Origin of the sequence: Janthinobacterium sp. Ant5-2-1, assembly GCF_001445815.1 — a bacterium.
In the GTDB taxonomy this organism is placed as follows: domain Bacteria; phylum Pseudomonadota; class Gammaproteobacteria; order Burkholderiales; family Burkholderiaceae_D; genus Janthinobacterium; species Janthinobacterium lividum_E.
This window is the reverse complement of the sequence record NZ_LNCE01000004.1, coordinates 169,888-226,698: the sequence shown is the minus strand read 5'-3', so window position 1 is coordinate 226,698 and position 56,811 is coordinate 169,888. Positions and strand designations below refer to the sequence as shown.

52 protein-coding genes (1 of these 52 only partly in view) are annotated in these 56,811 nt (G+C 65.0%); 28 read left to right on the top strand and 24 right to left on the bottom strand.

All coding sequences use genetic code 11. From position 1 onward, the window contains the following. Both egtB and egtD read right to left on the bottom strand, forming a co-directional pair. On the bottom strand, positions 1–1,213 hold the 5' portion of the coding sequence (gene egtB, locus ASN89_RS01240) for an ergothioneine biosynthesis protein EgtB (protein ID WP_058047989.1). Its footprint begins 29 nt before the window's first position; the window shows 1,213 of its 1,242 coding nt (coding positions 1–1,213); the start codon lies at positions 1,211–1,213; its stop codon lies beyond the left edge, outside the window. Between the two features lie 8 nt (positions 1,214–1,221). Next, a complete protein-coding gene (egtD, locus tag ASN89_RS01235; protein WP_082127685.1) occupies positions 1,222–2,214 on the bottom strand; it encodes an L-histidine N(alpha)-methyltransferase in 993 nt (330 codons plus the stop codon). Positions 2,215–2,537: 323 nt separating this feature from the next. Between egtD and ASN89_RS01230 the strand changes: the two genes are divergently transcribed. The 4 genes from ASN89_RS01230 (at position 2,538) to ASN89_RS01215 (ending at position 9,437) form a co-directional block, all read left to right on the top strand. After that, complete coding sequence (locus tag ASN89_RS01230) at positions 2,538–3,230, top strand: ABC transporter ATP-binding protein (RefSeq protein WP_046683715.1); 693 nt, start codon at positions 2,538–2,540, stop codon at positions 3,228–3,230. A 181-nt stretch (positions 3,231–3,411) separates the two neighbouring features. Then, on the top strand, positions 3,412–3,699 hold the full coding sequence (locus ASN89_RS01225; RefSeq protein ID WP_034757399.1) for a hypothetical protein: 288 nt from the start codon (positions 3,412–3,414) through the stop codon (positions 3,697–3,699). A 269-nt stretch (positions 3,700–3,968) separates the two neighbouring features. Continuing rightward, on the top strand, positions 3,969–5,780 hold the full coding sequence (locus ASN89_RS01220; protein WP_058047988.1) for a hypothetical protein: 1,812 nt from the start codon (positions 3,969–3,971) through the stop codon (positions 5,778–5,780). Between the two features lie 18 nt (positions 5,781–5,798). Continuing rightward, entirely contained in the window at positions 5,799–9,437 is a 3,639-nt protein-coding gene (locus ASN89_RS01215; protein WP_058047987.1) for a CHAT domain-containing protein, read from the top strand. On the opposite strand, the gene ASN89_RS01210 is transcribed toward ASN89_RS01215, so the two are convergent. Then, entirely contained in the window at positions 9,370–10,131 is a 762-nt protein-coding gene (locus ASN89_RS01210; protein ID WP_046683713.1) for a GNAT family N-acetyltransferase, read from the bottom strand. The two genes, ASN89_RS01215 and ASN89_RS01210, sit on opposite strands and share 68 nt — an antisense overlap. Positions 10,132–10,275: 144 nt before the next feature. On the opposite strand from ASN89_RS01210, the gene ASN89_RS01205 reads away from it, so the two are divergent. Further along, positions 10,276–12,585, top strand: coding sequence for an FdhF/YdeP family oxidoreductase (locus ASN89_RS01205; protein ID WP_058047986.1), 2,310 nt, complete (start codon positions 10,276–10,278; stop codon positions 12,583–12,585). On the opposite strand, the gene fdhD is transcribed toward ASN89_RS01205, so the two are convergent. The 4 genes from fdhD to ASN89_RS01185 form a co-directional block, all read right to left on the bottom strand. Then, entirely contained in the window at positions 12,575–13,393 is an 819-nt protein-coding gene (gene fdhD / locus ASN89_RS01200) for a formate dehydrogenase accessory sulfurtransferase FdhD (protein WP_058048009.1), read from the bottom strand. The genes ASN89_RS01205 and fdhD overlap by 11 nt on opposite strands. 77 nt (positions 13,394–13,470) lie before the next feature. Continuing rightward, complete coding sequence (locus tag ASN89_RS01195) at positions 13,471–14,151, bottom strand: hypothetical protein (protein WP_235501819.1); 681 nt, start codon at positions 14,149–14,151, stop codon at positions 13,471–13,473. A 101-nt stretch (positions 14,152–14,252) separates the two neighbouring features. Next, on the bottom strand, positions 14,253–15,710 hold the full coding sequence (locus tag ASN89_RS01190) for a Ppx/GppA phosphatase family protein (RefSeq protein ID WP_058047985.1): 1,458 nt from the start codon (positions 15,708–15,710) through the stop codon (positions 14,253–14,255). A 163-nt stretch (positions 15,711–15,873) separates the two neighbouring features. Next, on the bottom strand, positions 15,874–16,956 hold the full coding sequence (locus tag ASN89_RS01185) for a calcium:proton antiporter (protein ID WP_035817739.1): 1,083 nt from the start codon (positions 16,954–16,956) through the stop codon (positions 15,874–15,876). Positions 16,957–17,260: 304 nt separating this feature from the next. On the opposite strand from ASN89_RS01185, the gene ASN89_RS01180 reads away from it, so the two are divergent. Further along, positions 17,261–17,605, top strand: coding sequence for a hypothetical protein (locus ASN89_RS01180; protein ID WP_046683710.1), 345 nt, complete (start codon positions 17,261–17,263; stop codon positions 17,603–17,605). Positions 17,606–17,611: 6 nt separating this feature from the next. On the opposite strand, the gene ASN89_RS01175 is transcribed toward ASN89_RS01180, so the two are convergent. Together ASN89_RS01175 and ASN89_RS01170 are read right to left on the bottom strand one after the other, a co-directional pair. Beyond that, entirely contained in the window at positions 17,612–18,763 is a 1,152-nt protein-coding gene (locus tag ASN89_RS01175; RefSeq protein WP_058047984.1) for a sensor domain-containing diguanylate cyclase, read from the bottom strand. 37 nt (positions 18,764–18,800) lie between these two features. Beyond that, the gene (locus ASN89_RS01170) at positions 18,801–19,076 is read right to left on the bottom strand and encodes a hypothetical protein (RefSeq protein WP_034757372.1); all 276 of its coding nucleotides are present in this window, start codon (positions 19,074–19,076) and stop codon (positions 18,801–18,803) included. A gap of 178 nt (positions 19,077–19,254) precedes the next feature. Here ASN89_RS01170 and ASN89_RS01165 point away from each other — a divergent pair, with 178 nt between their 5' ends. Both ASN89_RS01165 and ASN89_RS01160 read left to right on the top strand, forming a co-directional pair. Then, the gene (locus tag ASN89_RS01165; RefSeq protein ID WP_046683708.1) at positions 19,255–20,031 is read left to right on the top strand and encodes a transferase spermidine synthase; all 777 of its coding nucleotides are present in this window, start codon (positions 19,255–19,257) and stop codon (positions 20,029–20,031) included. 154 nt (positions 20,032–20,185) lie between these two features. After that, positions 20,186–23,062, top strand: coding sequence for an EAL domain-containing protein (locus ASN89_RS01160; protein WP_058047983.1), 2,877 nt, complete (start codon positions 20,186–20,188; stop codon positions 23,060–23,062). A 12-nt stretch (positions 23,063–23,074) separates the two neighbouring features. Here the strand turns inward: ASN89_RS01160 and ASN89_RS01155 are convergent, their stop codons facing one another. From ASN89_RS01155 to ASN89_RS01135, 5 genes are all read right to left on the bottom strand, one after another. Next, entirely contained in the window at positions 23,075–24,193 is a 1,119-nt protein-coding gene (locus tag ASN89_RS01155; RefSeq protein ID WP_082654338.1) for an MORN repeat-containing protein, read from the bottom strand. Positions 24,194–24,236: 43 nt separating this feature from the next. Then, positions 24,237–25,118: a LysR family transcriptional regulator gene (locus tag ASN89_RS01150; RefSeq protein WP_046683706.1), complete on the bottom strand. Its 882-nt coding sequence runs from the start codon at positions 25,116–25,118 to the stop codon at positions 24,237–24,239. Positions 25,119–25,198: 80 nt separating this feature from the next. Next, on the bottom strand, positions 25,199–25,816 hold the full coding sequence (trhA, locus tag ASN89_RS01145) for a PAQR family membrane homeostasis protein TrhA (protein ID WP_046683705.1): 618 nt from the start codon (positions 25,814–25,816) through the stop codon (positions 25,199–25,201). Between the two features lie 101 nt (positions 25,817–25,917). Further along, entirely contained in the window at positions 25,918–27,408 is a 1,491-nt protein-coding gene (locus ASN89_RS01140) for an NYN domain-containing protein (RefSeq protein WP_058047981.1), read from the bottom strand. A gap of 111 nt (positions 27,409–27,519) precedes the next feature. Further along, positions 27,520–28,608 (bottom strand): dienelactone hydrolase family protein, encoded by a 1,089-nt coding sequence (locus ASN89_RS01135; RefSeq protein WP_235501818.1) that lies wholly within the window; start codon positions 28,606–28,608, stop codon positions 27,520–27,522. A gap of 266 nt (positions 28,609–28,874) precedes the next feature. Here ASN89_RS01135 and ASN89_RS01130 point away from each other — a divergent pair, with 266 nt between their 5' ends. After that, a complete protein-coding gene (locus ASN89_RS01130; protein ID WP_058047980.1) occupies positions 28,875–29,246 on the top strand; it encodes a flagellar basal body protein in 372 nt (123 codons plus the stop codon). 16 nt (positions 29,247–29,262) lie between these two features. Here the strand turns inward: ASN89_RS01130 and ASN89_RS01125 are convergent, their stop codons facing one another. Further along, entirely contained in the window at positions 29,263–29,871 is a 609-nt protein-coding gene (locus ASN89_RS01125; RefSeq protein WP_058048006.1) for a TetR/AcrR family transcriptional regulator, read from the bottom strand. Between the two features lie 140 nt (positions 29,872–30,011). Here ASN89_RS01125 and ASN89_RS01120 point away from each other — a divergent pair, with 140 nt between their 5' ends. Genes ASN89_RS01120 through ASN89_RS01110 form a run of 3 tightly spaced genes read left to right on the top strand, consistent with a single transcriptional unit; the run spans position 30,012 to position 32,885 of the window. Then, positions 30,012–31,073 (top strand): sugar phosphate isomerase/epimerase family protein, encoded by a 1,062-nt coding sequence (locus ASN89_RS01120; protein WP_058047979.1) that lies wholly within the window; start codon positions 30,012–30,014, stop codon positions 31,071–31,073. 13 nt (positions 31,074–31,086) lie between these two features. After that, positions 31,087–31,959 carry an alpha/beta fold hydrolase gene (locus ASN89_RS01115; RefSeq protein ID WP_058047978.1) on the top strand — a complete coding sequence of 291 codons (873 nt, stop codon included), beginning with the start codon at positions 31,087–31,089 and terminating at the stop codon, positions 31,957–31,959. After that, positions 31,956–32,885, top strand: coding sequence for an alpha/beta hydrolase (locus tag ASN89_RS01110; protein WP_058047977.1), 930 nt, complete (start codon positions 31,956–31,958; stop codon positions 32,883–32,885). Before ASN89_RS01115 ends, ASN89_RS01110 begins: the two co-directional genes overlap by 4 nt. A 50-nt stretch (positions 32,886–32,935) precedes the next feature. On the opposite strand, the gene ASN89_RS01105 is transcribed toward ASN89_RS01110, so the two are convergent. Together ASN89_RS01105 and ASN89_RS01100 are read right to left on the bottom strand one after the other, a co-directional pair. After that, on the bottom strand, positions 32,936–33,475 hold the full coding sequence (locus ASN89_RS01105) for a molybdopterin-dependent oxidoreductase (RefSeq protein ID WP_058047976.1): 540 nt from the start codon (positions 33,473–33,475) through the stop codon (positions 32,936–32,938). 30 nt (positions 33,476–33,505) lie between these two features. After that, entirely contained in the window at positions 33,506–35,485 is a 1,980-nt protein-coding gene (locus ASN89_RS01100; RefSeq protein WP_200968931.1) for a TonB-dependent receptor plug domain-containing protein, read from the bottom strand. 269 nt (positions 35,486–35,754) lie between these two features. On the opposite strand from ASN89_RS01100, the gene ASN89_RS01095 reads away from it, so the two are divergent. From ASN89_RS01095 to ASN89_RS01060, 8 genes are all read left to right on the top strand, one after another. Continuing rightward, positions 35,755–36,579, top strand: coding sequence for an IclR family transcriptional regulator (locus tag ASN89_RS01095; protein ID WP_058047975.1), 825 nt, complete (start codon positions 35,755–35,757; stop codon positions 36,577–36,579). 51 nt (positions 36,580–36,630) lie between these two features. Further along, on the top strand, positions 36,631–37,785 hold the full coding sequence (locus tag ASN89_RS01090) for an acyl-CoA dehydrogenase family protein (RefSeq protein WP_058047974.1): 1,155 nt from the start codon (positions 36,631–36,633) through the stop codon (positions 37,783–37,785). Positions 37,786–37,796: 11 nt separating this feature from the next. After that, a complete protein-coding gene (locus ASN89_RS01085; RefSeq protein ID WP_058047973.1) occupies positions 37,797–39,335 on the top strand; it encodes a class I adenylate-forming enzyme family protein in 1,539 nt (512 codons plus the stop codon). 60 nt (positions 39,336–39,395) lie between these two features. Next, positions 39,396–40,562 carry an ABC transporter substrate-binding protein gene (locus ASN89_RS01080; protein WP_058047972.1) on the top strand — a complete coding sequence of 389 codons (1,167 nt, stop codon included), beginning with the start codon at positions 39,396–39,398 and terminating at the stop codon, positions 40,560–40,562. A gap of 106 nt (positions 40,563–40,668) precedes the next feature. Further along, complete coding sequence (locus ASN89_RS01075; RefSeq protein WP_035817692.1) at positions 40,669–41,541, top strand: branched-chain amino acid ABC transporter permease; 873 nt, start codon at positions 40,669–40,671, stop codon at positions 41,539–41,541. Continuing rightward, positions 41,538–42,512, top strand: coding sequence for a branched-chain amino acid ABC transporter permease (locus ASN89_RS01070; protein ID WP_058047971.1), 975 nt, complete (start codon positions 41,538–41,540; stop codon positions 42,510–42,512). The genes ASN89_RS01075 and ASN89_RS01070 overlap by 4 nt, the downstream gene beginning before the upstream one ends. Then, the gene (locus ASN89_RS01065) at positions 42,505–43,218 is read left to right on the top strand and encodes an ABC transporter ATP-binding protein (protein ID WP_046683693.1); all 714 of its coding nucleotides are present in this window, start codon (positions 42,505–42,507) and stop codon (positions 43,216–43,218) included. Before ASN89_RS01070 ends, ASN89_RS01065 begins: the two co-directional genes overlap by 8 nt. Then, complete coding sequence (locus ASN89_RS01060; protein WP_046683692.1) at positions 43,211–43,912, top strand: ABC transporter ATP-binding protein; 702 nt, start codon at positions 43,211–43,213, stop codon at positions 43,910–43,912. Before ASN89_RS01065 ends, ASN89_RS01060 begins: the two co-directional genes overlap by 8 nt. 36 nt (positions 43,913–43,948) lie before the next feature. Here ASN89_RS01060 and ASN89_RS01055 read toward each other — a convergent pair whose 3' ends face one another. Beyond that, positions 43,949–44,866: an HDOD domain-containing protein gene (locus ASN89_RS01055; protein ID WP_058047970.1), complete on the bottom strand. Its 918-nt coding sequence runs from the start codon at positions 44,864–44,866 to the stop codon at positions 43,949–43,951. Positions 44,867–45,110: 244 nt separating this feature from the next. On the opposite strand from ASN89_RS01055, the gene ASN89_RS01050 reads away from it, so the two are divergent. Next, a complete protein-coding gene (locus ASN89_RS01050; protein ID WP_058048004.1) occupies positions 45,111–45,695 on the top strand; it encodes a DinB family protein in 585 nt (194 codons plus the stop codon). 1 nt (position 45,696) lies between these two features. On the opposite strand, the gene ASN89_RS01045 is transcribed toward ASN89_RS01050, so the two are convergent. Continuing rightward, positions 45,697–46,089: a VOC family protein gene (locus ASN89_RS01045; RefSeq protein WP_058047969.1), complete on the bottom strand. Its 393-nt coding sequence runs from the start codon at positions 46,087–46,089 to the stop codon at positions 45,697–45,699. 83 nt (positions 46,090–46,172) lie between these two features. On the opposite strand from ASN89_RS01045, the gene ASN89_RS01040 reads away from it, so the two are divergent. The 6 genes from ASN89_RS01040 (at position 46,173) to fghA (ending at position 50,014) form a co-directional block, all read left to right on the top strand. Further along, a complete protein-coding gene (locus ASN89_RS01040) occupies positions 46,173–46,712 on the top strand; it encodes a GNAT family N-acetyltransferase (protein ID WP_058047968.1) in 540 nt (179 codons plus the stop codon). Between the two features lie 131 nt (positions 46,713–46,843). Next, positions 46,844–47,095 (top strand): hypothetical protein, encoded by a 252-nt coding sequence (locus ASN89_RS01035; RefSeq protein WP_035817681.1) that lies wholly within the window; start codon positions 46,844–46,846, stop codon positions 47,093–47,095. Further along, positions 47,092–47,337, top strand: coding sequence for a hypothetical protein (locus ASN89_RS01030; RefSeq protein ID WP_046683688.1), 246 nt, complete (start codon positions 47,092–47,094; stop codon positions 47,335–47,337). Before ASN89_RS01035 ends, ASN89_RS01030 begins: the two co-directional genes overlap by 4 nt. 172 nt (positions 47,338–47,509) lie before the next feature. Then, positions 47,510–48,181 carry a signal peptidase I gene (gene lepB / locus ASN89_RS01025; RefSeq protein WP_046683687.1) on the top strand — a complete coding sequence of 224 codons (672 nt, stop codon included), beginning with the start codon at positions 47,510–47,512 and terminating at the stop codon, positions 48,179–48,181. Between the two features lie 46 nt (positions 48,182–48,227). Continuing rightward, positions 48,228–49,091 carry an NAD-dependent protein deacetylase gene (locus tag ASN89_RS01020; protein ID WP_046683686.1) on the top strand — a complete coding sequence of 288 codons (864 nt, stop codon included), beginning with the start codon at positions 48,228–48,230 and terminating at the stop codon, positions 49,089–49,091. A 56-nt stretch (positions 49,092–49,147) separates the two neighbouring features. Further along, a complete protein-coding gene (gene fghA, locus ASN89_RS01015) occupies positions 49,148–50,014 on the top strand; it encodes an S-formylglutathione hydrolase (protein ID WP_058047967.1) in 867 nt (288 codons plus the stop codon). A 70-nt stretch (positions 50,015–50,084) separates the two neighbouring features. On the opposite strand, the gene ASN89_RS01010 is transcribed toward fghA, so the two are convergent. Continuing rightward, positions 50,085–50,978 carry a LysR family transcriptional regulator gene (locus ASN89_RS01010; RefSeq protein ID WP_058047966.1) on the bottom strand — a complete coding sequence of 298 codons (894 nt, stop codon included), beginning with the start codon at positions 50,976–50,978 and terminating at the stop codon, positions 50,085–50,087. A gap of 343 nt (positions 50,979–51,321) precedes the next feature. Between ASN89_RS01010 and ASN89_RS01005 the strand changes: the two genes are divergently transcribed. Further along, positions 51,322–51,741, top strand: a complete 420-nt coding sequence (locus ASN89_RS01005) for an ester cyclase (protein WP_046683683.1) — start codon at positions 51,322–51,324, stop codon at positions 51,739–51,741. A gap of 26 nt (positions 51,742–51,767) precedes the next feature. Here ASN89_RS01005 and ASN89_RS01000 read toward each other — a convergent pair whose 3' ends face one another. The 4 genes from ASN89_RS01000 to ASN89_RS00985 form a co-directional block, all read right to left on the bottom strand. Then, on the bottom strand, positions 51,768–52,433 hold the full coding sequence (locus tag ASN89_RS01000) for an alpha/beta hydrolase (RefSeq protein ID WP_058047965.1): 666 nt from the start codon (positions 52,431–52,433) through the stop codon (positions 51,768–51,770). A gap of 130 nt (positions 52,434–52,563) precedes the next feature. Then, positions 52,564–54,882 (bottom strand): xanthine dehydrogenase family protein molybdopterin-binding subunit, encoded by a 2,319-nt coding sequence (locus ASN89_RS00995; RefSeq protein ID WP_058047964.1) that lies wholly within the window; start codon positions 54,880–54,882, stop codon positions 52,564–52,566. Then, positions 54,875–55,342 carry a (2Fe-2S)-binding protein gene (locus ASN89_RS00990; protein WP_046683681.1) on the bottom strand — a complete coding sequence of 156 codons (468 nt, stop codon included), beginning with the start codon at positions 55,340–55,342 and terminating at the stop codon, positions 54,875–54,877. Before ASN89_RS00990 ends, ASN89_RS00995 begins: the two co-directional genes overlap by 8 nt. Positions 55,343–55,359: 17 nt before the next feature. Then, complete coding sequence (locus ASN89_RS00985) at positions 55,360–56,658, bottom strand: c-type cytochrome (protein ID WP_058047963.1); 1,299 nt, start codon at positions 56,656–56,658, stop codon at positions 55,360–55,362. Positions 56,659–56,811: the final 153 nt, after the last annotated feature.

The following is a 56,811-nucleotide window of genomic DNA, read 5'->3' as shown; positions in this document are numbered from 1 at the left end:
CGGAAAATTGCCAGCGCGCGCCGGCCGGGAAGAAATTGCGGTAGCTGGCGCGCGCATGGCCGGCCGGCGTGGCGCACGACGAGCCGCGCAGCACATACTGGTTCAGCATGAACTTGCCGTTGTATTCACCGAGCGCCCCGGGCGCCGTGCGGTAGCCGGGATACGGCGCGTAGCTGCTGCTGGTCCACTGCCAGCAGTGGCCGAACATTTGCCGCAAGCCCGCTCCCGGCGCGCCAGCGGCCGGATGCAGCTGGCCCACTTGCAGCGCGACGCCTTGCGCCGCCAGCTCCCATTCCGCTTCCGTCGGCAGCCGCACGCCGGCCCAGTGCGCATAGGCGTCCGCCTCGAACAGGGACAGATGCGTGGCCGGCGCCTGCAGGTCGAGCGGGCGCAAGCCGAACAAGGTGAATTCCTGCCAGTGTCCCGCCTCGTCGCGCTGCCAATACAGCGGGCATGCCAGCTGCTGGCTGCGCACCCAGTCCCAGCCTTCGGCCAGCCACAAATGCGCCGTGCGGTAGCCGCCCGCCTCGATGAAGGCGAGAAATTCGCCATTCGTCACCAGCGCGCTGGCCAGTTCGAACGGCGCCACGTATTGCGGGTGGCGCGGCAATTCATTGTCGAAACAAAAGCCGTCGCCCGCATGGCCGATCTGCGCCAGGCCGCCGTCGAAGGCGAGCCAGGCCGTGGGCTGCGCCGCTTGCCGCGCTGGCGGCGACGCGCCGTCCACGTTATCGAGGTAAGCGGGAAACAGGGCGCTCTGCGCCAGCAGGTGCTTGACGTCCGTCAACAGCAATTCCTGGTGCTGCTGCTCGTGTTCTAGGCCCAGCGCCAGCAGCATGGTCAGCCGTTCGCGCTCGTCGCGCGCCAGTTCGCCCGCCAGCAGGCGCGCGATGCGTGCATCGACGTTGGCCCGGTAAGCGCGCACCTGGGCCATGCCGGGACGCGTCAGCAAGCCCCGCTGCGCGCGCGGATGCTTCTCGCCCACGCCGTTGTAATAGGAATTGAACAGCACGCGGAAGGCCGGGTGGAATGGCGCGAACGCCGCTTCCATGCTTTCCAGGATAAACGTTTCGAAAAACCAGGTGGTATGCGCCAGATGCCATTTCACGGGACTGGCGTCCGGCATCGACTGGGCGCCGCAATCCTCGTCGGACAGCGGCTCGGCCAGCAGCAGCGAATGCTGGCGCACCTTGTTGTAATGATCGATCAGCATTATTGCCTTTAGTCTCTAATTACACGGGCGTAAATCACCGCAAACCACTGCTGCGGGTCCGTCCAGACTTGCACGGTGGAAAACCCCGCCTGCTCCAGCAAGCCGACGAAGGTGGCGCGCGTGTATTTGTAGCTGTCTTCTGTATGAATGCGCTCGCCTTTCGCGAAACGCCGCTGGCCGCCTTTCCAATGAACAAACTGCTCGCTGCGCGCCTCCAGGTGCATTTCGACACGGCGCTCGTCGGCGTTGAAAAAACCGTGGTGCTGCCAGGCACGCACGTCGAAGTCGGCACCGATCAAGCCGTTCACGTGGCGCAGCATGTTCAGGTTGAAGGCGGCCGTCACGCCCAGCGCATCGTCATAGGCGGCGTCGAGGATGGCGTCATCCTTGATCAGGTCGACGCCGATCAGCAGGCCGCCGTCGCCGTCCGCATTCGCCCGCAGGCGGCGCAAAAAGGCGGTCGCTTGCTCGGGCGCAAAATTGCCGATCGACGAGCCCGGATAGAAGAACAATCGCCGCGCGTCGCGCACGCTGTCGGGCAAGTCCAGGCGGCTGGAAAAATCCAGGCCCAGGCCCGTCATCTCGATGTGCGGAAAGCGCTGCTGCAGCCGGCTCAGCGATTCGCTGAGGAAATCATAGGAAATATCCACGGCCACGTACTGGGCCGGATGCAGCAGGGGGAACAGGCTGGCGGCCTTGGCGCAATTGCCCGCGCCCAGGTCGATCAGGGTACTGCCCGGCCCCACGGCGTGGGCGATCTCGGCGCCGTGGCGGGCGAAGATGGCCGCTTCCGTGCGCGTCGGATAGTACTCGGGCAAGGCGCAGATGGCTTCGAACAGTTTCGAGCCCAGCGCGTCGTACAGGTATTTGGGCGACGTCCAGGCATCGCGCGCCAGCAGGCCGCTGCTGATCTCGGCTATCGTGGCAGGAGTGGCGCTGGCCGCTCCTGCGTTGTTGGTGGGATACAAATTGGACTGCTGTTGCGCAAGTGGCATGGTCATGGGCTGGCGTCGTCAATGTTGGGTTCACGAAGGGCTTGCACGGTCAGCCACCGGGCGCGCCGCCCTTGCCGTAGCGGTTCGCGGGCGCCTTGCCGATGACTTTTTTCCATCATAACGGAATCCGCGCAAGCCAGCCGTGCGGCAGGTAACTTAAGGTCAAACCGGCAGCGTGCGCACAAAATTGGTATTGCCAAGCAAAAAGCATAAGCCTGTCGTATACTACACATTGCCGGCCAAACAATCCGCGCCCCTTTGCAGTTCCCAGGCCCCCCTCTCCCCCGCGTGCCTCCCTTTACGATAGCCGTTATTAATCAAGATCAACCATGCTCGAATTGCGCCATCTGTCGAAGTCCTATGCCAATGCCCGTCCCGTGCTGGCCAACATTTCCTGCCGCTTCAAGGCCGGGGAATTCATTGCCATCATGGGTGACTCGGGCGTGGGCAAGTCGACCTTGCTGAACCTGATCGCCGGCCTCGATACGCCCGATGCGGGTGCCGAAGCGCACCCTATCCTGGTGGACGGCATTGCCATGTCCAGCCTCGATGACGCCGCCGCGACCCGGCTGCGTCGCGCCCGCATGGGCTTTATTTTCCAGGCCTTCCACGTCTTGCCGCACCTGACCCTGCTGCAAAACGTGGCCCTGCCGCTGCTGCTCAACGGACTGCCCCAGGAGCGTGCCGCCAGCATGCTCGAGGCGGTCGGCCTGGGCGGACGCGGCGGCGACTTTCCGCAGCAATTGTCGGGCGGCGAAATGCAGCGCGTGGCCATCGCCCGCGCCCTCGTGCACAAGCCGGCGCTGGTGCTGGCCGACGAGCCCACCGGCAACCTCGACCCGGACACGGCACACAGCATCCTGCAATTGCTGCGCGCCGAAATCAAGGCCAACGGCAGTTGCGCGATCATGGTCACGCATTCGCTGGCCGCCGCCGAAATGGCGGACCGGACCATGATTCTCACGAAAAGCGGATTACAAAATACAACAATCGTCAACCAAATTAATCAAACAATCAGTTAATTTAACTGACCATCTGTCACAAGTTTTGTTATCGTAGTATTATTTAAAACACTTGCCTGGTTATCAATGTTGTAACGCGAATGTTGTACTACGTCACCCGGACAGCCGTACTGCGATGACGAACTATAGCCGGGACCATATAAAGTGGTCTCGTCCCTTGCATAACCTGAAGGAGGAGTAAATGAACGTTCGGCAAAAGAAGCTGGAAATGATTGAAGCGATGAACCGGGCGCGTGCGCTCGAACCATCGAGTTTTGTGCCCAACAAGCTGCTCGATACCTTGATCGAGAAGCTGAACTTGAAAAATGATGCGGAACTATGCCGTGTCCTGGAAGTTCAGCCTCCCATCATCAGCAAGATTCGGCACGGCAAACTATCGGTCGGTGCAACGATTTTATTGCGCATGCATGAAAAATCGGACATCACCATCCGCGAACTGAAGGAACTGTCCGCCACGCCAGTCCATTGAACCACCCGCTGTTGTAATGCCATGCCAGGCACCCAGGTTCCCGGCGCAATGAACTTTTGCCATACAATTCGCGTAGTTCGCTCACCGCACAACATCCGAGCACGATAGCGAAGAGACCCAGCCCAAACCATGCTGACCGTTTCTCTGCCCTCCCGCTCCGGCACGCCCCTCCAGCTTCTCCCCTGCATTTCCACGCATACTTGATCTGACACAACACGCATAGTCCGCGCAGGCATCAAGGTCAGCTTTTAACCAGCGATCCCAACCGCATGTCCAGCGATCCCCTTGCGCCGCCCGTGCTGCGCCTGACGCTCACGCGCGATCCCCTCGCCAGCGCCGGCGACTGCCCCGCCGCGCCCGGCTGGCATGCCGAGACCCACGTGCTGTCCAGTGCGCGCGGCATCGGCAGTTGCCGTACCGTGCTCGATATCGGCCCGGCCGACGTGGTGCAACTGCTGCTGTGCGACGGCAGTTCGCTGCTGGCTGGCAGCCTGGACCTGCCACGCTACCTGGGGCCGGCCACGGTGGCGCGCGACGGCGCGCCCGCCAGCATCGAAGTGGGACTGGCCCTGCGTCCGCAGGCGGCGCGCCAGCCGCCCGGCGCCAGCCGCGACGGCCTGGGCGCCTGGATGCTGCGCGCCGTGCGCGTGTACCGCTGCGGCGCCGCCGCCATGACGGCGCTGGCGGCGGCGGGCGCCTTCCAGGACCGCCAGCTGGAGCAGCGCCTGGGCCTGTACCGCTGCGGCATCGAGGCGGGCAGCATGACAGCCGTCACCAGCCTGCCCGCCGGGCCGGAGCCGGAGCCGGTGCTGCTGCTGTTGCATGGCACGGCCTCGTCGACCCAGCGCAGCTTTGGCGGCCTGTGGCGCAACGGCCTGGCGCCGCAACTGGCGGCGCGGTACGGCAACCGCATCTACGGCTATGAGCACCGCAGCCTCAGCGACAGCCCCATCGAGAATGCACTGGCCCTCGTGCGCCAGTTGCCGCACGGCGCCGTGCTGCACCTCCTGAGCCATTCGCGCGGCGGCCTGGTGGGCGAATTGCTGGCGCGTGCGCAGCGCATCGACAGCCGCGGCGCCGTCGACCTGGCTGGCGACGGTCTGGAGCGGCTGAGCGAAAACACGGTGGGCGGGGAAGCGTTCAACAGCCACGATATCGACCACTTCACGGCCCAGGCGCGGCTGGGCGGGCGCGGCGGCTACGACGCGGATGCGGCGCGCCTGCGCGAATTGAGCGTGGAACTGAAGACGCGCGCCATCCGCATCGCCCGCTTCGTGCGCGTGGCCTGCCCGGCGCGCGGCACCACCCTGATGTCGGGCCGTCTGGACCGCTGGGCCAGCGTGATGTTCAACCTGCTGCTGCACGACGGCATTCCCGACGGCGCCATGGCTTTCCTGCTGGCCGTGGTGCAGCAGCGCTGCGATGCGCGCATCCTGCCGGGCCTGGAAGCGATGATGCCCGACTCGCCCCTGGTAGCCCTGCTCAATGCGCCCGACGTGCGCGTGGCCAGCCCGCTGCACGTGCTGGCCGGCGCCTGCAGCGGCGATGGCTTGCTGGGCTGGCTGGGCGACTGCCTCGACGACCAGCTGTACGGCGGACAGAACGACCTGGTGGTCAATTGCGCCTCGATGGCCGGCGGCGCCACGCGCAGCACGCCGGTGCGGCAACTGCTGCTGCGCGGGCCGCACACGCACCACCTGAACTACTTCGAGCGCGCGCCCTCGAGCCAGGCCGCCGTGCAGGCGCTCACAGGCGACGAGGCAGCTTACCAGCCGCTGCCCGGCATCGAGCACGGCCCCCTGGCGCGCGGCGGCGAAGTGCCGAAACGGCGCGCGCACGCGCCCATCGCGCTGCTGCTGCCCGACATCATGGGCAGCCACCTGCAAGTGGGCAGCAACCGCATCTGGTTCGATCCCGTCAACCTCGTCGAAGGGCGCATCGAACGCCTGGCAGTGGGCCAGCCGCACATCGTCAGCGCCGGCTGGATCGAATCGTGCTATGAACCGTTTGCCCGCTTTCTCGCGCAAAGCCAGGAAGTGCGGCCCTTTACCTATGACTGGCGATTGTCGCTGCAGGAGTAGTGCCGCGCCTTCCTGCCCGTGCTCGACGACGCCATGCGCGACGCGGAACAGCGCGGACAGCCGCTGCGCATCGTCGCCCACGGCATGGGCGGGCTGGTGGCGCGCCTGGCCCTGAAAGACCGCTGGCAGCGCTTCGGCGCCCTGCCCGGCAGCCGATTGCTGCAGGTGGGCACGGCCAACCGCGGCACGCAGGCGATGGTGCAAGTGCTGCTGGGACGCGACCGGCTGGTGCAGATGCTGGCGTGCTGGATCAGCTGGAAGCACACGCGGCGCCAGTTTCTCGGCTTCGTGCGCGCCTTTCCCGGCGTGCTGGACATGCTGCCGTGGCCGCAGGCGGGCGGCATCGATTATTTCGACCCCGAGGCCTGGGCGCAGCTGGCCGCCGGCGACGCACAAGCGGGCCTGCCCGGCGGCTGGCAGGCACCCGAGGTCCAGGCGCTGGCCGCGGCGCGCGCCACCGTGGCCTTGCTGGAAGCGGCCCCGCTCGACGCCCGCCTTTGCAGCTATCTGGCCGGCTGCGCCGCCACGCCCGTGGCGCTGCGCCTGCGCGACGGCGGCATCGAAACGGCCTGGTCGCCGGACGGCGATGGCCGCACGGCATGGCAAGCCGCGGTGCCGGACGGCGTGACGGCCTGCTACCTGCCCGTGGCGCATGGCGACCTGTTATTGCAAAAAGAATACTACCCGGCCATCGCGCAACTGCTCGACAGCGGCCAGGCCGCAGCCCTGCCCCGCCACCCTCCGCACGCGCCTGGCGGCGCCCCGCCCCGCTTCCATCCGTATGTGCCTGATGCCACGCCGTTGTACCCGCAGCCGCAGGAACTGCTCGACGCGGCCATCGGCGCCGCCGGCCCCGCCAGCGCGCCGGAAAGCCGCGCGCCGCAGCTGAGCCTCTCCGTCATCCACGGCAGCATGGCCTCGGCCGACGCGCCCGTCATGAGCGGCTGCTACGCGTCCGAATCGCTGCGCGGCAGCATGAGTTTTCTCGACCGCCTGCTGGCGGGCAAGCTGCAGGAAATCCACGCGCTGGGACGCTTTCCGCAACGCCCCGACTCCGCCCTCGTGGTGCTGCAGCCCGACGCGGCGCGCCGGCCCGGCGGCGCCATCGTCATCGGCCTCGGCGCGCTGGGCGAGCTGACGCCGGGCGAACTGGCGCGCGCCTTTGCCGGCGGCCTGCTCGAATACGCGTGCGTCTGCCTGCAGGTGCGCGCCGCCGGCCACGTGGCCGCGCCGCCGATGGGCGAACACGGCTTGCGCGTGGCCAGCTTGCTGTCCGGTTCCGGCTATGGCGGCTTGAGCATCGCCCTGTGCGCGCGGGCCCTGATCGACGGCGCGCGCAGCGCCAACCGGCGTCTGGAAGACGCGGGCATGGCTTGCCGCATCGGCCACATCGCCATCTACGAACAGTCCGAGGCGCGCGCCATCGCCGCCGCCGTGGCCATCGAACAGATCATGGCCGAAGCGCGCTACCAGGGCAGCTTCACGTTCGAGCGGCGCATCCGCCACAGTCCCGGCGGCTACCGGCGCATCTTGCCCAGCCTGAGCGGCGACAATGGCTGGCGCCGCGTGCAGATCGTCGCCGCCGACCTCTCCGGCGCCCTGCGCTTCACCGTGCTGACGGACCGCGCCCACAACAGCGTCGACGAGGAGCCGAACCAGCGGCAAGCCGTCGATGGCCTGATCATGGACGCCACCGACAACACCACCGACCAGCCGGGCCTGTCGCGCGCCCTGTACGAACTGATGCTGCCCAATGGCCTGAAGGCGGCCATCCCCGAGATGCGCGGCCTGATCCTGGCTGTCGACCAGAGTGCCGCCATCTATCCGTGGGAGCTGATGCGCGACGAGGCGGGCAGCGAGGAAAGCCCCCTGTCGACGCGCATCGGCATGGTGCGCCAGCTGGCCAGCCTGCGCGAGCAGCCGCCAGCCGTCAGCCCGCCCAGCAACAGCGTGCTGGTGATCGGCGACACCGATTCCGGCCTGCCCGAGCTGCCCGCCGCGCAGGCCGAGGCGCAGGACGTGGCGCGCATGTTCGGCGCGTACGGCTACCAGGTGCGCGAGCTGCTGCGCCCGCAGGCCCAGCGCGTGCTGGTGCACCTGTTCGACGAACGCTATTTCGCCATCCACCTGGCCGGCCATGGCGAAGTGGCCGGCCCCGGCATCGCCCATACGGGCCTGGTGCTGGGACCGAAGACGCGGCTGACGGCGGCGCAGGTGGGTAAATTGAAGCGCGTGCCGCAATTCGTCTTCATCAATTGCTGCCACCTGGGCGACATGCGCCCGGACGCCATCGCGCCATGGTCGAAATTGGCCGCCAGCCTGGCCACGGCCTTCATTGAAATGGGCTCGCAGGCCGTGATCGCGGCTGGCTGGCGCATCGACGACCAGGCGGCCAGCATCTTCGCGCACAGCTTTTATCACGCCATGCTGAGCGGCGAATACTTCGGCGACGCCGTGCGCCTGGCGCGCGAGGCGGCGTATCTGCAGTTCCCCACCTCGAACACCTGGGGCGCCTACCAGGCGTACGGCGACGACCGCTACCGCTTTCCGAACACCCAGAGCCGGCCCTGGCAAGCGCCCGATTACCATTACCACGGCCATTTGCTGGCCGATCTGGAAACCCTGCACGCGCGCCTGGCCGGCGCCGATCCTGCGCGCCGCGCGGCCATCGAGGAAAAGCTGGCCAGCATCGAGGAAGCCGTGCGCGCGCGCTTCTTCGGCTGCGCCGACATCCGCGAAAACATGGCCGCCACGCGCGCCGGCCTGGGGGGACTGGAAAACACCTTGCGCGCCATCGAACACTACCGGGCTGCGCACAGCGCGGCCGACGGCAAGGTGGGCTTGCGCGCGCTGGCGCACTGGGCGGAACTGGAAATACGCCAGGGCGCGGCCCTGTGCGGCCTCGATGCGGGCGCCGGCATCGAGGTGCCGGCCGTGCCCGATATGGCGCAGGGCCGCCAGTTGCTGCAGGATGGAAAACAGCATATCGACCTGCTGGTGGCGCTGGCGCCTACGGCCCAGCGCCTGGCCCTGCTGGGACGCTACTGGGCCTTGCAGGCGCGCCTGGCCTGCCGCGAAGGAAACTCGGGCGCGCCGGCCCTGCGCGCCATGACGGATGCCTGTCTGGCCGCGCTGGAAGAAGCGCGGCGGCGCAGCGGCGTGGCCGACTGCGACCTGATTTTCCAGGTGCTGGCGGGCGCCCTGCTGCTGAAAGCCCATGGCGACGGCGGCGCGTGGCGCGCGCTCGATCCACAGCTGGGCGACTTGCTGCACGACGCCATCGCCTATGCGCGCCAGCGCCACGCGGACGAACACCGCGCCATCGACGCCGGCGCCCCCGTGCGCGCCGCCCTGCTGGCGGCCCTGTGGCAGGCGCCGGACGGCCAGCCCTTCGACACGCCCGCGCGCGCCGCTTTCCTGGCCCTGTATCAAGACGCCGTGCGGCGCCACGGCAGCATCGGCGAACCCGAAACGATCACGGCACCGCTGCGCTTCCTGCTCGAACTGCTGCCATCCGACAGCCCGGACACCGGCTTGCGCAGCGCCGTGCAGGCGCTGGCCGGCCAGCTGCAGGCGTCACTTCCCGCGATCAGCCAGGCACCACGCCATAATGGCGCGCATAGCGCTCGTCCAGATTCGCCAGCGGCATCATCATGAACATGTCGGCGCTTTCGAAATCAGGATCCCATGCCGGTTCGCCGCAAATCCAGGCGCCCGAACGCAGATAGCCCTTGATCAGCGGCGGCACTTGCGGCTTGTGCGCCGCTTCCACCTGGTGGATGGGGAAAGGCAGGTGCGGCGTGACGCGGTACTCGCTCGGGGCCATGTGCTTTTCGGCCAGCGCCTGGTACACGGCGACGGCGTTATGGCCGCCATCGGCCAGGCTGATGCTGGCGCAGCCGACCAGGTAGTCGCAGCGCTCGCGGCGCATGTACTCGGCCAGGCCCGACCACAGCAGCATGATCACACTGCCGCCCCGGTATTTCGGGTGGATGCAGGCGCGGCCCGCTTCGACCATGCGTCCGCGCAGGTTCTTCAGGCGGCTCAGGTCGAACTCGTTTTCCGAATACAGCCGGCCTATCTTGGCGGCCTTGGCCGCGCTCAGCACGCGGTAGGTGCCCACCACTTTCAGGGTGTCGGCATCGCGCACGATCAGGTGATCGCAGTGCGCATCGAATTCATCGCTGTCGAGGCCATCGGCGTTGGCCAGCGACGTCAGACCCATGGTCTCGATAAACACCTTGTAACGCAAACGCTGCACTTCGCGCAATTCCGCCGCTGTCGTGGCCTGGCTCAGCACCAGTTGGACCGGGCGGGCCTTGGCTTCGTTTGATGCGATTATGTTTTGCATGGTTTCATCCCTGTGATCAAGACGACTCCAGCGTACTTGCCTAATATGTCAGGAAAATGACAGCCGAATGTCATTTCCGTGACGCAAGTCAATGTCATTCGGGGATCGTGCATAATTACCACACTCGCCCAGCCGAAAGAGCCCATGAAAGACCAGGACGCACCGCACATCACGCCCTACACCAAGCCTGCCGCCGGCTGGGACGCCTTGAAACACGTGGCCATCAGCCTGCGCCAGGAACGGGTCGCGCCCGAGAATCTGAAGGCGCTGCTGGCGCAAAACCAGCCGGACGGTTTCGATTGCCCCGGCTGCGCCTGGCCCGACCGCAACCACGCTTCCACCTTCGCCTTTTGCGAAAACGGCGCCAAGGCCGTCGCCGCCGAAGCGACCAGCCGCCGCGCCGGCCCGCAGCTGTTCGCCAGCCATACCGTCACGCAGCTGCTGGAGCAATCGGACTACGCGCTCGAACAGCATGGGCGACTGACGGAACCGATGGTGTACGACGCCGCCAGCGACCGCTACGTGCCGATTTCCTGGGACGACGCCTATGCCCTCGTGGGCCGCCACCTGCGCGCCCTGCCCGATCCGAACCAGGCCGCCTTCTACACGTCGGGGCGCGCCAGCAACGAGGCCGCCTTTTTGTACCAGCTGATGGCGCGCCTGTACGGCACCAATAACTTCCCCGACTGCTCCAACATGTGCCACGAGGCCACCAGCCGCGGCTTGCCGGCCACCGTGGGCATCGGCAAGGGAACGGTGACCCTGGCCGACTTCGAACTGGCCGACACCATCCTCATCTTCGGCCAGAATCCCGCCACCAACCACCCGCGCATGCTGGGCGAGCTGCGCGACTGCGCGCGCCGCGGCGGCAGCATCGTTTCCATCAATCCCCTGCGCGAACGGGGCTTGCAGCGCTTCATGGACCCGCAAAGCGCACTGGAAATGGCAACCCTGGGCAGCACGCGCCTGGCCGGCCTGTTCGTCCAGCCCACCCTGGGCGGCGACTTCGCCCTGATCAAGGCCGTCGCCAAGAGGATCGTCGAGCATGACGATGCGGCGCAGGCGGCAGGCAGGCCCGCCGTCATCGACCACGCTTTCATCCTTGAACACTGCAGCGGCTTCGACGCCTTCCGCAACGACCTGCGCGCAGAGAATTGGCAACTGCTCGTGACGGAATCGGGCGTGGCGCGCGCGCAGATCGAGGCGTTGACAGACATCTTCATCAAGGGCCAGCGCATCATCGCCACCTGGGGCATGGGGCTGACGCAGCACAAGCACAGCGTGGCGGCCATCCGCATGCTGTCGAATCTGATGATGCTGCGCGGGCAGATCGGCAAGCCGGGCGCCGGGCTATGCCCCGTGCGCGGCCACTCCAACGTACAGGGCGACCGCACGGTGGGCATCGAGGAAAAGCCGACAACGGCCTTCCTCGACCGCCTGGGCCAGGTGTATGGATTTGCGCCGCCACGCGCGCATGGCCACGACGTGGTGGCCACCATCGAAGCCATGCAGCGCGGCGAGGTAAAAGTGTTCATTGCGCTGGGCGGCAATTTCGCGGCCGCCACGCCCGACACGCCGCTGACCTTTACCGCGCTGCGCCAGTGCGCGCTGACGGTGCAGGTGGCCACCAAGCTCAATCGCAGCCACCTGGTCATCGGCAAGGAAGCCCTGCTGCTGCCCACGCTGGGGCGCACGGAGATCGACTTGCAGCATGGCGTGGCGCAGGGCGTGACGGTGGAAGACTCGATGAGCATGGTGCATATCTCGTACGGCCGTAATGCGCCCGCGTCGCCGCAGCTGCGCTCGGAAGTGGCCATCGTGGCCGGCATGGCTGAAGCGACGGTGGGCAGCAGCCTGGTCGACTGGCGCGCGTATGCGGCCGACTATGCGCGCATCCGCGACGACATCGAAAAGGTATTCGACGATTTTTACGACTACAACGCCAGGGTGGCGCAGCCGGGCGGCTTTCATCTGACGGTGGCTTCGCGCGAACGCGTGTGGAAGACGGCCAGCGGCAAGGCCAGCTTCCTCGTCGCCCCGCTGGACCTCGATACGCCGCTGCACCGCGCGAAAAAGCGCCACGGCGAGCGCCTGATGGTCCTGATGAGCACCCGCTCGCACGACCAGTACAACACCACCATCTACGGCATGGATGACCGCTACCGGGGCGTGTACGGCACGCGCAAGGTGGTCTTCGCCAATGCGGACGATATCGCCATGCTGGGTTTTGCCGATGGCGAGCTGGTGGACTTGATCGGCGCCTGGGACGATGGCGTGGCGCGCCGCGCCGACGGTTTCCGTCTCGTCGCCTACGACATCCCGCGCGGCTGCCTGGGCGCGTATTACCCGGAGACGAACGCGCTGGTGCCGCTGGCCAGCACGGCCGACGGCGCCGGCACGCCCACGTCGAAATCCGTGCCCGTGCTGCTGCAACGCAGTGAAGTTAAAGCGTGATGGCTGGCGTGTAATCGACGTAGGCATCCTGGCGGCAGAAACCCGCCAGCTTCATGCCTGCCTGCGTGGCGATGGAAATGGCCAGCGAACTGGGAGCGGAAATCGTCGCCAGCAAGGGGATCTGCATGCGCGCCGCCTTGCGCGCCAGCTCGTAGCTGCCGCGGCTGGACAGGAAGACGAAGCCGCGCCGCATGTCGATATCGTGCAGCGCCAGATGGCCGATCAGTTTGTCGAGGCCGTTATGGCGGCCGACATCCTCGAACACGTGCACGATATCGCCATCGGGCGTGCACCACGCGGCCGCGTGCACGCCGCCCGTTTCCCGCATCAGCGCCTGGTGCTCGCGCAAGCCGGCGGAGGCTCGCGCCAGCGCGGCGGGCAGGTCGACGCGGATCAGGGATGGCGGCAGCGGCGTCGGCTGCAAGTCAAGCATGTCGATGCTGTCGATGCCGCACACGCCGCAGCCCGTGCGGCCCGTCAGCTGCCGGCGCCGGTCCTTCAGGCGCACGAAATCCTCCTGGGCGATGCTCAAGGTCACCTCGGCGGAATCGGCCCGCAGGAACACTTCGCAGTCGAAAATGGCATCGGCGGAAGCGACTACGCCTTCCGTCAGCGCGAAGCCATACGCGAACGCTTCCAGGTCGCGCGGGGTGGCCATCATGACGACGTGGGAAATGCCATTGAAGACCAGCGCGACGGGGATTTCCTCGGCGACGCGGTCGATGGCGGGGGTAGCAACGCCCGCCTGGTGGCGGACGATGGCGCGCTCGACGAAGCCGGCGCGTTCGATCTCTGTATCTTCTGACATGGCAACCATGGGGGAACTATCACAGGCCCCATGGTAAACCAGAATAGCCAGGCAGGGGGCGGCCCCTGCCCGCGCCATCAATCCTTCTTCGGACGGCCCGTTTTGAGCTGCGGCAAGCCGGCCAGCACGTTTTGCAGGGTGGCCAGGTCGATCTGGCTGATCAGCGCCACGCCGATGCGCAGCAATTCGCTTTTCTTGATCTCGAAACCGGCCTTCAGGCAGGCTTTTTTCACCTGGCCCAGGACTTCGTATTCCGCTTCCGGCATGGTGAAGCTGTCGCGCACCAGTTTCGGCTTGCGGGCTTTTTCCTTCACGGCGGCGACCTTGGCGACCGGCGCTTTTTTCGCCGGCGCAGGCTTGGCGGCGGCCTTGGCGACAGGTTTGACGGCGGCTTTCGCTGCCGGCTTGGCGGCGGGCTTGGCTGCAACCTTGGCCGCCGGCTTGGCAGCGGCTTTGGCGACAGGCTTGGCCGCGACGGCCTTGGCCGCCGGCTTGGCGGCTGGCGCCTTGGCAGCGGCAGGCTTGGCGGCGACGGGTTTCGCTGCTGCCGGCTTGGCGGCGACAGGCTTGACTGCGGCCGGTTTGGCGGCCACTGGCTTGACGGCGGCTTTTGCCACCGGCTTGGCCGCCGGCTTGGCGGCAGGCTTCACTGCAGGCTTGGCGGCCGGTGCGGCCTTGGCCGCGTTGATCGAGGCGCTGGTGGGGAACATCGATACGGCCGCGCTGTCGGCCTTTTTCGCTGGGACGGTTTTGCTCATGGATTTTCCAATCTAGTAAATAATATAAACAATATATACTGTTTTTAAAAATATTGCTTGCTGCACATCAAGTCATGCGCATGGCATGATCCAATAACCCATTACGCGCTGGCGCGGATGGTGAAATCGACCCCCACCTCGTCCCAGAATTCCTGCTCCTTCTCGATCCAGAACGACACGGTGGGATGGTGCGCCACCCAGCCGCGCTTGATATCGAGCTCGATGCGGTTCTTCATGCGCAGGCGCAGTTCGCTGAAATCGGCTTCGATGCGCGCATGCATGAGCAGGATCGACAGGCGCAGGGCCAGCACGGCCTTGGCGAAATCGGGGTCGGACAGCACTTCGCCGATCTTGCGCAAGTTGCCCTTCTGCGCCAGGATCAGCCGGCTCATGGTCTTCTGTTCGCGCGTCGTAAAACCGGGCAAGTCCGCGTTTTCCACGATGTAGGAGGCGTGCTTGTGGTAGCCCGTCTGCGACACGGCCAGGCCCACTTCGTGCAGCAGGCTGCTCCAGCGCAGGCATTTCACCAGGGCGTCGGACGTGGGCTTGAGCTGCGCATACATGGCCAGCGCCTGCTCGGCCACCCGGCCGGCGCGCTGCTGGTCGATATGGAATTTTTCCATGCAGCCCTGCACCGACTGCTCGCGCCGGTCGCGCTTGGTCGAACGCAGGTACAAATCCCACATCACGCCCATGCGCAGGCCCGCCTCAATCGGCGTCATGGCGGGAATCGCCAGCTCGCGGAACAGGCCGATCAAGATAGCAAGGCCGCCGACGATGGTGCTGGCGCGGTCGGGGCGCAAGCCGGGCATGTCGATGCGGCTCGTGTGACCGAGTTCGATGAAGCGGCGCGCCAGCGCGTCGAGGCTGGCGCCCGTGAGCAAGCCGTCACCGAGCTTGTTGCGGGCGATGATGTCGGCGATGGTGCGGATGGTGCCGGAAGAGCCGTAAGCCGTCTTCCAGTGCTGCGGGCGGTACGGCGGCGCGGCATCCTCGAAATGGCTGCGCGCCGACAGGATGGCCGCCTCGAACGACGGCGCGTCGATGCGCCCGCCGATGAAGAACGACAGGCTTTGCTTGACGGTGCCAAGGCTGAAAGATTCGACCCTCTCGATATCGTTGCCGCGCCCCAGTATCAATTCGGTCGAGCCGCCGCCGATATCCATCACCAGCCGGCGTTCGCCGGGTATGGCCAGGGCATTGGCCACGCCCATGTAGATCAAGCGCCCCTCCTCCTCGCCCGAAATGATCTCGATCGGATGGCCGATGGCTTGCTCGGCCAGCGGCAGGAAGACGGCGCCGTTGCGCGCCACGCGCATGGCCGACGTGGCCACGACGCGCACGGCATCGAGCTCGAAGCCGGCGAGGATGGCGCGAAAGCGCTGCAGGCAGGCCAGCGCGCCCTGCATGGCCGCCTCGGTCAGGTCGCCATTGGCGTCCAGGCCGGCGGCCAGGCGTATCGGATCGCGCACGCTCTTGACCACGCGGATCGTGTCGCCATCATGCTTGCCGACGTGTAAACGAAAACTGTTGGACCCCAGGTCCACCGCTGCATACATACTGGCCTCTTGTCTTGTCATTGCTGTGCCAACTGAAAAAGTTGGCAAACTCAGTTGCTAAACTATATAAATCATTTAAACGATTTAAAAATCCTACCACACTACCCCCATCGTATGACAGCGGCGTGACAGGATTGTGACAAAACGGCAGCCGTGCGGCAGCTTACGGCACGATGGTGGTAAACAAATACACGGCGAAAATCACCAGGTGCACCGTGCCCTGCATGACCGTGGTGCGGCCCGTGCCCAGCGACAGGGTGGCCACCATCAGCGACAGCAGCAACAGCACCGTCGACTTGATATCGAGACCCAAGGTAATCGTCAGGCCCGTGGCCAGCGACACCACGACCACGGCCGGTATCGTCAGGCCGATGCTGGCCAGCGCGGAGCCGAGCGCCAGGTTCAAGCTTGTTTGCAAACGGTTCGCGCGCGCGGCGCGCACGGCGGCCAGGCCCTCTGGCAGCAGCACGATGGCGGCGATGACGATGCCGACCAGGGTTTTCGGTGCACCCATGGCGGCAATCGCCGTCTCCAGCGCGGGCGCCAGCGACTTGGCCAGCAGCACCACGGCGCCCAGGCACACCAGCAGCGCGCCGGCGCTGACCCAGGCGACTGTTGGCGTGGGCGGCGCCGCATGCACCTCTTCATCGCCGACGGCTTCCTTGGGCAGGAAGTAATCTCGGTGGCGCACCGTCTGCACCAGCACGAAGGTGCCGTACAGGACCAGCGAGATCACGGCGATGAAGATCAGCTGGCTGGAATTGTAGAAGGGGCCGGCGGCACTCGACGTGTAGTTCGGCAGCACCAGGGTCAGAACGGCGATGGCCGCCAGGGTGGCCAGCGAAGCGCTCACGCCCAGCAGGCCGAAGGTCTGCTCGCGGTGGCGCCCTGCGCCTAGCAGCAAACAGATGCCGACGATGCCGTTCAGGATGATCATGATGGCGGCAAACACGGTGTCGCGCGCCAGGCCCGTCGTTTCCGGTCCGCCGGCCAGCATCAGCGAGACGATCAGTGCCACCTCGATCAGGGTCACGGCCAGCGCCAGCACCAGGGTGCCGTACGGTTCGCCGATGCGGTGCGCCACCACTTCCGCGTGGTACACGGCGGCCAGCACGCTGCCTATCAGGCCGGCGACCAGCAGGATCTGGTAGGCGCCGCCGAGATTGAAGGTGGAACCGAACAGGAACAGCCAGCCGGCAATCGGGGCGGCAAGCGGCCATACAGGCAGGGATTTGAGCATTTTCATTATGGGCCTGGCAAGAGTAAAAAAGGGGAACTGCGGTGCGGACAGCAAAGGATAACCAGGGCAGCCTGGCGTGCATGCCACAGCATAACTTGCCTAGCTTAAATGAAAGTTAGGGAATGCACATGTTCCGGTGCCGGCGCCCCGCGCCTGGATCACCTTCCAATCACCTTGCCGCAGCGCACCTGCTTGCTACCAGTAACTATAGTCCCTTTGGTAACATGCCGTTGCAATTTCCTTGTCTTTTTGCTTGCTGCCGCCGTCATAATGCAGGGTCCGCCTTCCCGGCACCGACCAAGGACAGACCATGATTTTCATAAACAGCACGGCCATGCGCACGTTCTTCTTCGCGGGCAGCTTGCTGTGCGCCGCCGCACACGCGGACACGCCGCCAGCGGACGCGGCGCAAGTTGACGCGAACTGGGCCACCGCGGCCGCGCCTGCGGCAGAGCCGGAATCACGCTGGCAAGACAGCCTGCCGCCCGCGCCGCCCGTGGCGCCACGCGAAGACAAGATCCTGCCCAAGAGCGAATGGCTCACCGTCGAACCGATGAAGGCGCCCGACCGGCGCTGCGATCCGGGCCTCGACGCCCTGTTCCTGCCCAAGGAATGCGGCAAGGAACCGAGCTGGCTGGGCTCGCACAAGAAATAATCCGATTTACATATCGAGGGTGCTGGCAGCTTGCGCCTCGACGACGCGGTTGCGGCCCGCCTGCTTGGCCGATTGCAGCGCCTCGTCGGCCCGCTTGAACAGGCTGACGGTGCTGTCCTCGGCGCGGATGATGGTCACGCCCAGGCTGGCCGTCAACTGCAGCACGGCCCGTTCCGTCTTGACGGGCAGCGCTTCGACAGCGGCGCGGATGCGCTCGGCCACCATCAGCGCATCGGCCAGTGTCGTGCGCGGCAGCTGGATGGCGAATTCGGCGCCGCCCAGGCGGCCCATCAGGTCGCTGTCGCGCAGTTGCTGGCGGCACGTGTCGACGATGGTTTTCAGCACCGCATCGCCCACGGGATGGCCATAGCTGTCGTTGACTCGTTTGAAGTGGTCGATATTGAGCACCACCAGCGCCGTCGGCAAGCCGGGCCGGCGCGCCAGCGCCATCCATGGCGCCAGCGCCTGGTAAAAGCCGCGCCGGTTCGGCACGCCCGTGGCCGCGTCGAGCACTTCCAGGCGCGCCAGCTCGCCGCCCAGTTTTTCACGCGACAGCAGCAGATAGCCGAAGGCGTTCGTCAGCATCATCAGGTACAGGGCGCCGAAGCCGGCCAGCTGCATCAGCTCCGCGTCAAAACCGGGGACGGCGGCGGCCAGCACGCCGCGCGCGGCGATCAGCAAGGACAGCAGGCCCATGCTGACGACGAGGAAGCGGCGCAGCATGCTCGCCTCGCGCCATTTCAGGGACAGCGCGGCCACGCCGGAGAGGAAGAAGCCGGCCACGATCAGCGAACCGCCGGCGCTGCGCAGCAGCGGCGCCACGTCGAACAGATAGCAGGCGGCAAACAGCGCCACCGACAGGCCCAGCGCCGGCAGCACGGTGCGGCGCCAGCCGCTGCGTCCGGCCGCCTGCCACAACGCGCCCGCATCGAGCGCCATGCCGGCAAACAGCAGGCTGTTGCCGAGCAGGATGGAGAGAAAATCGGGCAGCACGCCACGGAAATACAGCAGGCACCAGGCCACGGCCTGGCATTGCTTGGCGATCGCCCAGGTGGACATGCTGAGCGACTTCTTGCGCTCGTACTCGAAGAAGAACAGGGCCGCGCACAGGCTCAGGTTGCCAAGCGCCAGGGCCAGTACCAGGGTCTTGATATCCATGGGCTAGGCTATCGATGCGCAGGCGCGGCGCGCCAGCTCAGATTTCGTGTTCGACATTGGTACTGCCGTCGCCGATCTTGCTGGCCCACGCCTGCACGAAATACTGCTTTTCCACTTCGCTGGGCGCCTCGTGCCAGAACACGATGAGAGTGCCCTTGTGGTCGTGGATTTGCGCCACTTTTTCAATGAATCCGACATTGGCGGCCTGGTCGGCCAGCGCCGCCGCGTAGCCGTACACGCGCGTCAGCCGCTCGATGCGGTCAGGCTCCGTAAAACTGTTCGTCGCCGTAATGATGGGGTGATCCAAAAACATGCTTGTCTCCATGGTGCCCGACTGCGCGGCCGTGCCGCCGCGCGCCATATACATCGACATATCGCATCTACATATACGCATGCTCGGCGCGGATTAATCGGGTATGCTCACGGGAGCTTATCAGATTTCTCTGAATGCAACAAAGCATCTCCCCCAGCCTACTCAGCGAAGTCGTCCCATGCCGGAAAACAGAAGCACCACCCCACTTGCCCCGCAGGTGCATACCTGTGGCGACCGGCGCCGCCTGGAATTCCAGCCCGGCATGATCCAGAGCGAAATGCTGCTGTCGCGCCCCGATCACCTGCTGCTGCGCTATGCGCGCGCGATGATGTGCTTTACCCTGTTCGTGCCGCGCCCGCGGCACATCCTGATGGTGGGACTGGGCGGCGGTTCGCTGCTGAAATTCTGCCACCGCCACCTGCCCGACACGCGCATCACGGTGCTGGAATTGCGCGCCGACGTGATCGCCCTGCGCGAGCAGTTCATGCTGCCGCCCGACGACGCGCGCCTGCGCATCATCGAGACGGACGCCGTCAGCTATATCCGCCAGCATCCGGGCTGCGCCGACGTGCTGCTGCTCGACGGCTACGATGAAACGGGATTGCCGCCCGCCCTCGGCAGCGCGCGCTTCTATGCGGACTGCCTGCGCGCCCTGCTGCCCGGCGGCGTGCTGGTGGCCAACCTGTTCAGTTATGACGAGCACTACCCCGCCATGCTGGCGCGTCTGATGCTCACCTTCCGCGGTGCCGTCTGCCACTTCGACGGCATCGCCGGCAACAACCGCATCGTCTTCGCCGCCAAGCCGGAGCAAAGCCAAGGTGCCGGCGGCCGCGCCGTGCGCGTGGTGCGCCTGGTGCGCTGGCGCCGGATGGCCGGCCTGGCGTTCCTGAACCGCTGGCTGCCGGCATGGCAGTTGTGGCGTTTGCGCCGCCATTCGGGCGCGGGCAGCGACTGAAAGTCATCTTCCCCGGCCATAGATATTGTTGCTTATTAGCAGTGTTTTGGTGCAAAATCCGCATGATGGATGTGGTTTATGACAAACTACGGCCTGCGTGGGGCCGGCAGGCGCCACGGAACCCAAGTGTCCATGAAGTGAGATAGGAAAAACCATGCTGCGTGGCCGCCTGCCATTGTCGATTTCCGCCGCGGCCGCGCTGACCTTTGCCTGCGGCGTCAGCGTGACGGCCGTGCTGTTCGCCGCCATCAGCCAGCTCGAATACGACAAGATGAGCCTGAGCCTGCAGCAGCGCGCGGGCGCCAGGGTGGCCGCCATCGAGCAGGGACTCGACGATGCGGTCGAGGTGCTGACCACGACGAACCAGCTGTTTGCCGCCGTCGTGCCCGTCACGCGCGAACAATTCCACGACTTCACCACGCCGCTGCTGCAGCGCCACCCGTTCATCCAGGCCTTCAATTTCCACCGCATCGTGCCGCATGCGCAGCGCGCCGCATTCGAGGCCGAACTGCGGCGCATCGTGCCCGACTACGCCATGACGGAAATGCACGACGGCGTCATCGTGCCCGCCACTACGCGCGCCAGCTACCTGGTGGTGGACTACCTCGAACCCCTGCAGGGCAACGGCCCCGCCTTCGGCCTGAACGTCAGCCCGAACGGCGTACTGGCGCGCGCGCTGGAACAGGCGATCGTCAGCGGCCAGACCACCGCCACCGGCCTGCTGGCCCTGGCGCAGGGACCGCAGCAGGGATTCGTCATCGTGCGTCCCGTGTACCGCCACGGCGTGCCCCTGCAGACGGTGCAGCAGCGGCGCGCGGCGCTGATCGGCGATACGGCGGTCATCGTGCGCGCCGGGGAACTGGTGCAGAAAATCCTCGCCGGCGCCGACTTGCTGGGCGATTCGCAGCTTGAACTGAGCGTCTACGCGGACGCCGGCGCCGACCCGCGCCAGATGATCTTCCGGCATGGCCAGGCGCCTGCCAGCGAGCCAGGCGGTGCCTGGGAGTCCTTGCCGCGCTGGCTGCACTTTGCCTACCACAACCATTATGACCGGGCCTTTGCTTCCGCCGGCCGGCCCTGGCATGTGCGCGTGGTCGCCCATCCGCGCCCCTTCCTGGCCGACCATCTGGGCTCATTGTTTACCCTGATCACGGGCTTGCTGTTCAGCTTGCTGACGGCCGCCTTCGTGCAATCGCTGACGCAGCGCTCGCGCCGCGTGCAGCTGCTGGTGGAGCAGCGCACGGCCGACCTCAAGCGCAGCAACGAGCTGCTCAGCGCCGACGTGCGGGCACGCCAGCGCACGGAGCGCGCCCTGCAGGAAAGCGAAAAGCGCTTCCGTCGCCTGCTGGCCCTGTCGTCGGACTGGTACTGGGAACAGGACGCCAACTTCTGCTTCACCCACATCACCAGCGGTTTCACAGACAAGTCGAACATGCCGCTGGAACGCTTCATCGGCATGACGCGCTGGGACAACAATGCGGAAATGCGCAATTCGCGCTGGGGCAAGCAGCATATCGCCAACCTGGAAGCGCACCTGCCCTTTTCCAACCTCGAATATGCGATGCACGACCGCGACGGGCAGCTGCGCTGGTTCAGCATCAATGGCGAACCGCTGTTCAACGAGCTCGGCGAATTTCGCGGCTACCGGGGCACGGGTTCCGAAATCACGGAACGCAAGCTGGCCGAGCAGCAGATCCAGCACATCGCCCACCACGACGTGCTGACGGGTTTACCCAACCGCGCCCTGCTGCGCGACCGCCTGGCGCAGGCGATGGCCCTGTCGCGCCGCAAGAATCGCGCATTGTGGGTACTGTTGATCGACCTCGACCGCTTCAAGTTCGTCAACGACAGCCTCGGCCACAAGGCCGGCGACCTGCTGCTGAAAACCATCGCCACGCGCTTGCAGGCCAGCCTGCGCGAAAGCGATACGGTGGCGCGCCTGTCGGGCGACGAGTTCGTCGCCATCTTGTGCGAACAGGTGGACGAAGTGCTCAGCGGCGCCATCGTGCAGCGCGTGATGGATGCCGTGGCCCAGCCGGTACTATTGGACGGCAAGGAATTCTTCGTCACCTGCAGCATCGGCGTGGCGATCTACGACATGTCGCGCTACGACGCCCCCGGCGACGTGACCTTGAATGGCGAGACGCAGAACCTGATCGAGCAGGCCGACATCGCCATGTACTGCGCCAAGAAACAGGGCCGCAACAACATCAAGTTCTACACCACGGCCATGAATCAGGCCACCCTGGAGCGCCTGCGCATCGAGACGGCGCTGCGCAACGCACTCGAGCGCGATCAGTTCGTGCTGCATTACCAGCCGCAGGTGGACCTGGCCAGCGGGCGCATCGTCGGCGTGGAAGCGCTGCTGCGCTGGCAGCATCCGGAACTGGGCATGGTGGCGCCGCAGCGCTTCATCGCGCTGGCGGAAGATACAGGCCTGATCGTGCCGATCGGCGCCTGGGTCATGCGCGAAGCATGCGCGCAGGTGAAACGCTGGCATGCGGCGGGACTGGACACCTTGCGCCTGGCCGTCAACCTGTCGGCGCGCCAGTTCAACGAGCCGAACCTGGTCGCCACGATCGCCGACGTGCTGCGGGAAACGGGCTTGCCGCCCGCCTGCCTGGAACTGGAACTGACGGAAAGCCTGTTCATGCACGACGTGGCGCTGGCCGTCAGCCAGCTGCACGACATGAAGGCGCTGGGGGTGCAGCTGTCGATCGACGACTTCGGCACCGGCTATTCCAGCTTCGCCTACCTGCGCACCTTCCCCATCGACGTGCTGAAGATCGACCGCAGTTTCGTCGGCGACGTGGCGCGCGACGCGGACGACGCGGCCATCGTCGTCTCCATCATCGCCCTGGCGCACAATCTGAAGCTGCGCGTGGTGGCCGAAGGCGTGGAAACGGCCGAGCAGCTCGATTATCTGCGCCGCCATGGCTGCGACGAGGCGCAGGGCTATTACTTCAGCCATCCGCTGCCGGCGGATGAGGTGGAAATACTGCTGCGCGGCGAGTTCTGCGCGGCGCAGTGACGGGCCGCCGCGCTAGTTCGAAAAACGCAGCAGGAAGCTGAACGGCACCGTCATCGCGCACGGCTGGCCCGCACAACGGCCTGGCGTATATTTGACCAGCATCAGCATGGACGCCGCCAGCTTGCCCGACTCGCTGTCCGGACTTTTCAGCAGGGTCACATTCTGCGCCACGCCATGTTCATCCACGCTGACATTGGCGCGCAATTTGCCCGTGGCCTCCTTGTACGAAATCAGGCGGCCCATGGCACGCGAGATCTCCAGCATGCCTTTCTCCGGATAGGGTGGCACATCGCCATCCTGTAATACCTTGTAGTACCGTTTGACAAACGATTGCTGCTCCGGCGTCATCTCGGCATAGGACTTTTCCGGCGGCACCACATACCGCGAGCCCATGACCGGACGGATGTTCGAGCCGATCGGCGCGTCCTGCGCCTTGAGGCTGTACAGCGTGGGCGCCTCGGGCTTTTCCGCCTGCGCCGTCAACTGGAAGCTGCCATTGAAGCGGGCCTTCAGCACCTGCCCGTTGGGATACAGTATCTCGCCGTCGCCGACCGGCTTGCCCTCGTGCCAGGGGCCACGATAAGCGCCGCCCAGCGCGAATGTCATGGTGCCACTGCCTTCCGGGCCATGGCGCCAGCCGCCCTCATAATGATCGCCGCCGTCATAGACGGCCTTGACGTTGCCGACGGGCTTGCCATGTTCGAAATTGGCTTCCAGCTTATCCCCGTCTTTAAAGATCACCACGCCGGGACCGTGCAGCAGGCCGTCCTGGTAGTTCCCTTCATGCAGGCTGCCGTCGGCCCACTGCGCAATGCCCGCGCCCTCCGGCACGCCTTTGCTCAGCGCGCCCTCATAACGTTCCGCTGCCTTGCCGTCCTTGCTCCACTGCAAAGCACCGGGCCCGCTCGCATAGCCATCCTTGCAGGCGCCATTCCAGTACGCCACATGCCCTGCCACCCGTGCGTGCCCGGCAACGCGGCAGTCTGCCTTGCCTGCATAGATAAGGTCGGCGGCACCGGCGCTGGACGCGCACAGCAAGACGATCAGGGAAAGCGGTTTTTTCATATCATCCTTACAATGTTTTTGATTGCCACAGACTAACATGCCCGAGTTGATGAAAAATACGCGCATTCTCACGCGGCGCACTGCATTCCATGCTCCTTCGTGTCCAGCCCTACAGCTTTTTTTGCAGGAATTCCAGGAAGCAGCTGATGCGCTGCGCCAGCTGCGTGTTGCGGTAGTAGACGGCGTGGATCTGCTGGCGGTAGCCCGTATAGAACGGCTGCAGCACTTTCACCAGGCGGCCGGCGGCGATGTCGTCCTTCGTCATGAAGTCGGACAGGCAGACGATGCCCTGGTCGTGCAGGGCCAGCTGGCGCAGGGTTTCGCCGCTGGAGGCCGCCAGCGCGGGCACGATCTGCAGGCTGTTGCCCGCTTCATGGCGCAGCGGCCAGTTGTTGCCCAGGTCGTACTGGGCAAAGCCCAGCAGCGCGTGGCCGGACAGCGCTTCCGGCGTGGCCGGTTCGCCGTGGCGCGCCAGATAGGCGGGCGTGGCCAGCACGTGCAGCGGGCTGGAAGTCAGGGCGCGCGCATGCAGGGTCGAGTCGACCAGGGCGCCGATGCGGATGGCGATATCGGTGCGGTGTTCGAGCAAGTCGGCGATCTGGTCGTTGCTGGTCAATTCCAGGCGGATGTCCGGATACATGGCGCGAAATTCGGCCACGTGCGGCACCACGCTATGGAGCATGAAGGGCGAGGCGGCGTCGACGGACAGGCGCCCGGCCGGCTTCTGGCGGCGGATGCGGATCGACTCTTCCACGTCTTCCATCGAGGCGAGAATGGCGCGCGCCTTGTCCAGGAACAGCTGCCCTTCTTCCGTCAGCTCCATGCGGCGCGTCGTGCGCGTCAGCAGCGAGGTGGCCAGCTTGTCTTCCAGCCGCGACAGGGCCCGGCTGACGCCGGACGTGGTTTGCCCCAGGTGCACGGCGGCCGCGCTCAGGGTGCCGCTGTCGATGACGGTGACGAAGATTTTCAGGTCGTCCGAATTGATATCCATTGTTGCCTTATTATTGCCTGCGCTTCACATATCGCGCCATTATAATGGAATCATGGCAACAGTGAGGGCAAGTAACAACGTCAGGCAACGTAGAACAAAATGGCGACAAAATGGCAGCTACTGCCGGCCAGCACGAACAGGTGCCAGATGCCGTGGCCATGGCGCAGCTTGTGGTCGGTGGCATAGAAAGCGATGCCGCCCGTGTAGCACAGCCCGCCTGCCACCAGCCACAGGAAACCGTTCCACTCGAGCGCCGCCAGCAGCGGCTTGATGCCGATGACGATCAGCCAGCCCATGGCCACGTAAATCACCAGCGACAGGATGCGCGCGCCTTTCGCGTACACATATTCCTGCACGATGCCAAGCAGGGCCAGGCCCCAGACGACGCCGAACAGCGACCAGCCCCACGGCCCGCGCAGGGTCACCAGCATGAATGGCGTGTAGGTGCCCGCAATGAGCAGGTAGATGGCGCAGTGGTCGAGCCGCTGCAGCACCGCTTTGGCCTTGCCGCGCACGCTGTGGTACAGGGTGGAAGTCAGATACAAGGTCAGCAGCATGGCCGCATACACGCTGCAGCTGACGATTTTCCAGGCGTCGCCCGTGCGGGCCGCCACGACGATCAGGATGACGCCGCCGATGGCCGCCAGCGCGGCGCCCACCGTATGGGAGATGCTGTTGAAGCGTTCGCCGTGGTACATGGCTTAAGCCGGGCGTACAGCGACGCAGCAAAATGCCGGGGTCAGACCCGCCGGGACTCGGCGTCCCCGTCCGACCCCAGCCCTTGCGTTGGGGGCGTCAATCAAGCCGCTTCCGTCTTCTTGCGGGCCGGACGGCGCACCGGCGTCTTGCGCGGTGCCTTGGCCGGCTTGTCTTCCGCTACAGGCGCGATTTCCACCGGCGCAGACTCAATCACAGGTGCAGCTTCCACCACGACATCGATCGCCTTCTTGGCCGGCTTCTTCGCCGCTGCCGCCTTGCGGGCCGGCGTGCGCGGTTTGGCCTTCGGCTTCGCTTCGGCGACGGCTTCCACGATCGCTTCAACTACCGGCTCAGGCATGGTTTCCACCACCGGCGCCACGTCGACTTCGACAACTTCGGCGCGCGCTTCGCGGGCGCCATCGCCATTCTTGCGGCCGCCACGGCCATTGCGGCGCGAACCGCGCTTGGCGTTGCCTTCTTCGGCCACCACCTCGGCGGCGGCTTCTGCTACCTCGTGCTGCACTTCCGGCTGCGGCGCCGGCGCATACTGCTCGACGACTGCTTCGGCGTCGGCCACCGGCACGAAGGCCTGTGGCGCGGACTCGCCGCGGCGTTGTTCGTTCTGCTTGCGGCCGCCACGTCCATTGCGGCGCGAATCGCGGCGGCTGCCGCCTTCGCGCTGATTGCCCTCTTCCGCCGCCAGGCCGGTCTCGCCGGTGACGATGGCTTCGCTGGCCACTTCGCCGTTCACGGGCGCGGCGACAGGCACCAGGCCGCTGCTGCGGTAGACATAGGCGCCCGATTTTTCATCGCGGCCAAATTCCAGCAAGCCGCGCGTCTGCGCTTCTTCCAGCAGGTTGCCAAAGGTGCGGAAACCGTAGTACGACTCGCTGAAGTCCGGCTTGCGGCGCTTGATCGCTTCTTTCAGCATCGAGGCCCAGATCTTGCCGCTGTCGCCGCGCTCCGAGACCAGCGCGTCGAAGGTGGCAACGGCCATCTCGATCGCTTCCGTCTTGCGCGACTCGTATTTTTCCTTGCGGCGCACTTCTTCGTCGGGCGAACGCTTGGCCGCCGGAGTTTCGCGCGAGTCGCGCTTGGCTGCCGTGCGGCGGCTCTCGCGCACGAGGTCATCGTAGAAAATGAATTCGTCGCAGTTGGCCACCAGCAGGTCGGAAGTCGACTGCTTGACGCCCACGCCGATTACCTGCTTGGCGTTTTCGCGCAGTTTCGACACGAGGGGCGAAAAGTCGGAATCGCCGCTGATGATGACGAAGGTGTTGACGTGGGCCTTGGTGTAGCACAGGTCCAGCGCATCGACCACGAGGCGGATGTCGGCCGAATTCTTGCCGGACTGGCGCACGTGGGGAATTTCGATCAGCTCGAAATTCGCTTCGTGCATGGTGCCCTTGAAACTTTTATAACGGTCCCAGTCGCAATATGCCTTCTTGACAACGATGCTGCCCTTGAGCAGCAAGCGTTCGAGGATGGGCTTGATATCGAATTTTTCGTAGTTTGCATCTCGCACGCCGAGCGCGACGTTCTCGAAGTCGCAAAACACGGCCATGCTGAGGTTTTCTGGGGATGACGCCATAAGGGTGAATTCTCGCTGATGATAAGGGCGGACGGGAAGCGCAACGCCTCCCTTTTCGCCTAGTATATTCGCCCATCCCCCGTTTCGGCGACAACTATCGTGCGCGGGGGCCTATTGCGCGCCGCCGGCGGCGCTCACGCTGGCGCCGGCGATGGGCCAAACGACGCTTTCATCGACCGAATACAACTGGCACGGCAGGCTGCTGCTGCGCTGGCACGAAGCGAGCGCACGCACGTCGGGGCTTTCGCCCTCCTCGGCCCAGCCCCAGGCGCCGCTGGCCGACAAGGCAAAGGCGCGCGGCGCGGTTTTCTCGAGGAAGACGCGGTAGGCGGCGCGGCCCTGCTCTTCCAGGTAGGGCACGGCGGCGATATCGTCCTGCGGCGCGAAATGCGTGGCGGGCGGCAACGGCGCATCGGCCACTCGGTAGACCTGGCGCACCGGCATGCCGATCTTCTGGAGGAAGCGTTCGGTGGCGGGCAGCCACACGGCCACCCCATCGCGGCTGCCCAGGGTCAGGTGGGCGTCGCGCTTGAACGGGCCATAGGCGACCAGTTGCGCCTGGCCGCCGGAGCCCGTAAACGAGCGAAACAAACGCTGTGCCAGGGCCGGCCCGAAATAGGAATCGTTGGCGCCATACAGCCACAGGCTGGGAATGTGATTGTAGGCGCCCAGGGTGGCGAAGGTCTTCGCCAGCGCCCCTTGCCAGTCGCAGCCGGGCGTGTCGACGCGCAAGCCGCCGGAAAAATTGAGCACGCCCCGTACGCCGGGCACCACCCGGGTGGCCAGCGCCAGCGCCGCCAGGCCGCCATACGACTGCCCCGCGACGACGATGCGCTGCGGGTCGACCCAGCTCTGGCGGCGCGCATACGCGAGCGCGGCCAGCATGTCGCGCGCCTGGCCCTGGGCGTTGCCCAGCATGTCGCAGCCGAAATCGCGGTAGGCGCCCGTGGAACGGGCAAAGCCGGCGCGCATGGGCAGCATCACCGCATAGCCGCGGCGCACGAATTCGGTGGCCATATAGATAAAGCGCTCGCGCTGCTGCAGCCGGGCCGGGCCGGCCTGCTTGCCATGATTCATCAGCAACAAGGGGAACGGGCCGGGGCCGGCGGGGCGGAACACCGTCGTTTCCAGCGCCTCGCGCAAGCCGTCGCCGGCCGGCACCATGATGACTTGCTCGTTCAGGCGCGCATCGAGCGGCAACGGCGAGTGGGCAAGCTGGGCTTTCAGTGGCAGGCAAGGCAGACTGAGCAGAAAACCCAGGGAAATAGGGCGAAGCAGGTGAAAAATGGCGGACTCCGTGGATGACTTCCCTGCCAGTCTAGACAGTGAAATGCCACAGGACAATATAAAAAAATTACGTGACGCACATATTTTTTGCGGCAACCACCTGCGGAAAAAATGTTGCCTTGCGCCAACCACTTTTTCCGCTGACAGGAGTAAACTGGGCGCCTACTGAAGGAGTTGCCATGTCCATATCCGCCCTCACCACCGGTACCTCGGGGCTGACTGCCAACCAGCGCGCGCTGGATGTGGCCGCCAACAATATCGCCAATGCGAATACGCCGGGCTTCCAGCCGCAACAAGCCCAGTTCCAGGAAAGCAGCCCGGCCGGCACGGGCGTCACCCTGTCCGCCGAAGGACGCAAGCTGGCCGCCAGCGAAAGCGTCAGCGGCGCCAATGCGAATGCGGCCAAGGCGGCGGAAAGCCGTCCGAACGGCGTGGGCCTGGCGTCCGAACTGACGGATAACCTCGTCTACAAGGCCGGTTTCAACCTGTCGGCGAATGTCGTCAAGGCAGCCGACCAGGCCCTGGGCAGCCTGATCGACGTCAAGACTTGAACCCGGAGGCTATCGACTAGATAGCCTGGTTTTTCATTTCCAGCGCCAGAGGCGCCAGCGCCGGCGTGATCAGCGCCAGCAGCCGTTCGGCGGAAATGCCGTCGCGCGCCTGCACCGACAAGCCATGCAGCAAGGCCGCATAGTAGTCGCCCAGCGCCTGCACGTCCGCCTCTCCTTTTAATTCTCCCGCCAGCTGCGCCGCGCGCAGGCGCTCGATGACGGCTTGCGTGCGCGCGCGGCGGTGCTGCGCCAGCCAGTCGGCGATACCCGCGTTTTCCGCGCTCGTGTTCGTGGCGGCCGTGACCACCATGCAGCCTTGCGGCTGGCCGCTGCGCGTGTACAGCAGCACGGCTTCTTCCAGCATGCGCGCCACGGCGTCGCGCACATTCAGGCTGGCCGCCAGCGCATGCACGGCAAACGCGCCTTCGCCCGTTTCATACAATTCCACGGCTTCGCGGAACAGCTGCTCCTTCGAGCCGAACGCCGCGTAGATGCGCGCCGAGGCGATGCCCAGCGCCGCCACCAGGTCGGCCATCGATACGCCCTCGTAGCCGCGCGTCCAGAATGCGTCGCGCGCTTTTGCCAGCGCCAGCGCGCGGTCAAATTCCCTCGGTCTTCCTGCCATTTTCATCCTCTGCTTGCAAACTGGCGGCCAGTATAACGCCTGGCGTCGACGGCGCGTTCGCCAATTATTTTGCATGACCGCCTTGACCGAACAGAAAATTTCGCCTATTCTTTGTCGATCGACAAACAATAGGAGCCGATATGAAAACCATCCAAGGACCGAGCCTGCACCTGGCCCAATTCGCCGCCGACACGGCGCCCTTCAACACCCTGCCCGCCATCGCCGAGTGGGCGGCCGGCATGGGCTTCAAGGCCCTGCAGATTCCCGCCTGGGATGCGCGCCTGTTCGACGTGGCGCAGGCCGCGCACAGCCAGCAATATTGCGACGACCTGGTCGCCATGCTGGCGGGCCATGGCCTCGTCGTCAGCGAACTGACGACGCACATCCTCGGCCAGCTGGTGGCCGTGCACCCGGCCTACGACGCGCTGTGCGACAGCTTCGCGCCGGCACACCTGCACGGCCAGCCGGAAGCGCGCACGGCGTGGGCCATCGAGCAAGTCAAGCTGGCGGCCATGGCCTCGAAACGCCTGGGCCTCACCGACATGGGCACCTTTTCCGGCTCGTTCGCCTGGCCATATTTATTCCCGTTCCCGCAGCGCCCGCCCGGCCTGATCGAGACGGCCTTCGACGAACTGGCGCGCCGCTGGCTGCCCATCCTCGACGTGTGCGAGGAACAGGGCGTCAACCTGTGCTACGAAATCCACCCGAGCGAAGACCTGCATGACGGCATCAGCTTCGAGATGTTTTACGAGCGCGTGGGTCGCCACCCGCGCTGCAAGATGCTGTTCGACCCCAGCCACTTCGTGCTGCAGCAGCTGAACTACCTGGAATTCATCGACATCTACAAGGACCACATCCGCATGTTCCATGTGAAGGATGCGGAGTTCAATCCGACAGGACGGCAAGGCATCTACGGCGGCTACCAGTCGTGGGAAAACCGCGCCGGGCGTTTCCGTTCGCTGGGCGACGGCCAGGTCGACTTCAAGGCCATCTTCTCGAAGATGGCGCAGAACGACTACGCGGGCTGGGCCACGCTGGAATGGGAATGCTGCCTGAAAGACCAGGAAACGGGCGCGCGCGAAGGCGTGGCCTTCATCAACGCCCACATCATTCCCGTGACCGACAAGATCTTCGACGACTTCGCCGGCGCCCCCGTCAGCGCAGAGCAGATCCATCAATTGCTGGGCATCCAACACAACTAATCAGGGAAACACCATGAACGAATTTACACATGATTACGTGCGCATCGACGGCCAGCGCCTGCATTGCGTCATCGCGGGTACCGGCAACGGCAAACCCGTGCTGCTGATCCCCGGCTGGCCGCAAACCTGGTATGCGTGGCGCCACGTGATGGCGGCGCTGGCGGCGAATGGCTACCAGGCCGTCGCCATCGACCCGCCCGGCAGCGGCCACTCCGACCGACCGGCCGGCGGCTACGACACGGGCGCCGTGGCAACTACCCTGCACCGCGCCATGCTGGCCCTGGGCCATGCGCAGTACGACGTCGTCGGTCACGACATCGGCATGTGGGTCGGCTACGCGCTGGCCAGCGATTTTCCGCAGGCCGTGACGAAACTGGCGCTGACGGAAGCCGTGATTCCCGGCCTGGCGCCGGCGCCGCCGATTTTTGTCGCGCCATCGGACAACATCTTCCTGTGGCACTTCATGTTCAACCAGGTGCTCGATTTGCCGGAAATGCTCACGGCCGGCAAGGAGCGCGAGTACATCCGCTTCATCTTCGACCGCTGGTCATACCGCCGCGACAAGGTGGACGTCGACGTGTATGCGGACGCGTACGCCACGCCAGGCGCCCTGCGCGCCGGTTTCGCCTACTACCGCGCCATCCCCGAAACCATCCGGCAAAACCTCGAGCGGGCCAAGCGCAGCCTGGCCATGCCCGTGCTGGCCATCGGCGCCGACCATGCGACAAACGACGCGCCCCTGCTGACCATGCAGGGCAAGGCGGACAATTTGCAAGGCGCCATCGTCGCCGAGTGCGGCCACTTCATCATGGAGGAACAGCCGGAAGCGTTCATCGCCCATCTGCTGCCGTTCCTGGCCGGAGAAAAGTCAGGAAACAACGCATGAGCCTCGATCCGCTGATCGCCGCCTGGCTGGAACAAACAAGGGATGCGCCGACTCCCGCCTCGCTGGCACACTTGCGCACATCCACGGAAACGGGCTTGCGCCAGCTGCACGGGCCACTGGAAGACGTCGCGGCCATCAAGGATTACGTGCTGCCCGGCGAGCATGCACTGGCCGTGCGCGCCTATGTGCCGGCCGGCGCGCAGACGGGCCAGCCCTTGCCCGCCATCGTCTTTGCGCACGGAGGCGGATGGTGTCTGTGTTCGCTGGACCTGTACGACAATCCGTGCCGCGCGCTGGCCAACGCCACCGGCTGCGTGATCTTTTCCGTCGACTACCGGCTGGCGCCCGAGCACAAGTTCCCCGTGCCGCTCGACGACTTTTACAGGGCGCTGTGCTGGGTCGCCGAGCATGCGGCGGCGCTGGGCATCGATGCACGGCGGCTGGCCGTGGGCGGCGACAGCGCGGGCGGCAACTTGGCGGCCGCCGCCGCCCTGATGGCGCGCGACCAGGCCGGCCCCGCCCTGGCGCACCAGCTGCTGCTGTATCCGGCCCTCGATTTCGCCTTCGACACGCCGTCCTACCAGCGCCATGCGGAAGGCTTTTCATTGACCCGTGAAGCCATGCGTTTTTGCTGGTCGGCCTACCTGAACGAACCGGCCGACGGCGCGCATCCGTACGCGGCGCCATTGCGGGCCGCTTCGTTCAAGGACTTGCCGCCGGCAACAGTGCTCGTGTGCGAATACGACCCGCTGCATGACGAAGGCCTGGCGTATGCGCGGCGGCTGCGCGACGGCGGTGTGGCGGCCGATTGCGTGCAACTGGACGGCATGGTCCATGCGTCCATGCACATGGCGGGCTTGACGCCAGCGGCGCGGGGATTGTTCGACGTGGCGGGCCAGGCGATGAAAAAAGCACTGGCCATGTAAGAAAATCGGCCGCCGGGGATGGCTCCACGGCGGCCGACCTTGTCACTTCATTATTCCACCATCTTGCGCACCTCGATGGCGTTCAGCCACTTCACATGGCGCGGCCCCGTGCGGATATCCTTGGCCGAGATCAGGCCGATCTCGCCATCGTTCTCATCGAGCGCCTTGCCGTTTTTTTCGTAGTAGACGATCACGCCCTCGCCTGCCGGCGCGTTATACAGCTCGCCCCAGGAAAACACCACGGCATAACCATCGGTGGCCGTGGCGATGATGGCGAGCTTCTTGACGTCGTTGTGGCCGGGCGCATCGAGCGCCGCCTTGTCGAGGATGTCGCGCAGGCGCACGCCACGATAACTGGTGATGGTTTCGGCCTTGTCGCCATTGTGGCGCGTGACGGCAAGCTCGCCGCCATTGGCCGGTGGCAGCTGACGCAAGTCCGCCACCTTCAGGGTCAATGGCATTGCCACCTTGCCCGTCACGGTGAGCGCGTGGCTCATGTTGTCACGCGCTGCTGGTGGCGCGGCACACCATGCGGGCGCCGCCGCCAGCAGCGAAGCAGCCGTACAGGCCGAGAAAATCTTCTTGAACATGCTAAGTCCTTTCATGGAACGATCAAAAAATCAGAACTGATACTGCGCATTGGCCAGCCACGTGCGGCCCGCGCCGGGAAAACCGTCGGCCAGCGCGTAGTTGCGGTCAGCCAGGTTGCTCACGCCCGCTTCCAGGGTCAAGGCCGGCAAGGGGCGGTACACGGCCTTCAGGTTCAGCGTCGCAAAGCCGCCAAGTTCCAGCGTGTTCGAGACCCAGCGCCCGCTGTTCGCTTGCGCGATGGCCACCACGTCGACTTGGCGCGCCGCGTGCAGCACGGCGTGCGCCGTCAGCTTGTGGCGCGGCACATCCGTCAAGCGCATGGCGCGGTCGCTGACATTTTTCATGTCCGTGTACGTATAGTTGCCGCCGAAATCGAGCCGGGCGCCGGCGCGTCCGCGCAAGCCCAGTTCCACGCCGCTGATGTGCGCCCTGCCCGCGTTGCGCATCTGCGCGCGCACGCCGGAGACATTCGCCACGCTCTGGATCTTGTCCTTCACGTCGCTGTAAAACAGCGCCGCTTCCAGGCTGGCGCCCTGCGCGTTTCCTTGATATCCCACTTCATAATTGAGCGCCTCCTCGGCGCGCAGGTTCGGGTTTTCAATATATGTGCCCAGGCGCTGCGAGTAGCGGTCCTTCAGCGTCGGCAGGCGCGACTTGCGCGCCACGGTGGCGTACACGCGCGACGCTGGCGTCACCTTGTGAAACAGGCCAGCCTGCAGGTCGGTGGCCGACTGATTGCCCGGCAAGGTATAGGCGTTGCCGGCGCTGTCAACCGTGTCCGGGCGCAGGGCATTGCGCGAGGCGCCCAGCGACAGCTGCGTCGCTCCACTCAGGGCGATGCTGTCTTCCGCGCCCAGGGTCCACAGGGCATCCTTGTACCAGGTGGTGCGCACGCCCTTGCCATCGCGTTCCTGGTGCTCGTCGGCCTTGTAGCTGGCCACAAAACGCAGGCTGTGCGCGGCCAGGCGAAATGATTCGAGTTCCACGGCGCCGCCATTCGTGCGGTCGTTGTAGATGCTGCGCCCGCCGCTGACGCTGCCCTGGCCGCTGTTCTTCAAGACCGTGTAGCTGCCGTTCGTGTACGAGACGATTTCATTGTCGTAGCTGTCGTGGTACAGGCGCAGTTTCAAACGCTCGGCCTCGCCCAGGCGCGTCTGCGAACCAAAATACACGCTTTCCTTGTTCCAATAGGGCCATTGCCAGTAGCGCGCGCCTGCGGGATTCGTCGATGGCGGCTGGCCCTTTTCGCCATGCTGCTTGTAGTAACTAAGAGCGTATTCATCGCCGCCTGCGGGCGTGTAACCCACCTTGAACGACAGCTTGTGATCCTTGCGATATGAGTTGTTACGCATGCCGCCATCTTCCGTGGCCGTGGGGCGGAAGTCGGACGACAGGGGAAAGCTGTCGCTGTCGATCCAGGACACGCCGGCCTGCAGATACCACAGGCCCTGGTTCGTGCCCACATTGGCCGACACCTGGCGCTCGCTGCCCGAGCCAAATCCCACGAACACATCGCCTTCCGTCAACGCTGTCGGCTTGCGCGACACCAGGTTGATGGCGCCGCCCAGGGTATTGGCGCCATACGCCACGGAACTGTAGCCTTTCGCCACCTGGATGGCGGCCAGGTCGGCAGTCGTGAAGCGATTGAAATCGACATAGCCGTCATACGGCACGTAGACGGGTATGCCGTCGATATACAGCGGCACCTGGCGCGCATCGAAGCCGCGGATGGCGATGGTTTTTTCATTGCGCGCATTCGTCGACAGGGACACGCCGGACAGCAGATTCAAGGCGTCGCCCACGTTGTCGCGGTTGAAGCGGCGCATCTGGGCGCGGCTCACTTGCGTCCCCACCTGCTGCTCCATTGCGCCAGCCTGCTCGCGCTGGCCGACCACCGTCACCGTGCCCAGCACGAACGGCGCCGCCGCATCGACGTCTTCCATGCCGGCGACCTGCTGCGCCAGCGCCAGCAGCACGGCGCCCGTCATTACCTGTTTCACCATCATCATCTTGCTCTCTTCCGTTATATATCGCCTTATATAGCGACATGCAAAAAATCGGCCGCTTCTGCGGCGGCCATCACGCAACAGCGCAATATATAGACGTATATAGCGATGCTCAAGCAGCAAGGCCGAAAACCGCTGCGCAGGTCAATTTTCCAGGTATTTTTCATGCACCGCAGCATTTCGCTGTGCGAACGAATGTTTCACAAAACGGTTGACACGCACAATTTGGCTAGGCAAACTGATTTCCAGGGAGCCTGAAAATGAATGCAAATATGATAAATATTCAGACCGCAGCAGATCCGGAACTGATCGTCTTCAGCGACGACGAGGAGGGCAAGGACCGCCAGTTCGTCAACGCGCTGGCGCGCGGGCTGGAAGTGCTCCGTTGCTTCCGCCCCGGCGAAGTCTATCTGTCGAACGCGGACATGGCCAAGCGCACGGGCATCCCGAAGCCGACCATCTCTCGCCTCACCTACACCCTCACCAAACTCGGCTACCTCAATTATTCGGACAGCCTGGGCAAGTACCAGCTGGGCGCCGGCGTGCTGGCCCTCGGCTACCGCATGCTGTCGAACCTCGACGTGCGCAAGATGGCGCGCCCGCTGATGGAGGAACTGGCCGAGCATGCGCAGGCATCCGTGTCGCTGGGCACGCGCGACCGCCTCAGCATGGTGTATGTGGAGACGTGCCGCAGCAGCGCCAATGTCACCCTGCGCCTCGACGTCGGCTCGCGCATTCCCCTGATGACGACGGCCATGGGCAAGGCCCTGCTGTGCATCCTGCCGCAGGCCGAACGCGACTACCTGATGGACCACGCCAGGGTGCACGAGACGGAACGCTGGCCCCGCATCAAGGCCGGCATCGAACAAGGCTTCAAGGATTACCAGGACCGGGGTTTTTGCATCTCGGCCGGCGAGTGGCAGAACGACGTGCATGCCGTGGGAGTGCCCATGCTGGGCGCCGACGGCGAACAGGTGATGGCCTTCAATTGCGGCGGCCCCGCCTTTTTGCTGTCGCGCGAAAAACTCGAATCCGACCTGGGACCGCGCCTGGTGGCCCTCGTCAAGACAGTGGAAAAAAACCTGGGCCGCGGTTAGACTGCGCGCCCCCTCTCAACGACAGATCAAATCAAAGCGCCGAGGAAACCGATGATACGCGACGAAGAAACCCTGAACATCCTGCTCGACAGCATCGCCCGTTTCGTGCGCGAAGTGCTGGTGCCGAACGAGGCGCTGGTGGCCGAAACGGACACGATACCGCCCGCCATCGTGGCGCAGATGCGCGAGCTGGGCCTGTTCGGCCTGTCCATTCCCGAAGCCTACGGCGGCCTGGAACTGAGCATGGAAGAGGAAGTGCGCGTCGCTTTTGAAATCGCCCGCACCTCGCCCGCCTTCCGCTCGCTGATCGGCACCAACAACGGCATCGGCTCGCAAGGCATCGTCATCGACGGCACGGAAGCACAGAAACAGCACTACCTGCCCAAGCTGGCGGCGGGCGAGATCATCGGCTCGTTCGCGCTGACGGAAGCGGGTTCCGGTTCAGATGCGGCCTCGCTGCGCACGACGGCCGTGCGCGATGGCGACTTCTATATACTCAACGGCAGCAAGCGCTATATCACCAACGCGCCGGAAGCGAGCATCTTTACCGTCATGGCCCGCACGGACCCCGTCAAGCGCGGTGCCTCGGCCATTTCCGCCTTCATCGTGGAAAAGGATACGCCGGGCCTCTCGCTGGGCAAGATCGACAAGAAAATGGGCCAGCAGGGCGCGCATACCTGCGACGTCATCTTTGAAAATTGCACGGTGCCGGCCGCCAACGTCATCGGCGGCAAGGAAGGCGTGGGCTTCAAGACAGCCATGAAAGTGCTCGACAAGGGACGCCTGCACATCGCCGCCGTCTGCGTGGGCGCGGCCGAACGCATGCTGGCCGACGCCCTCGCCTACGCCATGGAGCGCCAGCAGTTCGGCCAGCCCATCGCGGAATTCCAGCTGATCCAGGCCATGCTGGCCGACAGCAAGGCGGAAATCTATGCGGCGCGCAGCATGGTGCTCGACGCGGCGCGCCGGCGCGACAACAAGGAAGATATTTCGACGGAAGCATCGTGCTGCAAGCTGTTCGCTTCCGAAATGTGCGGCCGCGTGGCCGACCGCTCCGTGCAGATCCACGGCGGCGCGGGATACATCAGCGAATACGCGGCCGAACGCTTCTACCGCGACGTGCGCCTGTTCCGCATTTATGAGGGTACGACGCAGATCCAGCAGATCGTCATCGCCCGCAACATGATCAAGGCAGCGCAAAAGTGAAGGAGGCCGCGATGGACATCCCTTCCCTGCTGGCCGGCCTGCCGGCGCGCCTGTCGGCCATCCCCGCCTACTGGGCCGCGCGCGCGCCCGATGCGCCGGCGCTGCATGAAGGTGACCGCCACTGGACCTACGCTCAGCTGCAGCACAGTGTGGAAAACGCCGCGCAGTTGCTGCGCCAGCTCGATGTGCGCGCCGGCGACCGCCTGATGGTGGTGGGAGAAAACGGCGCGCTGCAGGTGGCGCTGATTTTCGCGGCCGCCAGCATCGATGCATGGATCGTCAACGTCAATGCGCGGCTGTCGGCGCGCGAGATCGACACCATCGCCACGCACAGTTCCGCGCGGCGCGTGCTGTTCCTGGCCGGCGCCTCGCCGGAAGCGGCTGCCCATGCGGCGCGACGCGGTGCCAGCGCTGTCACCGTCGATGGCATGGACCAGCTGCTGGCAGGCGAATTGAACGAGACAGCCATCGCGGAAGACACGGTCCCCGGCAACGAGCAGGTGGCCGCGCTGATCTACACGACGGGCACGACGGGGCAGTCGAAAGGCGTGATGCTCACGCACCGCAACCTGCTGTTCATCGCCGCCGTCTCCAGCACCTTGCGGGGATTGACGCGCACCGACCGCGCCTACGGCGTGCTGCCGATTTCGCACGTGTACGGCCTGGCCTCGGTGGCCCTGGGCACCCTGTATGCGGGCGCCGCTTTATATCTGGTGCCGCGCTTTTCCGTCGATGGCCTGCTGGCCGCATTGAAAGACGATGAGTTGACCATCGTGCAGGGCGTGCCCGCCATGTACGCTAAGCTGCTGCAAACCCTGGGCGGCGCGGAGACTCCCCTGCCGACGCGGCTGCGCTTTGCGTACGCGGGCGGCTCGCCGCTGGCGCCATCGCTCAAGCACGAGGTGGAAAAACTGCTGGGCACCGCGCTGCACAATGGCTACGGCATGACGGAAAGCGCGCCCACCATCAGCCAGACGCGTCTGGAAACGCCGCGCCTCGACGATTCCGTCGGCACGCCGATCCCGGGCGTGGAAGTGCGCGTGGTGGACGTCGCCGGCACGGATGTGGCGCCAGGCGAGCCGGGAGAACTGTGGATACGCGGGCCGAACATCATGGCCGGCTATTACCGCGAGCCGGCCATGACGGCAGCCACCATGCGCGACGGCGGCTGGCTCAACACGGGCGACATGGCGCGCCAGGACCCTGACGGCGCGCTGTTCATCGTGGGCCGTACCAAGGAACTGATCATCCGCTCCGGCTTCAATGTGTATCCGCTGGAAGTGGAAACGGCCCTGAACGCGCACGCTTCCGTGGTGCAGTCGGCCGTGGTGGGACGCTCCCTGGAAGATGGCAACGAGGACGTCATCGCCTACGTGGAACTGGACCCGCGCCAGCCCGCCAGCGTGGCAGAATTGCAGGCCTGGCTGGCGCAGACCCTGTCGCCATACAAGTGCCCGTCCGCCATCATCGTCATGGAAGCGCTGCCGGCGGCCGCCACGGGCAAGATTTTAAAGGGGCAGCTGCGGCAAATGGCGCAGAATGCACGATAAGTTGACCATGTAGTACCAGACACGACAATAAAACCAAGCCACATCACCGGAGGAGACACGATGAAACGCACCTACACACGCATCGCCATGGCAGCGCTGGTTGCCAGCGCCTGGATGACACAAGCCAGCGCCGACGAATTCCTGGTCGGCGCGGAAATCCCGCTGACGGGCAACCTGGCGCGCGTCGGCGCCGGCATGCAGGAAGGGATCATGGTCGCGGCCGAGGTATTCAACAAGACCAACGGCAAGCACACGATCAAGATCATCACCGTCGACGACGAATCGGCGCCCGCCAAGGCCATCGCCGCCGTGGAAAAGCTGGCCAGCCAGGGCGTGGTGGCCATCACGGGTGGCTATGGTTCGAACAATATCTCGCCCGCCTCGGACACGGCGAATAAACTGGGCCTCGTCTACATCACTTCGGGCGGCGTGGACGACAGCCTGGTGAGCAGCGGGCGCAAGAATTTTTTCCGCATCAATAACACGGCCGGCTACGAAAAAGCCATGCTGGGACTGCTGCAGGACGTGGGCGCCAAGTCCGTCTCCATCGTGTATTCGACCAAGGACGCCACCACGGGCCTGGCGAAAGACGTGGAAAAAGCCCTGGCCGCCAAGGGCGTGAAAGTGACGACGCACTCGTTCGACCCGGCCATTACCGACTTCAAGCCCATCATCAACAAGATCAAGCTGCAGGATAAATCGGAAGTCGTGGCCATGGTCGGCTACGAAAACGATTACGTGGGCATCATCCGCGCCGCACGCGTGCTGAAACCGAAGATCAAGGCCATGGTGGGCGTGTGGTCGCTGGCCACGCCGAAGATGGCGGCCGACTTCCCCGACCTGATGCCGAACGTGTTCGGCACGGCCCTGCTGCCCTTCCCGACGGAATTCAAGACAGCCGACGGCAAGGCCTTCAGCGACGCCTACAAGCAGCTGTACAAGAAGGAGCCGGACTACCTGGGCCAGTTCGGCTATGTGCAATCGATGCTGCTGTTCGAAGCGATCGCGCGCGCGGCCGACAAGGGCACGCTCAAGAAAGGCGGCGTGGCCGAGGAAATGCGCAAGACGGACCGCGAAACCTTGATCGGCCGGGTGCAGTTCGCCGCCAACGGCGACAACCAGAATTTCGTGCACCGCATGGCGCAGCACCAGGACAAGAAAGTGGTCATCGTCTGGCCGAAGGAACACGCGACAGGCAAGCTGGCCTATCCCGCCCTGCCCTGGTAACAGCAGCCTCCCGCTGCACACGCGCGCGCCTGCCGGGCGCGCACCGATGAACGGCAGTCCTGCGCAGTGTAGCTACTGCGCCAGGACTGCCTGACGGGATGACGACATGACAGAATTAATCTTGCAGGCCCTGTATTCGGGTTTGCTGCAGGGCGGCTCCTACGCCCTGATCGCACTGGGACTGGCGCTGGTCTTCGGCACCATGAAAGTGATCAACCTGGCGCACGGCGAACTGGTGCTGCTGGCCGCCTACATCGCCTACAGCGTGGAATCCGGGCTTGGACTCGGCCCCATGTTCGCCATTCCCATCGCGCTGGTGATCGTCAGCCTGACATCCGTGGGCGTGTACCTGATCGTCAGCCGCATCAAGAAAGACCGCGAAATAAATTCGCTGATCCTCACCTACGGCATCGGCGTGATCCTCACCAATTTCATCCTGCTCGTATGGAAGGCCGATATCCGCTCGACGTCGTCGAGCTGGCTGCAGGAAGGTTTTGAAATCGGCCCGTTTTTCAGCATGCGCAGCGAAGTGATTTTCTTTGGCGTCAGCCTGGTGCTGATGGCGGCCCTGTGGCGCTGGCTGTCGACCAGCTGGTATGGCCGCGCCGTGCGCGCCGTCTCCAGCAACCGCGACGCGGCCAAGCTGATGGGCATCGACCCGGGCCGCACGGAACTGGTGTCCTTTCTGGTCGCCGGCATCCTGGCCGCCTTCGCCGGCGTCGCCCTGTTCAGCTATGGCGTGATCCAGCCCGCCTACGGCGGCGCGCTGACGGTAAAAGCCTTCATCATCACGGTATTGGCCGGCATCGGTTCGATTCCCGGCGTGCTGCTGGCCGCCGTGCTGCTGGGCGTGGCCGAAGCCTTGACCGTCACCCTGGCCAGCTCCGCGCTGCAGGAATTGTCCGGCATGGTGCTGTTCCTGCTGGTGCTGTTCATCATGCCGAACGGCTTGTTCGGCGCACAACGGAGGCGCGGATGAAGCGCTCGACACTGATCTCCACGGCGGGCCTGCTGCTGGCCGCCTACGTCGCCGTGCCGCTGGCCCTGGGCGCCAACCAGTATGTGATGAGCATGGTGGTGGCGGCCCTGATCATCGGCGGCGTGGCCATGTCCTGGGCCCTGCTGGGGAATTTGGGCGGCATGGTCAGCTTCGGCCATGCGGCGTTCTTCGGCGTGGGCGCGTATGTCTCCGCGCTGGCCACCGTGAAACTGGGCCTGCCCGTGTTTGCCGCCATGCTGCTGGGCGGCGCGGGCGCGGCCATCGCCGCCGTCATCATGCTGCCCGTGCTGCGCCTGCGCGGGCCGTATTTTGCGCTGGCCATCCTCGCCTATGCCCACATCTTCCGCATCCTGGCCACGGAATGGAGTTCCGTCACGGGCGGCGCCGGCGGCATCAACAATATTCCCACCTTGCCCACCGTCTTCGGCTTCGATCTGGCCAGCAAGACGGGCGCCTACCTGGTCGTGCTGACCCTGGTGGTGGCATGCGCCTTTGCCTACAGCCGCATCCGCGCCAGCCATTACGGCATCGCCTTGCGCGCCATGCACGACAGCGAAGACGCCACGCGCGTCGTCGGCGTCAACAGCACCTTGCTCAAAGGCGCGATGCTGCTCGTGTCGGCCTTCATGGCGGGCCTGTTCGGCGCCTTCAACGCCCATTACATCAACTTCCTGGAACCGGACTACGCCTTCAACAGCCTGTGGGTGACCTTGCCGATCGTGGCGGCCATCTTCGGCGGCTACCGCACGATACTCGGCCCCGTGCTGGGCGCCGTGGTGGTCTACCTGGTCGACCAGCTCATTTTCAAGTCGCTGATCCCTACCGGTCACCAGCTGGTGCTGGGCGTGCTGCTGGTGGCGATGATCGTCTTCAGTCCGAACGGCTTGCTGCCGCTGCTGCAGAAATGGCTGAAAAACGCGTTCAAAGCGAAGGAGAAACAACATGCTTGAACTCGATAATGTATCCGTGCGCTTCGGTGGCCTGACGGCCGTCGATTCCGTCACCTTGAACGTGGGCAGCCACGACGTGATCGGCCTCGTGGGCGCCAACGGCGCCGGCAAGACCACCCTGTTCAATGCGATTTCCGGCCTGGTGCGTCCCACCAGCGGCGGCATCCGCTTCGAGGGGCGCGACATCATGGCCACGCCCATGTACCAGCGCGCGCGCCTGGGGCTGGGCCGCACCTTCCAGATTCCGCAACCGATGCATGAATTGACGGTGCGTGAAAACCTGATCGTGGCGCAGCGCTTCGGCACGGGCAAGGTGGACCAGCGCAAGATCGATGAAATCCTCGATTTCACGAGCCTGGCCGACAAGGCCGGGCGCGACGCGGCCAGCGAACTGGCGCTGACGGAATTGAAGGCACTGGAGGTGGCCAAGGCGCTGGCCACCAATCCGAAGCTGCTGCTGCTTGACGAAGTGCTGGCGGGCCTGGAAACGAACGGCAAGCGCCGCTTCATGGGCATGCTGAAGGACTTGCACGCCGCCTTTGGCGTGGGCATCGTCATGATCGAACACGATATCGAGACCATCAGCAATCTGTGCCAGCGCGTGGCCGTGCTCAATTTTGGCCAGCTGATCGCCGACGGCACGCCCGATGCCGTGTTCCGCGATCCGGCCGTCATCGAAAGTTATACGGGAGCCGCCCATGCTTAAGATAGAGAATCTGCGCGCCGGCTATGGCGCCATCAATGTGCTGTGGGATGTGTCGCTGGCTATCCAGAAGGGCAAGCTGACCACCATCATCGGCCCGAACGGCGCCGGCAAGACCACCCTGCTGCGCGCCATCATGGGACTGCTGCCGGTCGGCGCGGGCAGCATCGCGCTCGACGGCGTGGCCATCAACGGCACGCCGACGTGGAAGATGAGCGACGCGCGCGTGACCATGATTCCGGAAGGACGCATGACGTTCCGCGACATGAGCGTGGAAGAAAACCTGATCATGGGCGCATTTCCGAAGGAGCACCGCAGCCACATGCCGGCGCGCCTGGCCGAAGCCTACGCCATGTTCCCGCGCCTGCACGAACGCCGCAAGCAGCTGGCCGGGTCACTCTCCGGCGGCGAGGCGCAGATGCTGGCGATGGCGCGGGGCTTGATGTCCGACCCGTCGCTGCTGATCATCGACGAACCGTCGCTGGGCCTGGCCCCGCTGGTGGTCAACGAGCTGTTCGAGATCCTCGCGCGCCTGAACGATGGCAAACGCACCATCATCCTGGTGGAACAGAACACGGCGCGGGCCGTGGGCGTGGCCGATCACGTCTACCTGATGCAAAGCGGCAAGGTGGCGCTGTCGCAGGCGGCGCTTGACGTCGACCTCGAGCACCTGCACGAATTGTATTTTGCGCGCTGAGCGATATCAGCCGGAATCAGCTGCACGCGGTTGGCATCACGCCTCGTCGTCCTCGTCGTCCTCGTCGGCCAGCTTGTCGAACACCAGCAGCTCGCTCTTGCCCAGCCCAGCCATGACGAAAGGATCGTCGGCAGGAAAGCGGCCCGTATCGACCAGCATGCGCAGCTTGCTCAAGCGCTCGCCCTGCGCCAGCGCTTGCGCCTGCGGATCGGCATCAGCCTGCCCCGCATGCCCGATCGCGCGGGTCACGGACTCTGGAAACTCCCATAATTCGGCGATCCGCACCGACAGGATGCGCGCCTGCGCGAACACCTGGGCAATGAAGGCGTCCGATTGCGGGAATGCATCGGGCGCATGCATCTGGTCGATGAGACGGAACGCCACCACCAGGCCGACATTGGCCATCAATCCCGCCAGATACGCGTCGAAGGCATTGGCCTGCATGGCGGGCGCGACCAGGTTGGCCGCCAGCGCGCATTTCTCGGACTGACGCCAGATCAGCGGCGCCGTGCGTATGGTCAGCCCGCCGCTTTGCATGCTGACGATGGGGCGGAAGGCGACGCGGGCCAGCAGCATGCGCATGCCGTTTTGCCCGAGCAGCATGATGGCGCCTTCCATATTGTTGATCGACGGGCTGGCGTTGTAGCGCGAATGGTAGCGGGGCCGGTTCGCTTCGCGGTAGACCTCGGCGACCAGCAGCACGTCCTGGGCCAGCTGACGCGACAGCTCTGCCGCGCTCATGTTTTCATTTTGCAAGGTCCGCATCAGTTGCGGAATGATGGCCGGAATGCGCGGCACGAGCGCGGCGCCGGCGACCGGTTCACGGGCCAGGCGCGTCAATTCGTCCAGAATCTCCTGTTCGGCCTGCGGCGTAGCCTGCGCCGAACCCGCGGCCGCCAGCCAGCGGTAGTAGATGGCGTCGATTTCGGTGATGGTGGCCGGCTGCCGTGCCATCTCGGATGCTGCCGCAGCAGCGAGAGGCGCAGGCTTGTTTTTTTCGTCGCCGCCGTTCAGTAATTTTCCTATCCAACCCATTTTGTTCTTCCAGCCCTATCTGCATCACTATCGCGAAATCCGCCCCGCGATTTTACTTGATGATGGCAGCGCCGGTGGGGCGGACGTGGCCGCTTTGTCCACCTGCCGCAACATGCTACAGTGGCACGACATGCCCCCTGCCATGCTCGACAAGCGACCCATCATGAACAATCCACTTGCACACTACATCACCAGCCAGGCGTACAACAACGCCTGGGCCAACCACCGCCTGCTGAAAGCTTGCGGGCAACTGACGCAGGCCGAATTCCAGGCCACGCGCGTCAGTTTTTTCCCCACCATCCAGTCCACCCTGAACCACATCCTCACATGCGACTGGTTTTATCTCGACGCGCTCGAGCGCGAGCTGCGCGGCGAAGCGCCCCATGCCGACTGCTATGTCTTCTTTGAACAGGATGAACCGTTCACGGATTGCGCAACCCTGCACGCGGCCCAGCGCGCATCGGACCTGCGCCTGATCGCCCATTGTCGCAGCCTGTGCGATGCGGACCTGGCGCGGCCCGTGACGATATTGCGCGACACGCCGCAAGTCGACACGCGCCAGCGCATGCTGGCGCACCTGTTCCAGCACCAGATCCACCACCGGGGGCAAGTGCACGCCATGCTGGCCGGCACGCGCATCGCGCCGCCCCAGCTCGACGAATTCTATTGCGCCGGCGAGGCGGACGAGCGGGTACAGGATTTCCTGGAACTGGGCTGGACGGAAGACGATATCTGGGGCCCGCGCTGAATTATTCCTCGGCGTGGCAGCAGACGCACAGCTTGTTGCCGTCCAGGTCGCGGAAGTAGGCGCCATAGTAATGGGCGTGGTAATGGGAGCGCAAACCGGGTGGCCCTTCGCACACGGCGCCCAGCGCCAGCACGGCCTGGTAGCAGCGGTCCACCTGCGCGCGGCTGGCTGCCAGCAAGGCCATCATCGGCCCATTGCCGGGCGTAGCGGGCAAGCCGTCATGCGGCGCCGTCAGCACGAACAGGGGCCGCGGCGCATCCTTCGCCATCCAGCCGGCCCAGGGCTTGGCCGGGTCATGAAATTTTTCGATCAGATCGAGTTCGCCCAGCAAGGCCGTGTAGAAGGCGTAGGCGCGGGGAAAGTCGTTGGTGCCGAGGCAGATATGGGACAGCATGCTGCTCCTTCATGAATGCAAGCGGGTGTGCGGCGAAATGCGCGAGCTGATTATAATGGCGCATCGCTTTCCGACACGCTCCCATGCCAGACCTCGACCGCCTCCAGCTGCTTCCCCCTTCCAGCGCCGACCTCCCCGCCTTGCTGGCCTTCGAACTGGAAAACCGCGCGTATTTTGAAAACTGGGTCACGGCCCGCGCGCCGTCCTACTATCACCACGAAGCCATCGCCGCCGCCATCGAGCAGGCGCAGCGCGAACGCGAGCAAGACCGCGCCTACCAGTACCTGGCCAAGCTGGACGGGCAAATCATCGGCAGGGTCAACCTGACGGGCGTCACCCGCCCCTATTTCAACAAGGCAGTGCTTGGCTACCGCATCGGCGAACGGTTCGGCGGACGCGGCTACGCCACGCGCGTGGTGGCCCTGCTGCTGGAAGAGGCGTTCGGCGCGCTGGAACTGTGGCGCCTGGAAGCGACGGCGCGGCCGCAAAACCTGGGCTCGGTCGCCGTCATGCAACGCAACGGCTTTCATCAGTATGGCAAATCGGAACAAGCCATGTTTTTCCAGAATGCCTGGTCGGACCTGCTGTATTTTGAGCGGCGCAACACGCAATCCAAGGCCTGAGATAGCGCATTTTTCCGTCAGCAACCCGACTTTTATCCTATCAGGGGCGAATTTGTGACAACGCAAAGCAGCGCGATATTGGACTGATAACGTCAAGGTGCGGGAATCTTCCCAACCTTGCCAAGTCCAACATGAAACTGCGGCTACGCCTGTTCGAACACGTGCTGGTGGTGCTGGCTTTGGCCGTCGTCATCTTTGCCGCCGCCATCGTGCTGGCGCGCATGACACAGTGGGCGGAAGCGCGGGAGCTGCCCGCCTATCTCGTGCAGGGCATGCACCTGGTCGGCAAGGTGCTGTTTTTCCTGGACGGCTGTATCGTCATCGCCGTCAGCAGCATCCTGGCCGCCCGGCTGTTCCGCATGCTGACCAAGGAGGATTTATGAACAATCTGCACTACCTGCTGACGCTCCGGCATCCGCGCCGCTTCTGGTACAGCGCCATCGTCATCACCGTGGCCTCGGCCATCGTGCTGGGGCCCTGGCTCGACAGCATCCCATGGCTGGTGGCCATCCCCTTCGTGGGCGGCGGCTTGCTGGTGGCGCTCGGCGAGCTGTGGGATGACATGCACGGCAAGCGGCTGCACAATGGCGGCGACGACACGCAGACACCGTGCAGGCACCCTTGAAACCGGTATGGTGATGCGTGCACGCAACAGCGGTCACGCCATGCCTGCCATTTGCCTGCCCTGCTGCCATATTTAAGACTGGCTTCAGCCTCGCCGTGCATCGTGAACAGGTCGCCAGCAGCCTTGGCGTTTACCATCACCATCACGGGCACAGCCCAGCGAAAGAGCCGACATGAGCACATGGATGCGCGCCAACAAAGGTTTTTTGATGTTTCTGCTGCTGTTCGGCGTGTTCCGCACGGCCGTGGCGGACTGGAATCCCATCCCGTCGGCGTCCATGCGTCCCAACCTGCTCGAGGGCGACGTGGTCTTCGTCAACCGCCTCGCCTTCAACCTGAAAGTGCCGCTCACCGATATCGTGCTGCAGCGCCTGGGCGAACCGGCCCGCGGCGACATCGTCACCTTTTCCTCGCCCAAAGACGGCACGCGATTGATCAAGCGCATCATCGCCCTGCCCGGCGACACGGTGGAAATGCGCAATGAACAGCTGGTCATCAATGGCCAGCCCGTCCAATACACGGCGCTCGACACGGCGCCTGAAACCATCGCCCACGTGGGCCAGCTGACGGCGCAGCGCATCAGCGAACGCAACCAGACGGAACAGCACCGCATCCAGGTCTTGCCGCAAATCGCAGGCGCGGCGCGCAGCTTTGCCCCCGTGACGGTGCCGGCCGACCATTTCCTCATGCTGGGAGACAACCGCGACAACAGCGCCGACTCGCGCTATTTCGGCTTCGTGCCACGCGCATTGCTGATCGGCAAGGCCGAACGCATCCTCGTCTCGGCCAATATCCAGGAGCATTGGCAGCCGCGGCTGCAGCGTTTCGGCATGAAGCTCGAATAAACAGCCCTTGCAACGGCGCCGTGCTTTTCGGTTAGCATGGCGCATCATGCAAAATTTTTCCTTCGCCAGCCAGCAGCCAGCCAGTGACTACGACGCTCTCGATCAGCTGGCGCAGTTCCTGCAGCGCCATCCCGACGTGCTGCTGCTGACGGGCGCCGGCATCAGCACGGCGTCCGGCATACCCGCCTACCGCGACACGGAAGGCGTGCGGCGCGGCAACGCCCCCGTGCAAGGCCCCGATTTTCGCCGCCAGGAAGCCGTGCGCCGCCGCTACTGGGCGCGCAGCATGGTGGGCTGGCCGACCCTGGCGCGCGCCACGCCCAATCCTGGCCACCTGGCCATCGCCCAACTCGCCCAGCGCCAGAGAATAGGCGGCCTGGTCACGCAAAACGTGGATGGCTTGCATCAGCAGGCAGGCAGCGCAGCCGTCACGGAGTTGCACGGCAGCATACATGGCGTCGTCTGCCTCGATTGCCGGACCCGCCACACGCGCCGTCTGATCCAGGATCAGCTCGAACGCGACAATCCGCAGTTGCTGGGCGCCACGGCCACGCCGGCGCCCGACGGCGACGCCTTGCTGGAGCCGTCCCAGCTGGCCACTTTCCACGTGCCCGTGTGTCCCCGCTGCGGCGGCACCCTGCAGCCCGACGTGGTGTTTTTCGGCGATGGCGTGCCTGCCGCCTGCGCGGCCGAGGCCGAAAGCAAGATGCACACGGCCAGCGCCCTGCTGGTGGTGGGCTCGTCCGTCATGGTGTATTCGAGCTTTCGCCTGTGCCGCATGGCGGCCGAAACGGGCAAGCCCGTGGCTGCCATCAACATGGGCAAGACGCGCGCCGACCATTTGCTGGCATTCAAGACCGATGCTCCGGCACAAGACATCTTGCCTGCATTAGCGGCCATGCTGGGCTGATCCCGTGCCGGCCCTGCGCCGCTCTGGCTATACTGTGGCATTAACGAGGAGAATTCATGCTGGAACTGTTGAGTGAACACGCCTGTTTTGGCGGCGTACAACGTTTTTATCGCCACGACGCGCAAGCCATCGGCTTGCCCATGCGTTTCTCGGCCTTCATTCCCGACACGGCGCCAGGCGCCACGGTCACCACCAGGCGTCCCGCCCTGTTTTACCTGGCAGGCCTGACCTGCACGGAAGAAACATTCATGATCAAGGGCGGCGCGCAGCGCGTGGCGGCCGAGGAAGGCTTGATCCTGATCGCGCCCGACACCAGCCCCCGCGGCGCGAACATCGCGGGCGAAAGCGACTCCTGGGATTTCGGCGTGGGCGCCGGCTTTTACGTGGACACCACCGAAGCGCCATGGAGCAGCCATTATCGGATGTACAGCTATCTGCTGGAATTGCGCGCCCTGCTGGAGCAGGAACTGGCGATCGATGCGCAACGCACGGGGATTTTCGGCCACTCGATGGGCGGCCATGGCGCGCTGGTGCTGGCCTTGCGCAACCCGGAACTGTTCCGCTCCGTGTCCGCCTTCGCTCCCATCGCCGCGCCGAGCCAATGTCCGTGGGGCAAAAAAGCCTTCACGGGCTACCTGGGCAGCGATACAGCCAGCTGGCAGCAGTACGACGCCAGCGCGCTGATGCACGGCCTGCAGGGCCAGCCACCGCTGTTCCCCGAAGGCATCTTGATCGACCAGGGCCTGGCCGACAAATTCCTGCCCGAGCAACTGCACCCCGACATCTTCGAAGCGGCGTGCCGCGACGCCGGCCAGCCATTACGGCTACGCCGCCATGCAGGCTATGACCACGGCTATTACTTCATCGCCAGCTTCATGGAAGAGCATGTGCGTTTCCATGCGAGGAATCTGCGCGCCATATAAGCGCCAGTGAAACATGTCACAGTGCCAGGACCATGGAAATTTTCGATACGGGCGAGGCGCGTGGAAAAACTCAGTCCTTGCCGCTGCCGAACACGGCGACAGAAAATTCGATGAAGCTGCGCAGCTTCGGTGTCATCTGGCGGTCTGGCGCATACAGCAAGTGCAGAGGCCTGTCAGGGGCCCGGTATTTCGGCAACACGCGCACCAGCCTGCCTGCCGCGATGTCGGGTTCCAGCAATTCCGCCGGCTGCAGCATCACACCCATGCTGGCGCGGGCGGCCATCAGGAGGGCCTCGCCGCTGTCGATCATCAGGCGGCCCGTCACCGGCACCGTCACCGGGCCGTCCGGACCGTCGAAGCTCCAGTGGCTGCGCAACTCCGTGTAGGCAAAGCCCAGGCATTCGTGGCTGGCCAGGTCCATTGGCGAGATGATGGGCGGGTGTGACGCCAGGTAGGCGGGCGAAGCGCAGAGAATCAGCCGGTACGGCGCCAGGCGGCGGGCAATGCGGCTGCTGTCGGCCAGCTCGCCTACCCGGAATACGACGTCCGCCCCCTCCTCGATTGCATCGACATACCGGTTCGTGAGCGACACCTCGACCTGCACATCCGGGTAGGTCGCCATGTATTCAGTCAGGCGCGGCATCAAGGCGTGGATTCCGAAGGTGAGCGGGGCGTTGACGCGCAGGCGGCCGCTGGGACGGGCATGGCTCTCGGCGGCCAATCCCTCCGCAGCGGCCACCTCGGCCAAAATGACTTTCACCTTTTCGTAATAGCTTGCCCCGATTTCCGTTAAATGCTGGCGCCGCGTGGTGCGGTTGAGCAAGCGGATGCCCAAGTGCTGCTCCAAAGTCAGCACATGCTTGCCCACCAGCTGCGGCGACATGCGGAACACGTCGGCGGCAGCGGAAAAGGAGCCCAGCTCGACCGCCTTGGCAAACACGGTCATGCTCAGTAGTCGGTCCATCGCATCCACCCATTACAAACGCCACATTTCAAGTGACCAATTTTAACCGACATTTATCTTCTGGCATTTATAGTCCAAAGTAGCGGCATTCTCTTTCCCGGGCATAAGCATGCACCGTTTTAATCGCTCCTCCGCAGACGGCCTTGCTTTGCCCTCGTACGCCGCCCCGGCCGGCGCGGCCCCGCGCCCACCTGTCGGGCGAGGACGTCGTGTTCACCAATCCGATCGCCGGTCGGCCGTCCATTGCAGATCGATCATTTCACCACCAGCGGCAGCGTCAAGCCAGGCAGCACAAGTGCATACGCACCTAAACCACTCATATCGTCGATAAAGGAGTATTACCATGACATCGGAAGCAAACAAGCTCACCATGCAGAAGTTTGTTGAGTTCATCAACACCGCCAGCAAGGCACTGGCTGACGAACTCATCTCGACAGACGCAATCTTTCACGTACCGGGAAGTCCGGAGCCCATGCGAGGGCCGGCTGGATATCTCGCCATCATCGCCATGATGCGTGAAGGATTCCCCGACATCCAGTGGACCTTGGAAGAAATGGTGGCCGAAAGTGATAAAGTCGCCGCCCGGTTCATTATGCGCGGCACACATCAGGGAACGTTCTTCGGTGTGCCGCCTACCGGGAAGCAGATTGCGGTGCAAGCCATGAACCTCTACCGTCTGTCCGACGGCAAGTTCGTCGAGGAGCGCGGCCAGCCCGACATGCTTGGCTTATTACAGCAAATCGGTGCCGTGCCGTCGCATTGAGCAGCCATAAGTGCTGCTCTGTCCCGCTACTGCGCCGTGCTGGTATGCCCGTTGAAATGGCGCGTGTACCAGTCCGTTGCCAGCAGGGCCGCCTGGTGACGGGTGTCGGGGCCGCCAGGCGTGGCGATCTGTTCCAGTTGCTTGTCGCAGCGCAAGGTGGCGAATGCCATGCGGTTCAGGCCAGCCACGTCGGGGTCGCGTCCGCCGACGATCAGCAGAGACGGCACGCGCACGTTTTCCAGCGCCGCCTTGCCCGCCATTTCCACCTGGCCATCGCAAACGGCGAGCGCGGCGATTTCCGCGCTGCGCCAGGCCGCCAGCTGCATCACGACGGCCGCGCTGGTGCCATAGCCATACAGGCCGCAGGGCAAGCGCCGCGTGGACGGGTCCACTTGCAGCCAGCCCAGGGCTTTTTCCAGCTGGCGCGCCAGCAGCAAGATATCGCTGCGCACGAAATACGCGTGGCCATTGCTGCCGCCGCCAGGCTCGACACCGGCCTGGTCGAAGCGCAGGGTGGCGATGCCCGCTCGCAAAAAATCCTGGGAGGTGGCGTGGCTGGAGGCGCCCAGATAGTCGCTATCGGCGCCCGCACCGTGGGCAAACAGGACGATGCCCACGGGCCGCTCGGGCATTTCAAGCACGCCGTCCATTTGAAGTTCATCGGCCGTGATGCTGACAAATTGCTCTTGCATGGCTGCCTCCGCTATCGAGCTGGGATCTTGCCGGGCCGGGCACAGCCTGCATGCCCAAGGCGGCTAACCTCAGTGTAGCAGCCTGCGCCCGTTCACGCGCGGCGCACGTCAAATTCGCCACGCGCCCGCATCAGACGGCGCCGTGCCGGTCCAGTCCCTTCAGCACGGCTTCCGGGCGGATCGGCAAATGCCGCACGCGCGAGGCCACGGCGGCGAAGATGGCGTTGCCGATTGCCGGCGCCACGGCGGTCGTGGGCGGCTCGCCCATGCCCGTCGACGTTGCCGTGCTGGCCACGAATTCGATGTCAAGCTCGGGCACGTCGGCCATGCGCAGGGGCGTGTAGGTATTCAGGTTGGTATCCTTCACTTCGCCGTTCAGGAAGGCCGTGCCTTCATGCAAGGCCATGCTGACGCCCCACAGGGCGCCCCCTTCCGCCTGGGCCAGCGCGCCATCGGGGTCGACGATGCTGCCCGCGTCGATCACCATGAACAATTTTTCGACTTTCACCATGCAAGTGCTGCGGTCTACTTTCACTCTGGCAACACACGCCGTCCAGGTAGGCATGTCGCGTTCCTGGCCGAACGTGGCGGCGATGCCCAGGCCCGTGTCAGGCGGCATGGCAGTGCCCCAGCCTGCTTTTTCCGCCACGCGCCGCAGCACGTGGGCCAGGCGCGCGGCGCCGCCGACGGCGTTCGGCGCGCTGCCCGCATTGCGCCCCGTCGCTTGCAACAACGACAGGCGGAAGGCCAGCGGATCGACCTTGGCCGCCTGCGCCGCCTCGTCCATGAAACTTTCCACTGCCCAATTCGTCCAGCCGGGGCCTACGGAGCGCAGCCAGCCGGGACGGAAACTGCTGTTGGCCAGGTCGTTCGACACGGCCCGCACGCGCTGCGCGCCCACCGTATACCAGTGGTCGGCGCCGGCGATGGCGAACGGGTCATACGGATGGCCCTGCTTATCCTTGGCCAAGAAGGCAGGGATCATGGCTTGCGTGGGCCAGCCCGCGCTGGCCTCGTGCACCATCGCCGAGACCTTGCCATCCGCATCGAACGCCATGCGCACATGCTGCACGGACGGCGAACGGGGCGAATCGAAACGGGCATCGTCGGACCGCGTGCAAATCATCTTGACGGGGCGGCCCACGGCTTGCGCCGCCAGCGCGGCCGGCACGCAATAATCGCCATTCAGGCGCCGTCCGAAGCCGCCACCGAGCAGATAGGTATGCAGCATGACACGGCTCTCGGGCACCTTCAACGCTTGCGCCAGCACGGGCAGGATCAACGATTGCCATTGGTTGCCCGCATGAATGTGCCAGACGCCGTCGATTTCCTGCGCCAGGGCATTGACGGGTTCCAGCTGGAAATGCAGCACGGTGCTGGTCGTGTAGTGGCGCTCCAGTTGCAGGCTGGCATCGTTGAACGCTTGCTCCACGCCGTCATCATCGACGACGCGGGCGCCCAGGCTGGCATCGGCCAGCTGCTTGGTGGCGTAATTGACAATGTCCTGCTCCGCCACGTGGGCGGCCGCGCCAGCCCGCCATTTCACTTGCACCAGCTCGGCCGCGCGCATGGCGGCCGCATACGTTTCGGCCACCACCATGACCCAGCCGGGCACCGTGCCGCTGGGGTCTTGCAAGGCGAACGAACGCAGGTAGCCCCGCACCTTCCTGGCCGCCGTATCGTCGATGGAGACCACTTTCGCGCCGTAGCGCGTGGGCGGGATCTTCGGGCGCGCAAACAGCATGCCCTCGACTTCCGCATCGATGCCGTACACGGCCGTGCCATTGATTTTCGCGGGGATGTCGAGCGCCTGCACGTTCTGGCCGACCAGGCTGCGCTGCTGCGGCGTTTTCAGCACGATGGCTTTCAGTTGCTCGGGCGTGTACTGGCGCGCCAGCTTGCCACGGCGCACGATGTCGCCATAGCTGATCGACCGCCCCCGGCCATGCACGACGCCCAGCCTCGCGTGGCAGGCGGACACGGGCACGCGCAGCAGGCGCGCGCCCTCCTCGACCAGCGCGAGGCGCCCGGCCGCGCCAGCACGGCTGAGCGGGTCGAAATTCTGCCACACGGACCAGCTGCCGCCCGTCACCATCAAGCCCCATTTCGGGTCCGTGTCCACGTAATGCAGGCGTACTTTGCTCCAGTCCGCTTCCAGCTCCTCGGCCACGATGCGCGCCAGGGCCGTGCCGATGTGCTGGCCCATTTCCGCCTTGGCGATGTTGACGGTGACGATGCCGTCGCGGCCGATCTGGAACCAGATGCTGGGGTCGAACACGGCTGCGGCAGCTTTGACGGCCGGCACGGGCGCCGTCTTGCCCGCGGCCAGGGAGCTGTCAGCGCGCAAAAAAGCGAGGGTAAACCCCGTGCCGACGGCGGCGATCAGGAAGCCGCGCCGGCCCAGCGCGCTGGGGCTGGTCCCTGAATTTTCTTTCGGCAACTTAAACACCGGGCGCCTCCTGCATGCCGGCCGCCAGCTTGATGGCCTTGCGGATGCGCACATACGCCATGCAGCGGCACAGGTTGCCGCTCATGACGGCATCGATATTCGCATCCGTCGGCTGCGGATAATCTTTCAACAAGGTGGCCGCCTGCATGATCTGGCCCGACTGGCAATAGCCGCACTGGGGCGCCTGCGTGGCAAGCCACGCCCGCTGCAGCGCGTGCGTGCCATCGGGCGACAGGCCTTCGATGGTGGTGATGGCGCAGCCGGCCACGGCGGCAATCGGCGTGATGCACGAGCGCATGGCGCGGCCATCCACGTGCACGGTGCAGGCGCCGCACATGCCGATGCCGCAGCCAAATTTCGTGCCTTTTAATTTAACTTCGTCGCGCAGTACCCACAGCAGGGGCGTCTCGGCGTCGGTCTCGGTGCCGAAGGGCTGGCCATTCACGGTAATGTTGTACATAAAAAAACTTTCAGTAATTACTTGCCGGCGCGCGCGCGTGCCACGGCCGCTTCCAGATTCGTCCAGGCCGGCTGGTGGCTGCGGCTGCGGCGCAGATAGGCGGCCAGCTGAGCCACGTCGTTGTCCGTCAACGAGGCGGCAAAGCCGGGCATCAGCACGCCGGGCATGGCTTCGTCCTTGCTCAAGCCGTGCAGGATCACCTGGATCAGGTTGGCGGGATCGGGCGCGCTGACGGCGCTGTTCAGGCTCAGTTCCGGCCGCAGCGCCGCAGGCCGGCCATCGCTGTTCGAATGGCACGACGCGCAGGCGGCCACGTACAGGCTGGCGCCACGGTCATTGTCGACCAGGCTGACGCGCTGCGAGCGGGCGATGCCGGCTTTCACCACGGTATCGGTATCGAGCTGGCGCTGCTCCGCCCCGCCCACGCCGGCAAAATACGCTGCCAGCGCGCGGATATCGCTATCGGGCGAAGCGCCCATGCCTTCGTGCACGACGGCAGACATGGGCCCTGCCGCCACGCCGTGCAAGGCCGTCGCCCCCGTGCGCAAAAAGGCGTACAGCTCGTCCTGCGTCCACGGCAAGGGCGCCGTGTTGGCACTGGTCAAGGCCGGCGCATACCAGTGGTCGATGGCCGCGCCCAGGTAGGACGAACCGGCCAGCTCGGCGCCCAGCGCATTGCGCGGCGTGTGGCAGGCGGCGCAATGGGCCAGGCCTTCGGCCAGGTAGCGGCCCCGGTTCCAGTCCAGGCCTTGCGCGGGGTCCAGTTGATAGCCGGCCGGCTTGAAAAACAGCAACTTCCAGCCTGCCTGCAAGGGACGCAAGTTCAGGGGGAAAGGCACGCTGTTGACGGGCGCCACCGCATACACGGGCGGGCGCGTCATGAAATACGCGTACAAGGCCGTCAAATCCGTATCCGAGACGAGGTTGAAATGGGTGTACGGAAAGACCGGATACAGATGGGCGCCGTCGCGGCCCACGCCTTCGCGCATGGCCCGCTGGAAGGCGGCCAGCGACCAGCGGCCGATGCCCGTTTGCCTGTCCGGCGTGATGTTCGTCGCATAGATGGTGCCGAACGGCGTGGCCAGGCCGTGGCCGCCCGCGTACTCGGCGCCGCCCTGGACCGTGTGGCAAGCGGCGCAATTGCCCATGCCCGCAAGGATGCGCCCACGCTCCACCACTTGCGGGGAAAATGCCGTGGCGGCAGGCGGATCGATGGACGCCAGCGCGGGGCGCCAGTAATACAGATACGCGGCCAGGGCCGCGACGATGAGCAATGCCAGCGACAGCAGCAGGCCGGTGAAGATTTTCTTGAGCAAAACAGGAGTCCGGTAAAAGGCCAGGCACGCGCCTGCCGCGCACGGACGGCAACAGCAGGGCAGATTGTGACAATGAATGGGAGAATCTTACCGCGATTGTGACTTGTTGTATGTACGCAATGACACGCAGGCCGTGCCCGCAGGCGGGCTGCG

Bases quoted from the DNA above. Each gene is read 5' to 3' on its own strand.
- egtD (WP_082127685.1), bottom strand. From the start codon at position 2,214: ATGACCATGCCACTTGCGCAACAGCAGTCCAATTTGTATCCCACCAAC.
- ASN89_RS01230 (WP_046683715.1), top strand. From the start codon at position 2,538: ATGCTCGAATTGCGCCATCTGTCGAAGTCCTATGCCAATGCCCGTCCC.
- ASN89_RS01225 (WP_034757399.1), top strand. From the start codon at position 3,412: ATGAACGTTCGGCAAAAGAAGCTGGAAATGATTGAAGCGATGAACCGG.
- ASN89_RS01220 (WP_058047988.1), top strand. From the start codon at position 3,969: ATGTCCAGCGATCCCCTTGCGCCGCCCGTGCTGCGCCTGACGCTCACG.
- ASN89_RS01210 (WP_046683713.1), bottom strand. From the start codon at position 10,131: ATGCAAAACATAATCGCATCAAACGAAGCCAAGGCCCGCCCGGTCCAA.
- ASN89_RS01205 (WP_058047986.1), top strand. From the start codon at position 10,276: ATGAAAGACCAGGACGCACCGCACATCACGCCCTACACCAAGCCTGCC.
- fdhD (WP_058048009.1), bottom strand. From the start codon at position 13,393: ATGTCAGAAGATACAGAGATCGAACGCGCCGGCTTCGTCGAGCGCGCC.
- ASN89_RS01195 (WP_235501819.1), bottom strand. From the start codon at position 14,151: ATGAGCAAAACCGTCCCAGCGAAAAAGGCCGACAGCGCGGCCGTATCG.
- ASN89_RS01190 (WP_058047985.1), bottom strand. From the start codon at position 15,710: ATGTATGCAGCGGTGGACCTGGGGTCCAACAGTTTTCGTTTACACGTC.
- ASN89_RS01185 (WP_035817739.1), bottom strand. From the start codon at position 16,956: ATGAAAATGCTCAAATCCCTGCCTGTATGGCCGCTTGCCGCCCCGATT.
- ASN89_RS01180 (WP_046683710.1), top strand. From the start codon at position 17,261: ATGATTTTCATAAACAGCACGGCCATGCGCACGTTCTTCTTCGCGGGC.
- ASN89_RS01175 (WP_058047984.1), bottom strand. From the start codon at position 18,763: ATGGATATCAAGACCCTGGTACTGGCCCTGGCGCTTGGCAACCTGAGC.
- ASN89_RS01170 (WP_034757372.1), bottom strand. From the start codon at position 19,076: ATGTTTTTGGATCACCCCATCATTACGGCGACGAACAGTTTTACGGAG.
- ASN89_RS01165 (WP_046683708.1), top strand. From the start codon at position 19,255: ATGCCGGAAAACAGAAGCACCACCCCACTTGCCCCGCAGGTGCATACC.
- ASN89_RS01160 (WP_058047983.1), top strand. From the start codon at position 20,186: ATGCTGCGTGGCCGCCTGCCATTGTCGATTTCCGCCGCGGCCGCGCTG.
- ASN89_RS01155 (WP_082654338.1), bottom strand. From the start codon at position 24,193: ATGCGCGTATTTTTCATCAACTCGGGCATGTTAGTCTGTGGCAATCAA.
- ASN89_RS01150 (WP_046683706.1), bottom strand. From the start codon at position 25,118: ATGGATATCAATTCGGACGACCTGAAAATCTTCGTCACCGTCATCGAC.
- trhA (WP_046683705.1), bottom strand. From the start codon at position 25,816: ATGTACCACGGCGAACGCTTCAACAGCATCTCCCATACGGTGGGCGCC.
- ASN89_RS01140 (WP_058047981.1), bottom strand. From the start codon at position 27,408: ATGGCGTCATCCCCAGAAAACCTCAGCATGGCCGTGTTTTGCGACTTC.
- ASN89_RS01130 (WP_058047980.1), top strand. From the start codon at position 28,875: ATGTCCATATCCGCCCTCACCACCGGTACCTCGGGGCTGACTGCCAAC.
- ASN89_RS01125 (WP_058048006.1), bottom strand. From the start codon at position 29,871: ATGGCAGGAAGACCGAGGGAATTTGACCGCGCGCTGGCGCTGGCAAAA.
- ASN89_RS01120 (WP_058047979.1), top strand. From the start codon at position 30,012: ATGAAAACCATCCAAGGACCGAGCCTGCACCTGGCCCAATTCGCCGCC.
- ASN89_RS01115 (WP_058047978.1), top strand. From the start codon at position 31,087: ATGAACGAATTTACACATGATTACGTGCGCATCGACGGCCAGCGCCTG.
- ASN89_RS01110 (WP_058047977.1), top strand. From the start codon at position 31,956: ATGAGCCTCGATCCGCTGATCGCCGCCTGGCTGGAACAAACAAGGGAT.
- ASN89_RS01105 (WP_058047976.1), bottom strand. From the start codon at position 33,475: ATGTTCAAGAAGATTTTCTCGGCCTGTACGGCTGCTTCGCTGCTGGCG.
- ASN89_RS01100 (WP_200968931.1), bottom strand. From the start codon at position 35,485: ATGATGATGGTGAAACAGGTAATGACGGGCGCCGTGCTGCTGGCGCTG.
- ASN89_RS01095 (WP_058047975.1), top strand. From the start codon at position 35,755: ATGATAAATATTCAGACCGCAGCAGATCCGGAACTGATCGTCTTCAGC.
- ASN89_RS01090 (WP_058047974.1), top strand. From the start codon at position 36,631: ATGATACGCGACGAAGAAACCCTGAACATCCTGCTCGACAGCATCGCC.
- ASN89_RS01085 (WP_058047973.1), top strand. From the start codon at position 37,797: ATGGACATCCCTTCCCTGCTGGCCGGCCTGCCGGCGCGCCTGTCGGCC.
- ASN89_RS01080 (WP_058047972.1), top strand. From the start codon at position 39,396: ATGAAACGCACCTACACACGCATCGCCATGGCAGCGCTGGTTGCCAGC.
- ASN89_RS01075 (WP_035817692.1), top strand. From the start codon at position 40,669: ATGACAGAATTAATCTTGCAGGCCCTGTATTCGGGTTTGCTGCAGGGC.
- ASN89_RS01070 (WP_058047971.1), top strand. From the start codon at position 41,538: ATGAAGCGCTCGACACTGATCTCCACGGCGGGCCTGCTGCTGGCCGCC.
- ASN89_RS01065 (WP_046683693.1), top strand. From the start codon at position 42,505: ATGCTTGAACTCGATAATGTATCCGTGCGCTTCGGTGGCCTGACGGCC.
- ASN89_RS01060 (WP_046683692.1), top strand. From the start codon at position 43,211: ATGCTTAAGATAGAGAATCTGCGCGCCGGCTATGGCGCCATCAATGTG.
- ASN89_RS01055 (WP_058047970.1), bottom strand. From the start codon at position 44,866: ATGGCACGGCAGCCGGCCACCATCACCGAAATCGACGCCATCTACTAC.
- ASN89_RS01050 (WP_058048004.1), top strand. From the start codon at position 45,111: ATGAACAATCCACTTGCACACTACATCACCAGCCAGGCGTACAACAAC.
- ASN89_RS01045 (WP_058047969.1), bottom strand. From the start codon at position 46,089: ATGCTGTCCCATATCTGCCTCGGCACCAACGACTTTCCCCGCGCCTAC.
- ASN89_RS01040 (WP_058047968.1), top strand. From the start codon at position 46,173: ATGCCAGACCTCGACCGCCTCCAGCTGCTTCCCCCTTCCAGCGCCGAC.
- ASN89_RS01035 (WP_035817681.1), top strand. From the start codon at position 46,844: ATGAAACTGCGGCTACGCCTGTTCGAACACGTGCTGGTGGTGCTGGCT.
- ASN89_RS01030 (WP_046683688.1), top strand. From the start codon at position 47,092: ATGAACAATCTGCACTACCTGCTGACGCTCCGGCATCCGCGCCGCTTC.
- lepB (WP_046683687.1), top strand. From the start codon at position 47,510: ATGAGCACATGGATGCGCGCCAACAAAGGTTTTTTGATGTTTCTGCTG.
- ASN89_RS01020 (WP_046683686.1), top strand. From the start codon at position 48,228: ATGCAAAATTTTTCCTTCGCCAGCCAGCAGCCAGCCAGTGACTACGAC.
- fghA (WP_058047967.1), top strand. From the start codon at position 49,148: ATGCTGGAACTGTTGAGTGAACACGCCTGTTTTGGCGGCGTACAACGT.
- ASN89_RS01010 (WP_058047966.1), bottom strand. From the start codon at position 50,978: ATGGACCGACTACTGAGCATGACCGTGTTTGCCAAGGCGGTCGAGCTG.
- ASN89_RS01005 (WP_046683683.1), top strand. From the start codon at position 51,322: ATGACATCGGAAGCAAACAAGCTCACCATGCAGAAGTTTGTTGAGTTC.
- ASN89_RS01000 (WP_058047965.1), bottom strand. From the start codon at position 52,433: ATGCAAGAGCAATTTGTCAGCATCACGGCCGATGAACTTCAAATGGAC.
- ASN89_RS00990 (WP_046683681.1), bottom strand. From the start codon at position 55,342: ATGTACAACATTACCGTGAATGGCCAGCCCTTCGGCACCGAGACCGAC.